This is a genomic window from Lentibacillus halophilus (genome assembly GCF_039522485.1).
Classification (GTDB): domain Bacteria; phylum Bacillota; class Bacilli; order Bacillales; family Amphibacillaceae; genus Lentibacillus; species Lentibacillus halophilus.
In genome coordinates, this window is record NZ_BAAADM010000015.1 from 1 (window position 1) to 57,671 (window position 57,671).

General features: G+C 43.8%; 44 protein-coding genes and 1 riboswitch (1 of these 45 running past the window's edge). Of the genes, 12 read left to right on the forward strand and 32 right to left on the reverse strand.

The window, feature by feature from the left end:
- The first annotated feature begins 352 nt into the window (after window positions 1-352).
- The gene (locus tag ABDZ72_RS03080; RefSeq protein ID WP_343751077.1) at window positions 353-6,163 is read left to right on the forward strand and encodes an anti-phage protein ProA; all 5,811 of its coding nucleotides are present in this window, start codon (window positions 353-355) and stop codon (window positions 6,161-6,163) included.
- A gap of 232 nt (window positions 6,164-6,395) precedes the next feature.
- On the opposite strand, the gene ABDZ72_RS14470 is transcribed toward ABDZ72_RS03080, so the two are convergent.
- On the reverse strand, window positions 6,396-6,524 hold the full coding sequence (locus tag ABDZ72_RS14470; RefSeq protein ID WP_486191226.1) for a putative holin-like toxin: 129 nt from the start codon (window positions 6,522-6,524) through the stop codon (window positions 6,396-6,398).
- 572 nt (window positions 6,525-7,096) lie between these two features.
- Here ABDZ72_RS14470 and ABDZ72_RS03085 point away from each other — a divergent pair.
- The 9 genes from ABDZ72_RS03085 to ABDZ72_RS03125 all read left to right on the forward strand — a co-directional run bounded on the left by ABDZ72_RS03085 (window position 7,097) and on the right by ABDZ72_RS03125 (window position 16,458).
- Entirely contained in the window at window positions 7,097-8,209 is a 1,113-nt protein-coding gene (locus ABDZ72_RS03085; RefSeq protein ID WP_343751078.1) for a mandelate racemase/muconate lactonizing enzyme family protein, read from the forward strand.
- Window positions 8,206-8,907, forward strand: a complete 702-nt coding sequence (locus ABDZ72_RS03090) for an N-acetyltransferase (protein ID WP_343751079.1) — start codon at window positions 8,206-8,208, stop codon at window positions 8,905-8,907. The genes ABDZ72_RS03085 and ABDZ72_RS03090 overlap by 4 nt, the downstream gene beginning before the upstream one ends.
- Window positions 8,908-8,957: 50 nt before the next feature.
- A complete protein-coding gene (locus ABDZ72_RS03095; RefSeq protein WP_343751080.1) occupies window positions 8,958-10,085 on the forward strand; it encodes a M20 peptidase aminoacylase family protein in 1,128 nt (375 codons plus the stop codon).
- A gap of 161 nt (window positions 10,086-10,246) precedes the next feature.
- Window positions 10,247-11,056, forward strand: a complete 810-nt coding sequence (locus ABDZ72_RS03100) for an ABC transporter ATP-binding protein (protein WP_343751082.1) — start codon at window positions 10,247-10,249, stop codon at window positions 11,054-11,056.
- Window positions 11,057-11,201: 145 nt separating this feature from the next.
- Complete coding sequence (locus ABDZ72_RS03105; RefSeq protein WP_343751083.1) at window positions 11,202-12,761, forward strand: spore germination protein; 1,560 nt, start codon at window positions 11,202-11,204, stop codon at window positions 12,759-12,761.
- A 31-nt stretch (window positions 12,762-12,792) separates the two neighbouring features.
- On the forward strand, window positions 12,793-13,911 hold the full coding sequence (locus ABDZ72_RS03110; protein WP_343751084.1) for a GerAB/ArcD/ProY family transporter: 1,119 nt from the start codon (window positions 12,793-12,795) through the stop codon (window positions 13,909-13,911).
- Window positions 13,908-15,095, forward strand: coding sequence for a Ger(x)C family spore germination protein (locus ABDZ72_RS03115; RefSeq protein ID WP_343751085.1), 1,188 nt, complete (start codon window positions 13,908-13,910; stop codon window positions 15,093-15,095). Before ABDZ72_RS03110 ends, ABDZ72_RS03115 begins: the two co-directional genes overlap by 4 nt.
- The gene (locus tag ABDZ72_RS03120) at window positions 15,092-15,319 is read left to right on the forward strand and encodes a hypothetical protein (RefSeq protein WP_343751086.1); all 228 of its coding nucleotides are present in this window, start codon (window positions 15,092-15,094) and stop codon (window positions 15,317-15,319) included. Before ABDZ72_RS03115 ends, ABDZ72_RS03120 begins: the two co-directional genes overlap by 4 nt.
- A gap of 44 nt (window positions 15,320-15,363) precedes the next feature.
- Complete coding sequence (locus tag ABDZ72_RS03125) at window positions 15,364-16,458, forward strand: GerAB/ArcD/ProY family transporter (protein WP_343751087.1); 1,095 nt, start codon at window positions 15,364-15,366, stop codon at window positions 16,456-16,458.
- Between the two features lie 36 nt (window positions 16,459-16,494).
- Here ABDZ72_RS03125 and ABDZ72_RS03130 read toward each other — a convergent pair whose 3' ends face one another.
- Complete coding sequence (locus tag ABDZ72_RS03130; protein ID WP_425542341.1) at window positions 16,495-16,932, reverse strand: PCYCGC motif-containing (lipo)protein; 438 nt, start codon at window positions 16,930-16,932, stop codon at window positions 16,495-16,497.
- 134 nt (window positions 16,933-17,066) lie between these two features.
- On the reverse strand, window positions 17,067-17,498 hold the full coding sequence (locus tag ABDZ72_RS03135) for a MarR family winged helix-turn-helix transcriptional regulator (RefSeq protein ID WP_343751089.1): 432 nt from the start codon (window positions 17,496-17,498) through the stop codon (window positions 17,067-17,069).
- Between the two features lie 136 nt (window positions 17,499-17,634).
- On the opposite strand from ABDZ72_RS03135, the gene ABDZ72_RS03140 reads away from it, so the two are divergent.
- Window positions 17,635-18,846 carry an MFS transporter gene (locus ABDZ72_RS03140; RefSeq protein WP_343751090.1) on the forward strand — a complete coding sequence of 404 codons (1,212 nt, stop codon included), beginning with the start codon at window positions 17,635-17,637 and terminating at the stop codon, window positions 18,844-18,846.
- A 250-nt stretch (window positions 18,847-19,096) separates the two neighbouring features.
- Here ABDZ72_RS03140 and ABDZ72_RS03145 read toward each other — a convergent pair whose 3' ends face one another.
- The 11 genes from ABDZ72_RS03145 to ABDZ72_RS03195 all read right to left on the reverse strand — a co-directional run bounded on the left by ABDZ72_RS03145 (window position 19,097) and on the right by ABDZ72_RS03195 (window position 35,702).
- On the reverse strand, window positions 19,097-21,886 hold the full coding sequence (locus tag ABDZ72_RS03145) for a VWA domain-containing protein (protein ID WP_343751091.1): 2,790 nt from the start codon (window positions 21,884-21,886) through the stop codon (window positions 19,097-19,099).
- A complete protein-coding gene (locus tag ABDZ72_RS03150; RefSeq protein WP_343751092.1) occupies window positions 21,870-23,696 on the reverse strand; it encodes a BatA domain-containing protein in 1,827 nt (608 codons plus the stop codon). Before ABDZ72_RS03150 ends, ABDZ72_RS03145 begins: the two co-directional genes overlap by 17 nt.
- 4 nt (window positions 23,697-23,700) lie before the next feature.
- Entirely contained in the window at window positions 23,701-24,624 is a 924-nt protein-coding gene (locus ABDZ72_RS03155) for a DUF58 domain-containing protein (RefSeq protein ID WP_343751093.1), read from the reverse strand.
- On the reverse strand, window positions 24,587-25,585 hold the full coding sequence (locus ABDZ72_RS03160; RefSeq protein ID WP_425542342.1) for an AAA family ATPase: 999 nt from the start codon (window positions 25,583-25,585) through the stop codon (window positions 24,587-24,589). Before ABDZ72_RS03160 ends, ABDZ72_RS03155 begins: the two co-directional genes overlap by 38 nt.
- Window positions 25,581-27,254: a coiled-coil domain-containing protein gene (locus tag ABDZ72_RS03165; RefSeq protein ID WP_343751095.1), complete on the reverse strand. Its 1,674-nt coding sequence runs from the start codon at window positions 27,252-27,254 to the stop codon at window positions 25,581-25,583. Before ABDZ72_RS03165 ends, ABDZ72_RS03160 begins: the two co-directional genes overlap by 5 nt.
- A gap of 3 nt (window positions 27,255-27,257) precedes the next feature.
- On the reverse strand, window positions 27,258-28,136 hold the full coding sequence (locus ABDZ72_RS03170) for an ABC transporter permease (protein ID WP_343751096.1): 879 nt from the start codon (window positions 28,134-28,136) through the stop codon (window positions 27,258-27,260).
- The gene (locus ABDZ72_RS03175) at window positions 28,137-29,069 is read right to left on the reverse strand and encodes an ABC transporter ATP-binding protein (protein ID WP_343751097.1); all 933 of its coding nucleotides are present in this window, start codon (window positions 29,067-29,069) and stop codon (window positions 28,137-28,139) included.
- Window positions 29,066-31,450: a hypothetical protein gene (locus ABDZ72_RS03180; protein ID WP_343751098.1), complete on the reverse strand. Its 2,385-nt coding sequence runs from the start codon at window positions 31,448-31,450 to the stop codon at window positions 29,066-29,068. The genes ABDZ72_RS03175 and ABDZ72_RS03180 overlap by 4 nt, the downstream gene beginning before the upstream one ends.
- 683 nt (window positions 31,451-32,133) lie before the next feature.
- Window positions 32,134-34,026, reverse strand: a complete 1,893-nt coding sequence (locus ABDZ72_RS03185) for a PTS fructose transporter subunit IIABC (protein WP_343751099.1) — start codon at window positions 34,024-34,026, stop codon at window positions 32,134-32,136.
- Entirely contained in the window at window positions 34,027-34,953 is a 927-nt protein-coding gene (gene pfkB / locus ABDZ72_RS03190) for a 1-phosphofructokinase (RefSeq protein WP_343751100.1), read from the reverse strand.
- Complete coding sequence (locus ABDZ72_RS03195) at window positions 34,950-35,702, reverse strand: DeoR/GlpR family DNA-binding transcription regulator (RefSeq protein ID WP_343751101.1); 753 nt, start codon at window positions 35,700-35,702, stop codon at window positions 34,950-34,952. The genes pfkB and ABDZ72_RS03195 overlap by 4 nt, the downstream gene beginning before the upstream one ends.
- A 168-nt stretch (window positions 35,703-35,870) precedes the next feature.
- Window positions 35,871-35,984, forward strand: a riboswitch (SAM riboswitch).
- A 155-nt stretch (window positions 35,985-36,139) separates the two neighbouring features.
- On the opposite strand from ABDZ72_RS03195, the gene ABDZ72_RS03200 reads away from it, so the two are divergent.
- A complete protein-coding gene (locus ABDZ72_RS03200; RefSeq protein WP_343751102.1) occupies window positions 36,140-37,456 on the forward strand; it encodes a Na+/H+ antiporter NhaC family protein in 1,317 nt (438 codons plus the stop codon).
- A 139-nt stretch (window positions 37,457-37,595) separates the two neighbouring features.
- Here the strand turns inward: ABDZ72_RS03200 and ABDZ72_RS03205 are convergent, their stop codons facing one another.
- From ABDZ72_RS03205 to ectA, 18 genes are all read right to left on the reverse strand, one after another.
- Window positions 37,596-38,288 (reverse strand): OmpA family protein, encoded by a 693-nt coding sequence (locus ABDZ72_RS03205; RefSeq protein WP_343751104.1) that lies wholly within the window; start codon window positions 38,286-38,288, stop codon window positions 37,596-37,598.
- Window positions 38,278-40,101: a MotA/TolQ/ExbB proton channel family protein gene (locus ABDZ72_RS03210; RefSeq protein ID WP_343751106.1), complete on the reverse strand. Its 1,824-nt coding sequence runs from the start codon at window positions 40,099-40,101 to the stop codon at window positions 38,278-38,280. Before ABDZ72_RS03210 ends, ABDZ72_RS03205 begins: the two co-directional genes overlap by 11 nt.
- A 110-nt stretch (window positions 40,102-40,211) precedes the next feature.
- Entirely contained in the window at window positions 40,212-41,369 is a 1,158-nt protein-coding gene (gene argD, locus ABDZ72_RS03215) for an acetylornithine transaminase (RefSeq protein WP_343751108.1), read from the reverse strand.
- 185 nt (window positions 41,370-41,554) lie between these two features.
- A complete protein-coding gene (locus ABDZ72_RS03220) occupies window positions 41,555-41,977 on the reverse strand; it encodes a YugN family protein (protein WP_343751109.1) in 423 nt (140 codons plus the stop codon).
- A gap of 142 nt (window positions 41,978-42,119) precedes the next feature.
- The gene (locus ABDZ72_RS03225; protein WP_343751110.1) at window positions 42,120-45,212 is read right to left on the reverse strand and encodes an AAA family ATPase; all 3,093 of its coding nucleotides are present in this window, start codon (window positions 45,210-45,212) and stop codon (window positions 42,120-42,122) included.
- 27 nt (window positions 45,213-45,239) lie between these two features.
- Window positions 45,240-46,433 carry an exonuclease SbcCD subunit D gene (locus ABDZ72_RS03230; RefSeq protein WP_343751111.1) on the reverse strand — a complete coding sequence of 398 codons (1,194 nt, stop codon included), beginning with the start codon at window positions 46,431-46,433 and terminating at the stop codon, window positions 45,240-45,242.
- A 441-nt stretch (window positions 46,434-46,874) separates the two neighbouring features.
- Window positions 46,875-47,549, reverse strand: a complete 675-nt coding sequence (locus ABDZ72_RS03235; protein ID WP_343751112.1) for a reverse transcriptase-like protein — start codon at window positions 47,547-47,549, stop codon at window positions 46,875-46,877.
- Between the two features lie 60 nt (window positions 47,550-47,609).
- Entirely contained in the window at window positions 47,610-47,759 is a 150-nt protein-coding gene (gene sspO / locus ABDZ72_RS03240) for a small acid-soluble spore protein SspO (RefSeq protein ID WP_343751113.1), read from the reverse strand.
- Window positions 47,760-47,978: 219 nt separating this feature from the next.
- Window positions 47,979-48,197, reverse strand: a complete 219-nt coding sequence (locus ABDZ72_RS03245; RefSeq protein ID WP_343751114.1) for a hypothetical protein — start codon at window positions 48,195-48,197, stop codon at window positions 47,979-47,981.
- A 406-nt stretch (window positions 48,198-48,603) separates the two neighbouring features.
- The gene (locus tag ABDZ72_RS03250) at window positions 48,604-49,593 is read right to left on the reverse strand and encodes an NAD(P)H-quinone oxidoreductase (protein WP_343751115.1); all 990 of its coding nucleotides are present in this window, start codon (window positions 49,591-49,593) and stop codon (window positions 48,604-48,606) included.
- Window positions 49,594-49,735: 142 nt separating this feature from the next.
- The gene (locus ABDZ72_RS03255; protein ID WP_343751117.1) at window positions 49,736-51,028 is read right to left on the reverse strand and encodes an MFS transporter; all 1,293 of its coding nucleotides are present in this window, start codon (window positions 51,026-51,028) and stop codon (window positions 49,736-49,738) included.
- Between the two features lie 118 nt (window positions 51,029-51,146).
- A complete protein-coding gene (gene sucD / locus ABDZ72_RS03260) occupies window positions 51,147-52,040 on the reverse strand; it encodes a succinate--CoA ligase subunit alpha (RefSeq protein ID WP_343751118.1) in 894 nt (297 codons plus the stop codon).
- Window positions 52,037-53,164: an ATP-grasp domain-containing protein gene (locus ABDZ72_RS03265; RefSeq protein WP_343751119.1), complete on the reverse strand. Its 1,128-nt coding sequence runs from the start codon at window positions 53,162-53,164 to the stop codon at window positions 52,037-52,039. The genes sucD and ABDZ72_RS03265 overlap by 4 nt, the downstream gene beginning before the upstream one ends.
- A 12-nt stretch (window positions 53,165-53,176) precedes the next feature.
- Window positions 53,177-54,610, reverse strand: a complete 1,434-nt coding sequence (gene sauS / locus ABDZ72_RS03270; protein WP_343751120.1) for an acylating sulfoacetaldehyde dehydrogenase — start codon at window positions 54,608-54,610, stop codon at window positions 53,177-53,179.
- Between the two features lie 253 nt (window positions 54,611-54,863).
- A complete protein-coding gene (locus tag ABDZ72_RS03275) occupies window positions 54,864-55,766 on the reverse strand; it encodes a selenium metabolism-associated LysR family transcriptional regulator (protein ID WP_343751122.1) in 903 nt (300 codons plus the stop codon).
- Between the two features lie 104 nt (window positions 55,767-55,870).
- Window positions 55,871-56,257, reverse strand: a complete 387-nt coding sequence (locus tag ABDZ72_RS03280; RefSeq protein ID WP_343751123.1) for an ectoine synthase — start codon at window positions 56,255-56,257, stop codon at window positions 55,871-55,873.
- 31 nt (window positions 56,258-56,288) lie between these two features.
- The gene (gene ectB, locus ABDZ72_RS03285) at window positions 56,289-57,536 is read right to left on the reverse strand and encodes a diaminobutyrate--2-oxoglutarate transaminase (protein WP_343751246.1); all 1,248 of its coding nucleotides are present in this window, start codon (window positions 57,534-57,536) and stop codon (window positions 56,289-56,291) included.
- Window positions 57,537-57,573: 37 nt separating this feature from the next.
- Window positions 57,574-57,671 carry the end of a diaminobutyrate acetyltransferase gene (ectA, locus tag ABDZ72_RS03290; RefSeq protein ID WP_343751124.1) on the reverse strand. The gene runs 433 nt beyond the window's last position, so only the last 98 of its 531 coding nucleotides appear in the window; its start codon lies off the right edge, out of view; it ends in the stop codon at window positions 57,574-57,576.

Below are 57,671 nucleotides of genomic sequence, written 5' to 3' on the forward strand. Positions count from 1 at the left end.
GCTAACTCTTACTCGGCGGGCATCCCACCCACTATATGTTACGACCTAAGCCCGGTCGCTCTGCCAGGCACTGTTTGCCATGTTTTCCCGCTTCCAGCCCCCTCGAATCAAGCTGGGTAACACCTCTTATCACCTTTTTTCGATTGTATACATAGAGGGGTTCATCATTATAATCGTATGTAGTAGGGAAAACGTGTCATGAGGAAAGATTTTATATAATTGGTACTTGGTACACACCTTTTTGCCCACCCAACCACTTTCCAACAATTTTCTACGCAAATGGTGTTCATTCGCTGGTATAATAGTCAATAAGACCCAATAGAATAAAAGTGGCGCAAAAGGGGGTATAACCATGGAACCATCCATAACCTGTGATTACGAATATGATGACAAGGTAAGTTTTGCTTTGCAGCAGAATCATGTTCCATTTATGAAGTATTTGTCCATTGAAAATGAATGTGCTGATAAACTTGCAAACCTTGACATTGAGATAACGTCTAATCCTTCTTTCTTTGAACCCAAAACGATACACCTTGAAGAACTGGACCCCGGAGAAGTTGTGAAACTCCATCCTGACATACAGCTATCAGCCGATTTTCTCAGTAATTTGGAAGAAAGCATGACAGGAAATGTTGGAATAAAAGTTACAACTGGTGAGGATGAACTGTATCATATAAATTTACCCGTTGACATTCTCTCCTTTGATTCCTGGCCCGGATCTACGGTACTGCCGGAGATCATTTCCAGTTTTATTACACCAAACCGGCCATTTGTGATGGAGATTATCAAACAAGCATCCCGGATCATGCAGAAAAACACGGATTCGAATGCGATGGATGGCTACCAAAGTGGTGATCCAAATCGGGTTATTGCACAGTTGTCTGCTATTTTTTCGGCTATTCAGTCCTATGGGATAACATATGCCAATCCGCCTGCAAGCTTTGAAGCAGATGGACAGAAAATCCGCTTCCCTGATGTCATTAAAGAACAACGGCTGGGGACGTGTCTAGATTTAACGTTATTGTATGCTGCTTGTGCGGAGGCAATCGGCATCCACCCTATCGTCGTATTTTTCCGAGATCATGCCTATCCTGCTTTTTGGCTGAACGATTTTGCATCGCCAGAAAGTTTTCAAGATGATAAAAGTCTGCTCAGCAAAAATATGGCAGGTGGTATTAATGAGATTGTCGTGGTGGAATCCACTTTATTAACCAATGAAAGATCCAATTTTAACAGTGCGGTGCATTCCGCGGAAAGTACGTTGAACAAACCGGACTACTTCCAATTTTTCATCGATGTCCACCGAAGCCGGATTGGCCAAATTAAACCACTGTCCATTCAAGCAAACGCCGGGGCAAAGATTCAGGCTGCTGTCCAGCCGGAAGAACCTGTCCGAATCAATGATAACTTTGATTTCGAGAAAGTGGAGATTATCCCTGAACATGAGACATCGACGGAAGAATTCAATCAGCAGGAGAGTAAAATCAATTATTGGCAAAATAAGTTAATTGATATGAGCCTTCGTAATAGTCTTTTAAACTATCGCATTCATACACAGGGCATTCCGGTTGTCACATCCGGTCTTGATCAGATTGAGGATATTCTGTCCATGGGCGAGAAAGTGTTTATACAGCCGCTCCCGAACGAGTGGCAGCATAAGGTCCGGGATTTCCGAGATCAAAAGGAACTTCTGACCAGCAACATATTAGCAGATGATATGAAACATAACCGGTTGCGTTCAATCCTGACAGAGACAAAATTGGAAAAGGAACTCGTGAAACTGTACCGGAAAGCCAAAAATACGCTGGAAGAAACCGGCGCCAATTCGCTGTTTATCGCGCTTGGATTTTTGAAATGGTATGATCCGAAGTCCTATTCCCAAGAACGCTTTGCACCAATTCTGCTCCTGCCTGTCGATCTGGTACGGATGTCTGCGAAAAAAGGCTATTATATCAGGGCGCGGGACGAAGAGATTCAAATCAACATCTCCCTAATTGAATACCTGAAGCAAACGTTTGGGATTGATGCATCGCGATTATACAACATTCCGGAAGACGATTATGGTGCTGATGTCAGGAAAGTTCTAACGACGATGCGCCGGATCATTATGCAAATGACGAATTGGGACGTTTATGAGAATGCTAGTATTGGTGTATTCTCCTTTTCCAAGTTTGTCATGTGGAATGACCTTGTGAACCATGCAGAGGAATTAAAAGAAAATAAAGTCGTGAACAGCTTAATGGAAGGAACGTATACTTGGGAATGTCAGGCTTCATTCACCGATTCACTGACTGCAAAAGAGGATGAAGAAGCAAAGGTTTATGCACCATTAAGTTCAGACAGTACCCAGACAGAGGCGGTTCTGGCAACTGGTGAGGACCAAAGTTTTGTGTTGCATGGTCCCCCTGGTTCAGGGAAGTCACAAACCATTACAAACATGATTTCCCATGCACTTGCAACTGGAAAAAGTGTTCTGTTTGTTGCCGAAAAAATGGCTGCATTGAATGTCGTACAAAACCGGCTGGCATCAATTGGCCTAGGTGATTTTTGCCTGGAGGTTTACTCGAATAAAGGACAGAAAAAAGATATCCTTAATCAGCTGGAGACATCCTTCGAGGCCCAGCGTAAAGTGAAGGGGACAGACTGGGATAACAAGTTTGAGGAAATCAAAGCACTAAAGAAAGAATTGAATCAATATGTCGATGAACTTCATCAGTCAACATCGCTTGGCCAGAGTATTTTTGAGATGATTGAAACCTATTCCGACTTGACGGAGCCACAGATCATGATCGAATTTGAGCGAGATAAGGTCATGAAAGTCGATGAAGTAAAACTAAAACGCGTCAGGCAGCTGATTGAAAACATTGCTGTTATCGGGGAAACATGTGGCAGTGTGGCAGCTAACCCATGGATTGGGATCAAACAAACTAATTATTCCTTGAGTCTGCAGGATACAGTCAAAGCGGAATTGGAGGGCATTGCACCTGCTGCGGAAAAGCTTCAGCCATTAGAGGAGGCTTTTCGTGCGCTTGGATTGTCACATGACAGCCGAAATCACCAATGGTACACATTTATTGATAAGCTAATCCCTTATCTAACGAACATGCCAGACGCCAATTTAACCCTTATCGGCAAAGAACATTTCGACCAGCTTCAGTCAAAAATTCATGATGTGGTCAGCACTGGCAGACAGCACGATGAAGCAGCCGACAAAATAAAGGAACGTTTCGACAAAGCTGCTTTAACAATTGATACCGAAACCATGTTGCAGGATTTACGACTCGCCGAAAACAGCTGGTTTATAAAGGAAAAACTGGATAAAGGGAAAATCAAAAAAGAACTGAAGAAATACTTGAAAACAAAAGATAAAATCGAGACAAATGAACTGGAATCCATCATTACCAGCGTTCGCGGGATACAGGAGAAACAAGCATTTTTGCAGCAACATGATGATCGCATGAAAGAATATTTCCCCGCCTTATGGAATGACGGTGCTGGTATGTGGGACGACATGGAAGTTGCCGTCCAATGGATGCGCGACGTCCGGTCGGCTATCGAAGCATTACAGCCGTCACAGGATACGCTGGCAACTATGGCGCAACAGCTGCAGGACAACAAGCAGCAGCTGACAACGTCTCAGATGCAACAGCATATGAACGCGTATACAGCGGGTTATGAAGCCATCATGAAACACTGGGAAACCGTTGAGAAAGAATTAGCTGCCGAGGGTTTACATGAACCTGAACAGCCGGACTGGGCAAACAACGTCAAAAACAAAGCTGCCAACTTGTTGAATGCATTGCCACAGCTGAAAGATAACTGTCAGCTGGCAAGCGCCATCCAGGAAGCAGAATCATTCGGATTACACCATGTGACCAAGCCTTACTTGGCAGGGGAACTGGACGATCACGAACTTCTCCCTTCCTATTTATATGGATTTTACCGTATCCGGATTGATGAAGAAATTTCAAATCGTGAACGTTTGGCCCAGTTTTCGAAAGCAAGCTTCGAGAATAAACTCGACAACTTTTACAACCTTGATGATGAAATCAGTGAACTGACTAGGTTAGAAGTCTATGTGAAATTAATGGATCGTGTCCCTGATTTGCTGAACAATGCCATCGAAAGTTCCGAACCCGGCATCTTGGCCAAGGCTATTCGCAGCAAAGGGCGAGGTATTGCCATTCGCCAGTTATTTGACCGAATTAAAAACCTGTTGCCTAAAATCAAACCGTGCATGCTGATGAGTCCTTTGTCCGTTGCCCAATATCTTGACCCATCATTTCCGAGATTTGATCTGATTATATTTGATGAAGCATCACAGCTTCCGACCAGTGAAGCAATCGGGGCGATGGGACGAGGGAAAAACGTCATTATTGTTGGCGATCCGAAACAATTGCCGCCAACTGACTTTTTTGGCACCAAACAGGAAGAGGATAATTTTGACCTGCAGGACTTGGAAAGTGTTCTAGATGATAGTCTGGCGATACGGCTGCCGCAAAAACATTTAAGGTGGCATTACCGAAGTGAACATGAAAGTCTCATTTCGTTTTCCAACAATCAATTTTACGAAAACAAACTTGTCACCTTCCCATCGATCGATGATATTCATTCACGGGTATCCTTCCGAAATGTGGGTGGTGTATATGATCGCGGAAAAACGAAACAAAACAAAATGGAAGCAGAAGCGATTGTCAATGAAATTTTTAAACGACTGGCGGACCCGGAAAAACAGCATCAAAGCATTGGTGTCGTTACATTCAGTCAGCCGCAACAAACATTGATTGAAGATATGATTGATGAGCGGCTTAAACAGGACGCCTCTCTGGAGAAATATTTTACCGATGAAGTCGAGGAACCTGTCTTCGTTAAAAACCTGGAAAATGTTCAAGGTGATGAACGGGATGTTATTCTCTTTTCTGTTGGATACGGCCCTGATCAAACCGGGCATATGACTCTGAATTTCGGACCGTTGAATCGTGAAGGAGGCTGGCGTCGCCTGAATGTGGCCGTTTCCCGTGCCAAAAAAGAAATGATGATTGTTGCTTCCATGGAACCGGATCAGATCAATCTATCACGGACCAAAGCGGAAGGCGTGCATAGCCTGAAAGCATTTATGGAATTCGCGAAAAAAGGCAATCTGGCATTAACCATGGAAAACCGGCCAAATAGCAAACAAGTAAATTCCAACGTCATCATTCCAAAAATACAGACAGCACTACAGAAGCACGGGTATGAGGTGGAAACAAACGTTGGAAACAGTGCCTTCAAAGTTGACCTGGCAGTCGTTGATAAAGGGAACAACCGACAATACCTTGCCGCCATTCAGCTGGATGGCCACCGATACGCAAGCCGCACCACAACGCGTGACCGCAATAAATTGGGAGATCTTATGCTTAGCAGATTAGGCTGGCATATTATTAAAATCTGGTCAGTGGAATGGTGGCACAACGAAGAAAAACAAATAACGGAATTGATAGCCCAGCTTGAGACTATTGAAAATCAAGCAAAGGCGGCCAGTAAACCGGAGACGCCACCTAAAAAAGAACAGGAATCTATCCGTGCAAAAATTGACGAGCTTGCCCTACCGGAAGAAGCCAAACAGAAAGAAACCTTTTATGAACCAGCTGTGTTAGAAGACGTTCACAGGCTAAATGACGACTTCTACACGTATGAGGCCACACCGATCATCCGGGAACAAATCAAGCAAGTCATCCATCAAGAAGCACCGGTCAGCTTTTCCAGATTAACCAAACTAATTATCAATGCCTGGGGATTCTCAAGAAGCGGTACCAAGTTGGAAAGAGTTATCCAAAATGCCCTAACCAATTCAGGATTTTACGAAACAACAGAAGAAAAAGGAAAATTCATTTGGCTAGATGAAGAGCAATTCGAAACCTACTGTGACTTTCGAGTGACGAAACATGAGCGCAGAGCTTTACAGGATATCAGTAAGATTGAATATGCTAATGGCGTCCTGGGCATCACAAAAACGGCACTTCGCCTGCCAAAAGCCGATCTGATGCGCGAGATATCCAAGCAGCTCGGCTACAACCGGACCAGCAATAACACAGAGAAGTACGTTCAGGAAGCTATTGATTTCAATATTGAAAAAGGGTTAATCACAGCAGATGACAAGGAAAATATAGAGATTACAGGATAATAGGAATTGGAGTCTTAAACCTTGTTTGGGACTCCTTTATTTTGTAGATACACATGCGAAAAATAACACACATATTCTATTCCCAGTCATTGGAGTAGTCACAGACATTTTAATTTTATTATTCCAACAAATGATGTATAATATAAATAGATATGTAACAGCCCTTCAAGGGGGCGACTCACATTAGAGTAAAGATGATCACCCTGAATGCCTGCTAGGCCCTACAGGGTGGTTATTTCTTTTCTGACAGAATGGCAACTACAAGAGCCGCAAACGATATCATTACAATCAATGACTCGTACACTGTTATTAGCATCACCCCCTTTCTGTATAGATGAAAAGGGAGTGAGCCACCACCCATGAAAGCCTTACTACACTGAATTTATGATGACATAGATTCACCCTTATATAGCCACGACATTTTCTGCATATTCTTTTAAACAGGTGGGAGCGCTCAAAACGTCCGAGAATGGTCTGGGTGCCTGGCATATATAATTTCGGCGTGCCTGATTAGAAATGGGATCAGACTGGCATAAACGCACGTCTTTCTCTTGCGGGGATTTTCCCGCGGGCCACTAAATAAAAAACACTCCATTTGGACTGCGTTCATTTCATTGCTGACCGATTGCCTTTTTGATTCTGTATATTTCGGTTTCGTTTTCGAAGTTTTCCTGGCAAGCAGATCCATACTGTCCTGCAATTTGTTTACCCTTTCACCCATTGCATCAAAGTCTTGGATCTGGCACCCATTACGTTCCTGACCGCCTTCAAAAATCGAAACACTCCCCCCCTCTCCATTCAAATTCAATTGACAATTTTCGTATTTTGCAGGAAAATCAATGCAATCCGATGTATTTTCATACTTAATGTACCGTCATCTGATAGACTAGATAAAAGAAAAAAGAAATATACCAAACACAAAAGGAGATTTCTATGAAAATAACAACCATTGAGGCTTTTGTCATTGAACTACCATTAATCGAACCATTCACAATCAGTTATGTTTCCTACGACAAGATGCCGTCGGTCATTGTAAAAGTGACGACAGACGATGGCTGGACGGGCTACGGGGAAGGCGTTGCGGATGAACATGTGACAGGTGAATCGGTCGAAAGTGTTTATCATGTAATCACAAAGACGCTTGCCCCCCATCTCATTGGTGAAAATCCACTGAATTTGGAAGCACTGCACGACACGATGGACCGGGCAATTCTTGGCGCCCCGACCGCGAAAGCTGCACTGGATATCGCATGTTTCGATATTGCCGGAAAAGCGCTTGGTGTACCCGCTTATGCCCTGCTTGGCGGCCGCTTCCATGACACGTTTCCTATTACCCATGTACTCAGCATTGATACGCCGGAAAATATGGCCGACAAGGCGGAGAATCATGTTGCCAAGGGCTATACATCGTTTAAACTGAAAGTGGGCTACGATAAACAGGATGATGTCGACCGGATTAAAGCCATCTCCGAACGTGTTGGCGACCGCGCTCAGATTCGCGTTGATGTCAATCAGGGGTGGCAATCAGCTGCTACCACATTACAGGCACTAAATGATTTACACAACGTATCCCTTGACTGGCTGGAACAACCGGTAACAGCATCTGATATTGATGCCCTTGCCGAAGTAAAAGATAAGGCTACGGTACCGGTTATGGCCGATGAAGCACTCACTGGTTTCAAGGAGATGCGAGAAATTATTGCCAAACGGGCTGCCGAGAAAGTGAATATTAAGCTAATGAAATGCGGCGGCTTGTATCCGGCTGCCAAACTAGCAGCTATGGCTGAAATGGCTGGTATGGACTGCCAAGTCGGCTCCATGGTGGAGTCATCAATTGGTTCAGCAGCAGGATTTCATGTGGCTTTTTCCAAAAAAATGATAACAAGTGTCGAGCTCACCGGTCCACTTAAGTTTTCCCGGGATATCGGCAATCTGCATTATGACGTGCCATTTATCCAATTGAATGAACAGCCGGGACTTGGCGTGGATGTTGATGAACGCATCCTCCACGATTTAACCCTTTATTCAGAGGAGGTTACACCATGATGGAAACATCCGTCCTTGCCAAAGGTGAACTGAAGACAACCGGCGAGCCATTTCATGTCCACAAGCTCGTCATGACTGATCTTGCGGACATTCAGCGACTGCAAGCCTTTGTAAAAGCATCATTGGACCATTCTGAATACCTTCAACCGCTTACAACAGAGGAATTTGAATCTATTTTATCGGGGAACGGGTTTATGATTGGAACGTTCGTCAACCAAGACTTGATTGCGTTTCGGGCCATGATGGTGCCTGGGGTCGAGCATCCGGAGCATCTCGGGATGGAGATTGGACTCAAGGAAGAAGATTTTACAAAGCTGATCCATTCCGAAATTTCGGTCGTCCACCCTGATTATCGCGGCAATGGGCTGCAGCGATATATGGGCAACCTGGTCATGGCGAATGTTGATAGAGAATGCTTCCGGTATGTGGCGACAACGGTTGCCCCGTTCAATATCGCCAGTCTGAAGGATAAGCTCGCGCTCGGAATGGAAATCGTTGCGCTCATCGAAACATACAACGGGAAAATGCGCTATGTGCTTTTCCGAGATTTTTTATCGGATGACAAGCCTTCCACGAATGACGTAAGAACCGTTGACATGGGTAAGACGGAAACCCAACAGCATTTACTGGAAGCCGGCTATCGTGGGGTGTCTATTCAAGACAACGCTGGAACATATGCGGTCACGTATCAACGGTAGAGTGACCATTTTCAGTCGTGATGTATGAAATTGGTAAAGGCGGTGAAATAATGACAAAACTTGAGAATCGTGTGGCAGACGCGTTTCACCATTTGCACCAGCATGCCGAAATTAGCTGGGAAGAAACAGGAACAACGGCGTATATCGCATCCATTTTGAAGGAATACGGGTGTACCGTGACGACGTTTTCGGACTGCACAGGCGTTGTCGGCGAATACGGCCATTTTGACAGCAACCTGCCTGTCGTAGCTATCCGCGCCGACATGGATGCGCTGTGGCAAGAAGTGAACGGGACATTCCAGGCCAACCACTCCTGCGGGCATGATGCGCATATGGCGATGGTACTTGGATTGGTATCGAAAATAACAGACGATCCTGCGCTGAAAAATAAAGTAGCCTTGAAGATCATTTTTCAGCCCGCCGAAGAAAAAGGAGAAGGCGCACTCAAAATGGTGGAAAAAGGCGTGGTCGATGATGTCGATTATTTATTTGGCATCCACCTCCGCCCGATCGAGGAAACTACGATGGATAACGCAGCGCCGGTCATTGTCCACGGGGCGAACACCACGTATATAGCTGACATCAACGGCCATGATGCTCATGCGGCCCGTCCGCATTTGAACGCCAACGCAATTGAAGTTGCATCGGCCATCGTCAGTCAGCTTAACAATATTCACCTGAACCCGCGTATCCCCCATTCGGTAAAAATGACCAACATTACCGCCGGGGGCAAAAATACGAATATCATTCCAGGTAATGCTTCGTTTGCGGTCGATATGCGCACACAGGATAATCAGACGATGGATGATTTAACGCGTAAGGTGAAAGATATTTTTCAGGCAATGGAAAGTATCCATGGGGTGGAAATCCCGATAACGGACATGGAATACATCCCGGCAGCAGCCGTTAACGACGAAGCCATTCAAATCATGGAAAACGCCACAGCCCGGGTACTCGGGGAGGCCCATGTCGATGCGCCACTCATCACGCCGGGTGGAGACGATTTTCATTTTTACACGATTAAGCGCCCGGACTTAAAAGCCACCATGCTTGGCCTGGGATGTGACCTAAAACCCGGCCTCCACCACCCGGATATGACCTTTAATCATGATGCGTTAATGAACGGGGTCGACATATTGTACGAAGCGGTTAAAGGCGTGTACCGTGATGACAGTTAGTACGTTTTCAGACATAATCAATACCATCAAAACATCACTATTTGTCCACTAAAATGACTATAAAGATTACAGAATAGTAGCCATTTGCTATAATAAACAAAAGCGAAACAACATAAGCAAAAGTAGCTGAAAGACTAGTAATAGACGGGGAGGAATACCCTTTGACGAACGTGATCCATTTCGAAAACGTTTCATGGAAAAGACCTGATGAAACCATCTTACATACCATCAATTGGCGGGTTTCCAAAGGCGAGCATTGGGCGATTCTCGGGTTGAACGGATCCGGTAAGACAACACTTTTGAATATGGTAAATGGCTATATTTGGCCGACGACAGGAACTGTTCGTGTCCTCGGACAGACATTTGGAAAAACGGACATTCGTGAGCTGCGTAAAGCAATTGGTTGGGTCAGTTCATCGCTGCAAGAACGAATCAAGGGAACTGGAACTGATCGTGTCGAGCAAGTGGTAGTCAGCGGTAAATTTGCATCGTTTGGACTATACGATGAGCCGACACACGATGATTATGAACGAGCTTATCAGGTGATGGAACAGATTGGGTGCGCTAATCTATATGGTCGGTCTTACCAAACATGCTCACAGGGAGAAAAGCAAAAAGTTCTGATTGCCCGTGGTCTGATGGCCGCACCGGCGTTACTCATTCTTGATGAGCCTACCAACGGCCTTGACTTTATCGCACGCGAAGAGTTGCTTGCTTCCATTGAGCAGCTGGCAAAACAATCGGATGCACCTACTATCATTTTCGTTACGCATCATATTGAGGAAATCATGCCGATCTTCAGTCATACGTTATTGCTGCGGGAAGGGACCGTTTTTGAACAAGGAAACACGGAAAATATATTGTCCAAGCCCACGCTATCACAGTTTTATCAACTTCCTGTTGAAGCAATCGAGCAAAATGGCCGCAAATGGATATCGTTACAAGAAACGACTTTTGAAACAAATGAATAGGGATAAGCTTAAAACACCTTCCAAATGACGAAGGTGTTTTTTGTTCGTCTTACACCCTTTCACCTATACAATTAAGAATAAAATTCCAAACATCACACATACTACAAAAATAGTATATTCTTCGGTTTTTGGAGAGGGTGATTGTATGTGGCGAAAATGGCGTAAAAAGGAAAAAAAGAATAAGCAGTCGACCCTGAAACAATCAAATCAGGAACAGGAGCCGCTCTATAACAATATAACTGATAATGAAAACCAGCTGCGATCGATTTATGAAAATTGTTCCGATGTCATCGTGCACCCTTTTACCATTGGTGGAAAGCATCAGGCTATTCTTCTTTACATAGATGGGTTATCCAATACCGAGGAGATCGATGACAGTGTGCTTTCACCGCTCATGAAAGCAACAGACAGCGATCAGGAGCAGCAGGTGGATACCTTGATTAAAAACACGGTAGCTGTTGCCGATACAAACGAAGCCACCACATTCTCGGACTGTGTCCAAGCTGTTTCTGCCGGAAAGCCGGTCGTTCTAGCAGACAACAGTTCAACGGGATTTTCCTTAGGTTTATCCAAATGGGAAAAGCGCTCGGTGGAATCACCGGACGCCGAAAAAGTGATACGGGGGCCGCGAGAGGGCTTTGTGGAAACCTTAACCGTCAATACATCGATGTTAAGGCGCAAAATCAGAAGTCCCAAACTGAAAATGCAATCGATGGAAATAGGGCATTATACCAAAACAAGCGTTTCCATTGCCTATGTGGAGGGATTAGTGGACAAAACGTTAATCGAAGAAGTGACCAATCGATTGAATCGAATTGACGTCGATGGCGTTCTGGAAAGTGGTGTCATCGAAGAATTCATTGAAGATGACCCATCCTCCCCTTTTCCGCAAACATTGGCGACGGAGCGGCCGGATACGGTAACAGCCAATTTGCTTGAAGGCCGCGTTTCGATATTGGTTGACGGGACGCCTTTTTCACTCGTTGTGCCGACAACGCTTTATTCGCTATTGCAGTCGAATGAGGATTATTACCGACGTTACATAATGGCTACGGCCACTCGTTGGCTTCGATACCTTTTCCTTGTTATGTCACTGCTTTTTCCAGCGTTATATGTAGCGGTACTCACCTATCATCAGGAAATGATACCAACGTCGCTGTTAATCAGTATGGCTGCATCGAGAGAACAGGTTCCATTTCCAGCACTTGTGGAAGTACTGATCATGGAAATAACATTCGAAGCGTTGCGGGAAGCAGGGGTGCGACTGCCTAAACAGGTAGGGTCTGCGGTGAGTATTGTGGGGGCGCTCGTTATTGGCGAAGCGGCGGTTTCAGCCGGTATTGTTTCCGCGCCAATGGTTATCGTTGTGGCTATAACGGGGATTGCCTCGTTTACCATTCCGCGTTATTCAGTAGCCTTTACTATCCGTATGCTGCGCTTTCCGATGATTTTCCTTTCCGGAACCCTAGGATTACTTGGCATCATGCTTGGAATAATTATAATTATCGTGCACTTGGCGACACTGCGCTCATTTGGTGTTCCTTACCTGAGTCCAATGGCTCCAATGCATTTCAGTGAAATAAAGGATGTACTAGTACGTTCGCCTTGGTGGAAATTAAATAAACGGCCACGCCTGACCGGAAAATATGATAAATATCGTCAATCTTCCGGGCAAAAGCCGGGTCCAATACGGGGAAAAGAGTAATCTAACGTTTTTAGAAACGAGGTGGACGCAGATGATAGAAAAAGGACGAATCAGTGCTTTGCAAATGGCCGTTTTACTTTATCCAACCGTTGTTGCGACGGCCATTCTCGTTTTGCCGGCTACTACAGGCGAATTTGCAAAACAGGATATGTGGCTGTCAACCATCTGGGCGTCCCTTTTTGGTTATTTTTCAGTTTTTATCGCATACCGCCTCCACAGCTACTTCCCGCAACAAACAATGCTGCAATACAGTGAAACGATTGCAGGTACAGTCCCTGGAAAGCTGATCGGTTTCGGTTTATTATTCTTCCTTATTCATACGAATGGTATGAATTTGCGGGATTACGGGGAATTTGTGACTGGGAATTTTCTTCAGCAGACACCATTAATCGTTACTGTTGCAAGTATGGCCTTTGTCTGTGCCATAACGGTTCGTGGCGGGCTGGAAGTCGTGGCAAGAAGCTCACAGATTTTTGTTCCTGTCTTTATCGTGTTATTTCTGTTTATCGTTGTGTTATTAATTCCTTCGTTAAACCCACAAAATGTATCCCCTATTATGGGTAAAGGCGTGGCCCCATCGATCAAGGGGGCGTTTATCCCTGCCCAATGGTTTAATGAATTATTTCTTATCTCTTTTCTGCTGCCTTACTTGCATCATAAAGAGAAGGGGTTGAAATGGGCGATGCTGTCAACAGCGCTTATCATGATAACGTTGATCATAACGAATGTGTTCGCGCTTCTTTTGTTTGGTAATATCACCTCCTCGTTTACCTATCCGGTTATGGATGCGGCACGTTACATCAGTGTAGCCGATTTTCTGCAGCATGTTGAAGCTGTCGTTATGGCCATATGGGTCACAGGTATGTTTATCAAAATTTCTGTTTTCTTCTACGCCATTGTCGTCGGTATGGCTCAGTGGCTGCAGTTATCCGACTATCGCCCGATTGTGTTTCCGATGGGTTTTCTGGTAATCATTGTCAGTATGTGGAGTGCTCCTAGTTTGCAAAAGCTATCCCATTTCTCAAGCACCACTTGGCCTTTTTATGTCCTTTTTTTCCTGACGATCATTCCGATTCTATTGCTGCTGACAGCTATGGCACGGAAAAAGATTTCCCTGCAAAGCAGCAACGTTGAAAGGAGAAAATCATGAAACTCTTACGAAAGACAGGAAATCGGAAACATGTGCTTCTCTTATGCTTGATCCCTATTTTTCTTTCAGGCTGCTGGGACCGGGCGGAAGTTAATGATTTGGCAATTGTTTCAGGAATGGGAATCAATAAGACAGATGAAGGCGATATTAAATTGTCAGTACAAATCATTAACCCGAAAGCCATAGGTGGACAAGGAAACAGCGGTGGCGGGCAAAGCGGCGGAAATCCCGTAACTGTTGAGACAGCTGTTGGCAAAACGATATTTGATGCCAGATCCAAACTGCAGGAACAATTCTCACGGAAGCTTTTTGAAGGGCATAACCGTGTTGTCATTATTGGCAAATCGTTGGCTGAAGCAGGCATTCGAAAGCATATCGATTTTTTTGCCCGGTTTCCCAATCCTCGCCTTCGGGCAAATGTATTCTTTACCGATGGGAAAGCAAGTAAAATTTTAAAAGTGATACCAAACCTCGAGGTGGATTCAGCAGAAGTGGCACGAGAGCTGGCCCAGCTCCAAATTGGAATGAATGTAACAATCAAGGATCTGCTGCAACAAATGGCCAGCGAGTCGGGAGATGTGGCATTGCCACGAATTAGTGTCAATAAAGGGAAGCTTGGCGAGGGGTTACGTGTCAATGGAACGGCGATTTTCAAAAAAGATCAATTGGTTGGACAAATCGATGATAAGGTAACAAGAGGGCTACTATGGCTCATTGATCAGATCCAATTATCCACCGTCACCATTAAACCGAAAGATGCTAAAGGTTATATCTCCTTTAAACTGCTGCGTTCGAGTACGGAATTAAAACCAAAAATCAAAAACGGAACATGGACGATGACCGTTAACATCACGACTGAAGATGATGTTGCCGAGAATGAAACCAAGCTGGACATGATGGATCCAAAAGTAACTAAAAAACTGGAAAAACAACTGGAAAAAAGAATCGATAAGCGTATTGAAATGACACTTGACAAAGTGCAAAAAGGGATGGAGGCCGATGTATTTAATTTTGCCGAGGCGTTTCACCGCACCTATCCAAATCAATGGAAAAAAGCAAAAAATAAGTGGGAAGAGAAATTCCCTGAATTAGAAATCAACATCCAAAGTACCGCAAAGATAAGAAGACCGGGTCGATCAACGGGGCCACAAGGTGTACCGCCAGATAAGGAGGAACAGAAATGAAATGGTTAACGGTTCTCGGGATTGTTGTCATTGCCATTCTTATAACCCTCTATGAGTGGCCGAAAATGACCAAAGATCAGAAAAAGGAAAAAAAAGCGTTTACGGTATTCACGATAGGCAGCGTCGTTCTGGCCGTTCTGCTCGTTTATTTTCCTGAAATGCCGGGACCCACCCAATTAGTCGATAGCATCTTCAAGCCTTTAGGAAAACTGCTGGAGAAATAACGGCTGCTGGACAATGTATGGATAGGAGAGGGTGAAGCCAATTGATGGACAAAGTAAGAATCAGCGCAATGCAGATGGCCATTTTGCTTTATGCAACAATCATGGCCACTGCTGTATTAATAGCGCCATCCGTCATAGGTAAATTTGCCAAACAAGATATGTGGATATCTCCCGTATGGGGGGCGATCACCGGTTTTCTGACCGTCTTTATAGCCTATCGATTAAATAAAGCCTATCCAGAGCAAACGATCATCCAGTACAGTGAAAAAATCGTCGGACGAATCCCGGGAAAATTAATCGGATTCCTGTTCCTCGTCTATTACTTACATCTTAATGCCATTTCTTTAAGAGAATATGGCGAGTTTGTTAAGGGCAATTTTCTTATAGAGACGCCAATGGTTATTTTACTCGGAACCATGGCATTCGTCTGTGTATTCGCGGTTCGCGGTGGAATAGAAGCGATGGCAAGAAGTGCGCAAATATTCGTCCCGTTGGTCATTGTTTTGTTTCTGTTTATTGCGATCATGCTCATTCCGGATTTGAAACCTAAAAACATGCTGCCGGTTATGGAAAATGGACCAGGTCCTTCTATAATGGGCGGGTTTATTTCATCGAGTTGGTTTATGCAATTTTTTCTCATCGCTTTCTTATTGCCATCGTTAGGCAAAGGTGAGAAAGGGTTGAAATGGGGGTCGTTATCGGTGATCGCAGTCATGGTTACGCTGGCAATATCTAATTTATTTTCACTTTTGTTACTTGGCGACATCACATCCACATTTGTTTATCCAGTCATGAGCGCTGTCCGATTTATAAGTATAGCCGAGTTCCTTCAACATCTGGAGTCGATTGTTATGGCGATTTGGGTTGCTGGCACATTTGTCAAAATTGCCGTCTTTCATTATGTGCTTGTGATCGGTACGGCGCAATGGTTGAACCTGTCTGATTATAAGCAGCTTGTGTACCCGCTTGGGTTTTTATTAGTGATTGTTGCTATTTGGTCGGCACCAAATTTACAAAAAGTTGCTCATGTATTGGCTACGACATGGCCCTTTTATGACATACTGGTCCATGTGCTTATCCCCGTTCTATTGTTGTTCGTAGCAATGATACGGAAAAAAGCTACGAAAGGCTCTAATTAAAAAGCGAGCCTCCCGGAATGGAAAGCTCGCTCTTTTTTAGATTTCCGGCGTTGGTGTTGGCTCCGGATAGTCGGCTTCCTGGTACTTTTCATCAATCATTTTCCGAATGTCTTTTATGGATTTGCCTTTATTCCACTCAACGACCGATTCGGCTGCTATATCCAGACATGCCTGACATTTCGTTGCATGATCATCCCAAACCAGCGATCCGTCATCCTTGTTTTGGTTGATAAAGCAATCGTAGTTGCTTGTATGTCCAAATTCACCACAGCCGCAATAGCAAGGAATGGATTCCAGTAAATCCTGACTGTTTGCTACCGCCGTATATAGGTTTTTCATATCATCCGACTTGGCATCCAAAAATGAAGGGAGCTCATTGACTGAAGCGGTCGTTTCACGGACATCTCCCGTATTTGCTTTGTTTGTCGGCTTATCGTTATTTTCTCCGCTTGAACAAGCACTTACAAACACCATCACCAGAACAAAGCCTATTACGAAATATTTCTTCAATGGTTGTACACTCCTTCTTGCGCGTCGTTTTTCTTATCATACCATGTATTTTATCTGAAAAGAAGTCTGTCACACCATTATTTGCACCCGTACCCACTTTACCAGTCGGTTTTTTCATGAACGATGGCATTATATTTTTGCAGCAGTTTTCCGAAATAAGCCTGCTCCTCAGCTGACCAATCCTCCAAAATATAAGCTAAATAACGATAACGCTGTTGCCTGTACTCTTCCATTTCCTTGATACCTGATGTCGTAATTTGATAAAAGTACGATCTGCCATCATTCGGATTCGGGATTTTTTCAATATATTGGGATTGAACGAGTGCTGCAGCTTGTCTACTGACCGTTGACATATCAAGATGTAGCTGTTCTGCCAGTTTTTTCACCCCAATCGGACCGTGATGATAAAGTTCACGCAGCAAGATATATGCGGAACGTTCCAGATTGCCAAAGCGCTTTTCTGTCAAAGTAACACGTCTTACAAAAACACTTATTTCTTGCTCAATTAATTCCAAGGATTCATCATCCATGTTACCACCTCACGACTATCCTATAATTCATTTCATCTGTGAGCAAGTTATATAAAGTTGTACTATGCAATTACTTAGTTGTATGGTACAATCATTTATTGGATAAAATACCTCGTAAATAGATTGGAGTTTTGATATGCAACAAGAAAAACCATTGGATATAACAGAAGAGCTACAGGAAAAAGACAACCACATTTTAAAACAGCCAAAATCGGTCTGGGCCGTATTTTTTGCTGCTATTATTGCCTTTATGGGGTTGGGGCTTGTTGATCCGATACTGCCGGCCATTGCCAAGCAGCTCGATGCTGCACCGAGTCAGGTAACGTTGCTATTCACAAGCTATAATGCCATCATGGCAGTGGCTATGCTTATTACCGGTACCATCTCGTCACGAATTGGCTTAAAAGGCACGCTTTTATCCGGTATTGTCATCATTGCGTTGTTTTCTGGCCTTGGAGGTCTTTCCAATGATATATGGACGCTTATCGCCCTGCGAGGTGGTTGGGGACTCGGCAATGCGCTATTTGTGGCAACAGCTTTAACCGCCATTGTGACGCTTTCCAAAAGCGGCAATGTCAAAGCCGTCATTTTGTATGAAGCAGCCATTGGCCTGGGAATTTCCGTCGGTCCACTGCTCGGCGGCTGGCTCGGCGCGATGTCCTGGCGAGGGCCATTTCTTGGTGTGGCAACACTTATGGTTATTGCATTTATAGGATTAACGACTTTAATGCCAAAAGCCGAGAAAAAACAGGAAGCCAAACCGAAAACCTCGTTAAAAGATCCATTCAGGGCGTTAAAACATCCGTCACTTTTGGTATTTGCTATTGCGGCCGCATTTTATAATTATGGGTTTTTTACTTTATTGGCATTCGCTCCGTTTATTCTAGGATTGGATGAACACGGTCTTGGAATCGTCTTTTTAGGCTGGGGGATACTGCTCGCCATTACTTCTGTTGCGATGGCCCCACGTCTGCAGGAACGGTTCGGTGTGGTCGGACCAATGGCTGTCATGCTCGTCTTATTTGCGGTAGCTTTACTTGCTATGGGCGTTTGGCATGATACACAATGGCTTGTGATTACAGCCGTCATCGCTGCGGGGGCTATGCTTGGCAATAATAATACACTTATAACCACCGCGGTGATGAACGCAACCGATGTGGAACGCTCAACCGCATCAGCTGCTTATAGCTTCCTCCGTTTCATTGGTGGTGCGATTGCCCCATTTGCTGCGGGGAAACTGGCTGAAATATATAATCCAGCTATACCATTTATCGTTGCTGGAGCATGTGTACTTGGCGCGATGCTGATTATGGTCATCAACTACGAGCATATTAAACACGTTCGGTAATGCCATGGTCATTGGTTACCATTTTCATGAAAAATGCTTGGAAACAATTCCAAGCATTTTTAGTGTGCAAGGCTTGAATGCCCTATTCCTGATGAAGCGGCGATGTTTGGTCAATCATCACTATTATGAGTGCCCTTTTCCCGGTGAAACCGCGTCGTTCGGGCACTCATTAGCGTCATGAGTGCCCTTTTCCTCGGTGGAGCAGCACGTTACTAGCAAAGGAGGACAATGATTCTATACACATTGTCCCTCATTTTTTACGTTTGGCTTTGAGCAGTCGTTGCAGACGGTCTTCTTTGCTTTCATTTTCGTTATCATTTCTTGTGGTTTTGGCTTGTTTCACCGGTTTTGTTTGTTTTTTCGCAGCTGGTTTACCCTTACTTGATTGGGTGCTCACCCGCTTTGTTGACGCTTGTTTCAATTGGCTAAACCGTGCAGCCCTTTTCTCTGTACCCTCATGCTCTTTCTCTTGTTTTCGTTTAAAGCGTTCGCTAATCCTGGTTACAAAAGCAACGTTCATTCGAAACCGCCTTACAGCGACATCCATCATAAACAAAATCAGCGCCAACGTCAGGAATAGATAAAACAAGTCTTGATTGTCGTAACGTGGAGGCAATCCTTTTGATGAAAAGACATTGTTCATGCCATCGATAACCTTGCCGCCTCCTGCTGATGCTATTTCCTTAATCAAGTGATCATTTGCAGGGGTGAATGCATATTCCTGTGAATACGGAACAACGATTCCCGTTTTGAACGAACCAACGATTTGATCGCCCTGTTTTTCGGTGATCTGTAAAAAGTAAACACCTTGGTTATCTGCTTCAAAAGACCCCTGATACTCACCTGGCGCTTTCGGTTGTAAGTTGAAGGGAACGTCCTCTCCGTTATCACGTACTAATGTCGCGTTTAATTTGGACGCTTTATTATCTGCAGCTTTTACATTAAGTGTCACCTGATTTCCCTCTATTTCTTTCGACACATGATAAGATTTTTTCTGATATTGTGGAAGTGTCCAAGTCACAATATCATTCCATAGTGGCGACCAATTTTCCCATTTTGGCCAGTCACCAGCCCATTCGCCGGATAAATCCGATGTCCAGGCAACTGTTTTACCTAATCCATATTGCCATCTCGCCAAAACCGGGTCATTTTTTTCACTTGTTAACACTTGCTGTGCGCGTCCTTTTAGTGTTGTAGCAATATACGCATTCATCTGTGGGACACCTTTTTCAAACAAAGATCCCCATTCACCACCGCCCGCAGTAACGTTTGGGTGAAATGGATCGTCCTCAATGTACGTTTTGGTCACTAAGGATGTTTCTCGTGATAAAATAGTCGGGATACTGGAATTATTGTGCACTTGGTAAAAACGACCACCACCCAGTTGCGCCATTTCCTTCAATAGCTGTCCGTCAGCTTGTCTGCCAATGGCTACTGTGGATAAGGTTATCCCATTGTTTTTTGCTTCCTCAATCATTTGCCGATAATTCGTCGAAGTTGCTGACTGTCCATCTGTCAGTAAAATAATATGCTTTCGTTTTAATTCCAGCGGATCCATTTGGTCATAGGCTTGTGTCAGCGGAGTGAAAATATCTGTACCACCACTTGCTGTAATTGAACGAATTTGCTTTAACACGTCTTCTTTATCATCAATCGGGCCTGGTTCAACAACCTGCCACAGTGTACCATCAAACGCAATGACACCAAGTGTATCCTTTTCTCTTAATAGCTCAACCGATCTGGCAGCCGCCTCACGAGCCAGAGCGATCTTATTTCCATTCATGCTTCCTGATTTATCAAGAACAATCGATAAGCCAAGCGACGGCAGTTCTTTTTTTCCTTTAACCTCCATATCAACCGGCAGCAATTTTTCAATCGGTGTTTTAAAATAACCACCAACACCAAACGCTTGGTCCCCGCCTGTCATGATAAAACCAACCCCAAAATCTTTTACCGCTCGCTCCATTAAAGTCATTTGCTTGCCGGTTATCATGTGTGCGGACACATTGCTGAAGATAATCGTGTCATACGACAAATAACTGCTCAATTGCCCGGGTAATAAATCGGGTGATATGGTTTTTACTTGAACCGCCGATGCATCAAGTGCTTTCTTCAGGTTAGCTGATGCCCCGCTTTTTCCCTCCACAATCAGCACGCTTGGCATACCTTTTGTTTCCGCGAAAGCTTCTAGCTGATTATTTTCCACGACTTGATCACCCTCGCTGACAATTTCAGCACGAAACGTGAGAAATCCATCTGTCGAAACCAGCTGATTAAAAGCTAGTTGATTCTTGCCCTTATTCAATTGAACGGTTTGGTCAATAATGGTTTGGCCATTTTGTTTGATTCGAACTTGACCGGACGTATCCATGCTGCTGTTTATTGTCATGGAAAGACGAGCTTGTTCGCCCGTATAAATTGTTTCCGGAACATCAAATGAGGTGATGGCCACGTCGTCTTTATAATCGGGCGAAAAAGGGAGAACGTCTACAACATAGCCGCGATTATGTAAATAACTCGCCTGTCTGACAGCATCCCCTATATTTTCATTGCCATCGGTCATGAGTACGACGCGCCCCGAATCATTTTCAGAAAACATACTGCCACCAAGCTGTAGTCCAGAAGCTAAGTTGGTGTAAGATCGATTTGTTTCGGTTTCAAATGACCGAATACCATTAACATGATCTGATAAAGGTTTTTCTACGGCCGCCTTTCTGCCAGTGGAAACAACCCCGGCCTTGTCTTCCGGAGCCTTATCTTCCATCGCTTCATTCATTTGGTTTAATGCGGTTTGTTCCTTTTCTATCGCACTGTGTGAGCGGTCAACGACAAATGTCGTAGCCACTTGATCGACGGACCAGCGCATTTGCACCCCGGCCAACGCCAACATCACAAGCGTAAAAACAAGTGCACGTAACACCGTCAGCGCGATTTTTCGTCCACTAGTTAACCGTGCGTTCGACCGCCAGTACAAATAAAGAACAATAACCACAGGAATGAATCCAGCGAGCCACAGCGGATGTTCAACCTGCAATGCCACGTCGATATACCTCCCACTCGATCAACAAGATGAATAACGCCACGCTTGCAAAAATACGCCAGATTTCCTGCTTCGACGGTTGTGCTCCCTGCGACTGTTGTTCCGCTGCACCCACCGTAAATGATTCGTTCGTTTCAGCTGTACGTTCGTTGTTATCTAATTGAACCACGAAGCGGCGATACGATGAGCCGGTTGCTTTTTTTTCATGGAGCTGGTAAATACCTGGCTGACGAGGCATCGTTACTTCTTGTTCGTCTAACGAAACGTCAGTAACATGTTCCCCGTCCAACCGTTCCATAACCGCTTCCTCCGTTGTCGTTGACAGATTTATATCAGTTGCTTCCATTGGTTGATAGTAGCCGAGTGAATCTCCGCTTCCCGCCAGAGCTGTCACACTATTGGCCAATAAAATCGGAAAACCCGGTTGCAGCGCCCAGTCTGAATCATCCAGGTCAAAAGCAAATATAACCATCGGTGTGTTCTCATACGTCCCTTTCGCCATCACAACTTGCTCCCCGCTTTTTACAAGCGGCTTAAAACCATGCCAATTACCAATTGGAAATGACTGCTTTAAATAAACATTGTCGACATCGGAATAAGCTAACATAGAATCATCTGCCACTTGCTTCAGACTATAGTCTAATGACTCCTTTTCTTGAACGTCAAAAGGGCCTCCAGTAGCAGGTGAAATGATTAACTTAGGTCCAGTGGGCCACTGTTTTGCTTTCACTCCGGATAATAGATAAATAGATTCAGGCTTGTTTTCCGGAAACGAATAATCGCCATTTTCGTCTTTAGGCACGGTTGTCACCTGTATGCCAGCTGACAACAACGCCTGTTCAACAAATGGATTAACTTCCCCCGCCAAATAAATCGATGGCGAATGGTCTTTTGGCAATAATGCATACGTGTAATTATCGAGCGCATAGACATCCTCATCTATTTTCGCTTGATAATAATCGTGAACAGGTAAGTCCTTAACCCGAATGGTTTGTTGTTCGTTTGCCGGTATCGTTTCGGTTGCCTGTTTCAGGTTGTTTCCATCATGACGAATCGATAGCGTTACATCTGCGGCTTGTGATGCTTCATTTTTTACCGTCACAAGTGCCGAAACGTGATTGTCCATCTGTTTGACACCAAATGTTCGGAGCGATACATTTTTTTGTGTTGATTGGCTGTTATGAACAACGATTGGACTGGCAGTGTCCCGTTCTTTTAACTCCTCACCCGTTAGATTATCGGTAAAAATATGTATTTCACCTGTCCCCTGTTGCATGAGTGATTGGGCTAACTGCACACTATCACGGAGATTCTCATGCCGGTAAGACACGGGCAATTGATCAATTGACTCAAGCGCCTTTCCATGATCCATCGAGTGAGAGACAAGCAATTCAGGAGATTTTTGCGCATGAATGACACTGACCTTCTGTTCATTACCCAGCTGATTTACAAGATCTGTCGCTTGTTGTTTGGCGCTGGTCAATCGTGTTTTCCCATCTTGTTCAGCCACCATTGTTGCGGATGAATCAAGAACGATAACGAGATGATCGCCATCGACGTCATCCCCGGCAAGAAACGGACGTGTCAGTGCAAAAATCAGAAAAAGCAGGATAAGGAGTTGTAAAAGCAGTAATATATTTTTCTGAAGCTTCCTCCACCAGCGGTCTGATTCCCATTCTTGGAACGTTCGTTGCCATAGATAAATAGAAGAAATGGTTTTCGATTCATACTGTTTTTTAAAAAGATAGAAGACCAGCAATAGTGGAATAGCAGTTAAAAACCAGAAAGACGCAGGTGCTAAAAACCCCATGCTTTCACCTCCCTATCCAACCTTGGCGCATAACAGACGAAAAAAGGCTTTGTTCCAAGCTATCGGAAGTAGGACACGTAATTAAGTCCATTCCCCGCCGCCGACAAAATGATTTAATCGATTCGGTATGAGCTTCGAATAGTTGCTTATAGTTCTTAATAACGTTTGGCGACATCGTTACATCACGCTGCTCAGTTGTTTCGCTATCAACCAGTTGTAAATCTCCGAAGTGATCAGGATGGACTTCTTCCGGCAATACGATCTGAATAAGCAGCACTTGCTGATGTTTTGCCTGCATCTTTTTTAGCGCTGCAAACAAATCGGTTGGATCATCTAAAAAGTCGCTAATGACGAGATTAAGACTTCCTTTTCTGCTTTGATGCAATGTCTTATTAAGATGCTCCCCGAAGGCGTCCTCCCCATCCGTCAAAGAAGTTTGTTCGATAAATGGCAGCACACGTTTCGTCATTGCTTTTCCTTTTGTATACGGGTAAACATCCGTTGAGGAAGCAACCGGTATCACGCTTAACCGGTCGGAATTGGTCAACGCTAAAAACGCAAATGCAGCAGCCAATTCCTTTGCCCTTGTCCATTTTTCTTGTTTTATTCCCATTGATTTTGTACAATCCAAATAAATGGAAACTGAAAGCTCCTGTTCATCGAGGAAACGTTTCACGTAATATTTTTGGGTTCGGGCATAGGTATTCCAGTCGATTTGGCGCAAGTCATCTCCAGGACTGTATAAACGATAATCAGAGAATTCCAAGGAAGAGCCAAGGCGTGGTGATCGGCGTTCGCCCTTATGCCCTCCCTGAACAACTCGCTTGGACGTAAGCCTGAAAGCCGTCAGACGGTTAGCCAGAACGGGTGATAGAAGCGGATGCATCCGTTCACGCCCTTTCTTCTGCAGACACGAGTACGTCCTCAATCAATTGGTCCTTATCTACCCGGTCAGCCTCACCTTCAAAATTGAGAAAGATACGATGGCGCAGTACAGCAACCGCACTCTTTTTAATATCTCCTATCGATACGTTGTAACGCCCGTCAAATAATGCCCGAACCTTAGCAATAGCGATTAAACTTTGCAGCCCTCTTGGTCCGGAACCGTAGAGCACATAGTTTTTCACATCATCTGTTGCATGGTCGTTATCCGGATGGGTCGCCATCGTAATAGTGACAGCATAGTTCAATACTTGATCAGCTACAAGCACCTGCTTTGCCATTTGGTTGGCCTGCATGACGAAAGACGCATCGACCAATTGCTCTAAGGCTTGACCACTTGTGCCTGTTGTTCGTACAGCTATCTCTTTTAACTCTTCCTGTGTTGGATAGGCTACGTTAATTTTCATAATAAAACGGTCCATTTGGGCCTCTGGCAATGGATACGTCCCTTCCAAGTCGATGGGATTTTGGGTAGCAAGCACAAAAAATGGTTCATTTAATGTATGCATATCCCCCATTACCGTAACGGTACGCTCACCCATCGCTTCCAACAAGGCACTTTGCGTTTTTGGTGTTGCCCGATTAATTTCATCTGCCAAAACAATATTAGAAAAAAGCGGGCCTTGATGAAAAACAAATGATTGCCCGTCTTGGTCATTTGGTTGGATCATGTTCGTTCCGGTAATATCTGTCGGCATTAAATCTGGTGTGAATTGGATACGGGAGAATTGTAAATCCATAACTTCCGATATTTTCCGAACGACCATTGTTTTTCCAAGGCCGGGAAGCCCCTCAAGTAATACATGACCCCCGGCCACCATTCCCCATAAAAGATGCTCAACAACATCATCCTGCCCCACGATAAAGCGACTCAATTCAGCTTTCACAGCGTCGATTCGCTGCTTTACGTCTGCGATCGCTTCTTCTTGTAATGCTTCCACACTAATTCGCTCCCTCTTTTGGCTTAATATCAGAAAAATAATCTTTAATCATTTGCTGCAAATGGTCCGGATAATCATTCCGTTCCATAGACTGCCGATAGGTGTTTTCATAATTTTGATAAACGTCCTCATAGGAACGCACTTCCCCAGGAAGAATGGGCGCATTCGGTGCTATTTGTTGCTCGCTTGGACCTTTCCCCGTCTTACCTTTATCTACCGTTTGATTTTGCTGTCCTTCTAATTTTTCAGGAACCGTCAAATTGTGGTTCCCCGAGCCAAGACCAGCACCATTACCGCCCGAGCCACTGCCGGTTCCAGAGCCCGATCCGGACCCATTGCCTGATCCTGAACCACTACCAGAACCTGAGCCGGATCCGCTGCCAGAACCTTGGCCGTTTCCGGATCCTGAGCTGCTTCCACTCCCGGAGCCTGAACCGCTTCCTGACCCCGAGCTATTTCCTGAATTTGAACCTTTTCCTGACTGCCCTTGCTGAGGGTTTTGGCTGGATGACCCAGTCGTCCCAGTCGTACTACCTGCTGATGAGCTACCATTGGAAAAAGCCAGTGAACCAGGCGACCCAAGACCGGCAGAAGCCATTTGCTGATTCATGTTTTGAGCAAGTTTTTGTAAATCTTTCTGCGCCGCCGCAAGCGTTGATCCATTTTCGGCGTCTTCTGCAAGCTGCTGCATTTGCTTTTCCATATTATTCATCATTTGTTCGAGTTCTTCCTTAGATAGTTCATCGTTTTTAGACGATTGACTGTCCATTCCCATCGAATCCGCTGCCGATTGTAATGTCTCCTGTAGCGCTTGTAGCTCCTGTTTATCGAAGGTGTTCAGTTTCTCCTGCATTTTCGTCATTTGTTTTTCCATTTGTCCGGTATTCATCTGTTTGGTAGCCTCGGCCAGTGTGTTTAATCCGTTTTCTTCTAATTGTTTTGCAGCATTGTTCAACTGCTGCTTACTCGTTTTAGCTTGTTTTTTTAGTTTATTCAGCTGTTTTTCTGCCTGCAGGACATCTTCTTGCATTTCCGCAGCCTTTTTCTCCTGCTTAACGTCTTCCATAAGTTTATCCACTTTTTCTTCTGCCTGTTCACCTACGTCTTCTTTATGTTCTTCAGCAAATTGTTCAAGCTCTTCTTTGTTTTCGTTCACAATTTTCAGTTCTTCCTCTGTTTCTTTAGCCGTTTCTCTTACATCATTTGGAAAAGTCATACTGAGATAAGCGAGCAGAACCATGCTGCATAAGAGAATCCATTTTTTCCATGGAAGCCAATTGATCTTTTCTTGTTTAATAGCCGGCAAGACCTGCTTCATCTTTGTCAGCGTATCGTTTCGCTGCAATCTAGCAATAGACGATGTCTCGTCTCGAAAGTGCAACGCGGTTATCACTCGGTCATCCAGTCCTTGTTGGTCAAACTTTTTGGCTGCTTCAAGATTGGTAGGTTTTTTTACGAAAACATAAAAAGCAAAACCAATCATGAGCAAGCCAAAGCTGATCGCTATTTTTTCACCGACATAGAGAATGACAAATATACGACTGAGACCGAGCCAGCTTAACCCAACGGCAGCACCTAATAGCAGGACAATATAAAAACGATGCACCGCCTTTTGTAGCCATAATTTTCTTTTCACGTCTTTAAGCAGCTGAAAAAGCTGATTTTGCTCCTCCATAGATTACTCCTTCTTCTTTCGCGCTGTCTTCAATCGCATCGACGGTCGTAGCCGATTAATCGCCATCAACAACGCAACCACCGTCATTGTTATATACGATAGTGTAAACCCTCGCCAAAGTGGCCAATCAATTCCCAATTGCTGAAATTGGTGCAAAAACAAATCTTCAAACGATGTAAACATGGCAACACCAGGATTCAGCATTAACACCAAATATGGGAGGATATTATTGGATTGACCTGCTCCCGTCGGTCCAGGCGTAACTCCTAAAATGAAACGAATCATAATAAAAAACAAAATCATGGTACCCACAACAAAAAACAGCATCATTCCATAAGTCGTTATGGTAGCAAGCATTGTCTTCTTCATAAATGTCGAAAACATAATGCCGATGCTTCCGATGGTCAACATCGTCAATAATTGATATCCGAATGTGGCGAATACCATTTGCGGCGATACACCACCATACAAGAAAACAATACTGTATAGCGGCAAGGACGCAACTAACATTAACGTCAGGAATAAAATGGAGGAAAACAGCTTACTTAAAATAATCGATGTGGATGACTGTTGTGTCGTCAACATGATATTCAATGTCTGTTTTTCTCTTTCTCCGCTAATCGCACCAGCAGTTAATCCAGGTGTGATAAACACAATTAATCCGAGCTGTCCCATCGACAACAGCATAAACAAATTTCTGCTGTCAGACGCTGTAAAACTATCATGCGATAACTGTGTCTCAATATAAATGAACGCGAGACTAACCGCGCCACAAATAGCTAAAAACAAAAAGATGCCTAAAAAGTTTTTAAAAGACCGAAAGCGCAGTTTGATTTCTTTATTTAAGACAGGGTTGATGAATAATGCTTGTAACCGCTCCATTTATTCGCCTCCCTCGGTGATTTCCATGAAAATATCTTCCAAATTTGTTTGTTTTTGTGAAAGCGTTACAATCGGCAAGTCACTATTGACGGCTTTTCTTAATAATTCAGCCTGATCATCACTCGACCCTTGATAAGAAAGCTGCAAACATTGCTCGTTTTGTTCATCCCGGTCAACCTGGCGTACGTTAGGATCGTCTTCAAAAAAAGCGACTGCCTCCTCCACATTGTCGTTGACCGTTACCAGTAATATTTTTTGCCCCTGCAACTGGTGTTCAATATCACTGACATTTCCACTGGCGATCAATTGCCCATTTTCAATAACTCCCAGCTCGTCACAGATTTCCGAAAGCTCCGGAAGAATATGGGATGAAATAATAATAGTCTTATCCATATTTTTCAGCTCGCGTAATATTCCTCGCATTTCCACACGGGCACGCGGATCAAGCCCGGACGCAGGCTCATCCAGTATTAATACTTCCGGATCATGAATTAATGCTCGCGCCAAACAGAGGCGCTGCTTCATTCCTCTTGAGAGTAAATCAACATAGCTGTCCGCTTTTTCAGTGAGATTGACAAGCTCTAGTAATTGAGGAATAACGGCTTTTCTTTCCGCACTGGAAATGCCGTAACTGGCACCGTAAAAATCCAAATACTCATTGACTTTAAATTGATCATATACACCAAAGAAATCAGGTACATAACCGATATGCCTGCGCACCTGTTTGGGATGTTTTATGACATCATAGCCGTTCACATATGCGGATCCTTCACTTGATGGCAAAAGGGTTGCCAATATGGAAAAGGCGGTCGACTTTCCCGCTCCATTCGGTCCGACAAACCCAAAAACAGTCCCTCTATCGATTGTTAAAGTCAAATTGTCAAGTGCCGTAAACGAACCGTATCGTTTGGTTAAATTGATCATCTCTATCATGGGTTTATCACTCCTTCTACACGGACCGTTGGAACATCGATGGGGCCATCTCCGGACGAACTCACACGAATGACGACATCATTATCCTTTAGATATTTTTTATGAACACGCTGATCAAACGAAGCCTGATTTTGATCAATCTTCTCATACGTATCCTTTTTAGCATTGTAAAGAGAGTAAGAAGCACTACCCCGTCGATTTGAAATCGAAACGTCTATTTTGTTCAGTTGAAAGGAATGATTTCGTATCGATGCCGGCAGTTCATATGTCAATAAATAAGAGCCTGCTTCAGCATCAATGAAAGGATGACCTTGCTTTGTCCCATTGTGGATCATTTGACCGTCAAGAACTGAGACGTTTGGTAACTTCATTCTGGTTGAAAACGAACCTCTTTCCTTATCAGGTAATTGAATGGTTGCAGGTTGAGTGAACAAATGATGATTATTTTGAACCGTCTCATCGCCATTTACGGTTATCGGATACAACACTTCGTCGGTAAATCCAATTAAAACAGGAGTATTAACGTTATGCTTCATATTACTTCGAATGGTGTTCGAAAGCAGTTCCGATTGTAACGCTTTATCACTGCTTTGGGCCATGGAACCACGCTGACCAAATATTTGTTGGGCGACTCCCTCAGTTGGCCGCTGATAAAAGTCTTTGTTTTTTACACTGAAACGTATTTTTTTTGACTTGCCGGCAGCCAGATCCCCTACTTTGTGGTAATTCCGACCGCTAATTAAATAAATATCTTGCATATCATGCTCAAATTTGTTTGTAATCTGTCCGCTTATGTTATCATCACCCCGTGTTAAATCGGATTGAAAGTGACCATATTGCTTTACAGGATAATCGATTGCTGCACTCCGTGGTGACCAAAATTCCACATCACGATAGTGAATCGCCGTTTTATTACCTTTTGCCTCTACAAATGGTAAATCCGAAAAGGATGGACGTGGATTATGTCGATTGGTTGCTGATACAGGATCAAGCTTACTATCCATAGATAACGTGTATGTTCCAGCCCCTTTGGATAACATAGAAACAGCTCCATCACCACTTCCAATACCCTTCTCATCCACCGAAATAACCGACACTGTATTGGTTTTTACATGACCACCCCGATCTTTTGCGCCAACGGTATATAATCCAACGCTCGATATAACCGCAATAACAGGAATGACAATCCATGCCCACTCTCGTTTATCTGCTTTCTTTAAAACCATATAAAGAACAGGAAGAATCAACAACAAATACGCTACAAATAGTAGAGACAGTGTTGAAACCTTAAAGTCCGCCAACGTTGGAAAGGTTTTTGACATGTTTGCCAGTTGATCATTCATCCGCAAGTTAGGCGGCCTCATTTGCGGATTCATACTGCCTGAATCGCTCCCAATGGTTTCCCATAGTGGTTGGCTTCCCTTCCAGTCAGCCAACACCGGTAATCCTAAATCAAATGTTAATTGAGTAACGACACCCTTGCCAAACGACTTTTCAGCAACTAACGGGGTCGACCCTTCTTTGTAAAGCACGTCAGCTTTTTCATTGACAGTTCCTGTAAACAATTCCAGGTTATCCGCCTGAAGCGGCTTTTGGTAGAGTTTGTTAAAACCTTGAATCGTTTGAACCGTTTTTTTACCTTTAACCGTTAGTGGCAATAAGTCGGCAAGTTCACCAAACTGTTGCTGCATCCCCGGCTCACTACCGGTTACGAGTGTTCCACCTTCTCCTGTCCAATCTTTAATAGCCGCTTGAATGGTGTCCGGTAATGTTGCCACCGAATAGTCGTTGATAACAAGCAAATCAAGAACATCAAGCCCTGCTGCATCTTCAGGAAGATCGTCTGCCTGCAAATGGATGACTTCCGGATTCTCCCCATGGAAGGATGCTAATTTTATATAATTCAGGCTGTCCGGCCGGTCCGAAAGAACACCAATCACTAATTTTTCTCGCGAGATATGGGCAGGAGACCATTCAAGACTGGTGTCAATGGTTACCTCCTCGCCATTTTCCCAACTTCCTTTATATAGATGAAAACGTTGCACATTTTGATTAGGTCCTTGTCGCAACATGCCATTGTCTCGCATTGCCGGCACTGAAAAAGTGATCGTCTTTGTTGTATCAGCAGCAATATCAATAGGTATTACCTTGTTGTCAACGGGTAATGTAACGACAAGATCCCCTGTGAAATCCGCTTTATTATTCGTAACCTTTAACGTAACAGGATAGCCTTGTTGCTGTTTCACTTTTCCATTTAATCCAGCATCTACCTGTATGTCCAGCCTATTCTGTTCATCGGCATGGACTATGTATGTAAGACCAAAACTAAATAAGACTAAAACAAATGCTAAAAGTCCAATAATTCTAACTTGCCTTCTCATCTTCTTCCCCCTTTGTATCTTTATAGACGATCCACATTAGTAAAACGTTTCGTCAATATGTATGCATTTCAAATTGTACCATATTCTAGGACACTAAGGGATAATGATACATAAAAAGGAATAACACAGGGGGGGGGGGGGGGGGGGGGAGGTGATTTTGTGCAGTAAGAACAAGGGGCTGGGACAATAGACGTTTAGGCAAATAAAAATCCGAACTATGATTCGCAAAAATCTGAATCAGTTCGGATTTTTCGTTTAGCGTAGGAAAAACACGAAGACTCCTGCGGGATGAAAAGCCTAGATAAGACCCCGCAGTGCGATAAGCACAAGGCAAAGCTTCCATGAGTAGGCTTCGACCTGCGAGGAGCGTAGGCTTCGACGAATAAGCTTGCAACGCGACGAGCACGAGGAGGCTTATCAGCGCCCGCGGCAAAGAAGACACTGTGAAAGCGACCAAAGGAAGCTTAAACAGATGTCGCGCTTGTGCCTGGTAAGGTGAAAGCGTAGTGTTTTCCGGAGCGGTTACTACATCTTAACTATATTGTTCGTGTTTAAAAGTGATTTATTTAGTTATGTCCCAGCCCCTTAGTGTGCAAGGCATGAGTACCCTTTTTCCGATGAAACCGCATTGCTCGGGCACTCATCAGCGTGGTGACTGCCCTTTTCCCAGTGGAGCAGCACAGCTAGTTTATGCGCTTTTTCAACATGCCTGCCAGCAATGCCGTAACAATGGCACCGATAATAATCGATACCGCATAAAGAAGTACTGTCCCTGCACCGCCTTCGACAAGTCCCATTACGAATATGCCGCCATGCGGTGCGCGCAGTCCAATATCAAACAACATCGTCAACCCACCTGTCACCGCTGCACCTGTAACAGTGGCTGGAATGATACGGACAGGATCCGCCGCAGCAAATGGAATAACCCCCTCGGTAATAAAGCAAGCTCCCAATGCATAAGCGGTTTTGCCAGCTTCCCGTTCCTGTTTTGTAAAACGATTTCTAAACAACGAAGTAGCTAGAGCCAATCCGAGTGGCGGTACCATACCACCGGCCATAGCCGCTGCGATAAACGTATAGTTTCCCGCATCAAGCATGGCAATTCCGAATGTGTATGCTGCTTTATTGAGCGGACCACCCATATCAAATGCCATCATCGCACCAATAATCAATCCGACAAGCAGCTGGTTCGTTCCACCCATGCTTTCCAAAACGTTTGTTAAACCCGTATATATCTGGGTTAATGGTGGATTGATGAGCATCATAATGATTCCTGTCAAAGCAATACTGAAAAGCGGATAGAACAGTACCGGCTTTAATCCTTCCAACGCATCCGGCAGACGGTTGAATGCTTTTTTTACAAACAGTGTCACATAACCGGCCAGAAAACCGGCTATTAATCCGCCCAAAAAGCCTGACCCACCGGAAGCACCCGATGCACCGGAAACCGTGGTTGCGATCAAACCACCGACCATACCCGGTGCAAAGCCAGGCCGTTCAGCGATACTTGAAGCGATAAATCCAGCCAGTACCGGCACCATAAGAAAGAATGCTTTACCGCCACCAATTTCATTCAACATCGCCGCAAACGCGTTATATTCGGGGCTATCGGGATCAGAAGCATTAATTCCCCAGAAAAAGGAAAGGGCAATTAAAATACCACCACCCACCACAAATGGCAGCATGTTGGATACACCATTCATCAGGTGCTTATAAAATCCAGTGCGTTCGTCTTTATCTTCATTTTCGCTTTTGCCGCCCTCATGATGATAGATGGAAACATCGCTTTGTGACGCTTGTTTTAACAGGTCTTTCGCCTCATGGATGGCCTTACCGACGCCTGTTTGAATGACCGGTTTGCCGTCAAAACGCGCCATTTCTACTTGCGTATCGGCTGCAACGATGATGGCATCCGCTTGATCAATATCGTCTTGTGTCAGTTTATTTTTGATGCCGCTTGATCCGTTTGTTTCGATTTTGATCGATAACCCTAAGTCATTAGCTGTCTCTTGTAATTTTTCAGCAGCCATATACGTGTGCGCGATACCCGTTGGACACGCTGTAACGGCGAGCAGCTTAGAAGCGGTGTCCTCGGAACTCTCATCTTCTTCCCCTTCCACTTCCGCCTCTTTGTCATTGATTGCTTGAATAATTTCGTCTGTTGTCGTCGCCGCATACAGTTGATCTCGGAACGATGTATCCATCAAAAACGTTGACAATCGAGAGAGAGCTTCTAAATGGTCGTTATTCGCCCCTTCACTTGCCGCAATCATGAAAAAAAGATGAGCTGGCTGTCCGTCCAGCGAAGCAAAATCAATCCCATCGCCGGAACGTCCAAACGCTATGGCCGGTGTTTTCACTGCAGCTGATTTCGCATGCGGAATGGCGACACTTTCACCGATGCCGGTTGTGCTTTCTTCTTCTCGGGACCAAATATCGTGTTTAAAGGTTTCGGCTTCTGTCAATTTCCCTGCCTCATCCAGCTTTTCAACCAGTTCATTTAACACATCGTCTTTCGTATTAGCGTTTAAATCGAGTATCAGCGTGTCTTTCTTTAAAAGCTCGGTTATTTTCATTTACATCACATCCTTGCTTATCGTGGAAAGTTTTACTGATTGGAACAATTCTTCTGCCTGGTGTCGTTCACATAAATCACTTGAAAAGGCTGTGGCACTGCCGCAAGCGACACCGAATTGAAAAGCCTCCACCATGTTTAATCCTTTTTCATAAGAAGCCAAAAACCCGGCAACTACCGAATCACCCGCACCAACTGTGTTCTCAACATGGCCATCAGGAGCCGATGCTGCTAGGGCGATGTCGCTGTTGACAAAGAGAGCACCTGTCCCACCCATCGACACAATCACATTACTCACACCTTGTTCCACTAATTGCTGCGAGCACGAATGTGCGTCATGCCAATTATGAATCGTGGTATCAAACAGTTCGCCTAATTCTTCCTGATTCGGTTTCATTAAAAATGGCTGCTGTTTAGCAAGCTTTTTTAACCTTGGACCGGACGTATCCACAACAAGATGCACGTGTCGTGTCCGGCATAACTCACCGACTTTTTCCAAAAATGTATCCCGAATACTGTCAGGTATCCGACCGGCAAGCACGACCGTATCCCCCTGCTGTAATGCCTGCAGTCTGGAAAATAATTGCGCCTGAAGGTTTTCTCCGAGAACAGGACCTGGACCATTTATTTCCGTTTCCTCATCGGCTTTTATTTTTACATTAATCCTCGTCGTCGTGCCAGTACGAACAAATTCGGTAAAAATGCCTTCGTTCTGTAAAAATGTCTCTATATAATCGCCGGTAAATCCACCGACAAATCCCAGTGCTGCCGTATTCGTACCCAGTCTTTTTAACACACGGGATACATTGATACCCTTTCCTCCGGGATAGTACGCAACCTGTTCGGTACGGTTTAAGTCGCCGGTTTGAAAGGTCTGCACATAGGTCGTATAATCAATCGATGGTGTCATGGTACACGTATATATCATGGCGACACGCTCCTAACGTCAGTATGATCTTTTAAAGAGTTAAGCATGTGCTCGTCTGTCAACGTCGTGATCAAACAAGCGGCATCTAATTCAGCAACGCCGGCAAATGTCACACTTTGATATTTACTGTCGTCAGCTAGTACGTATTTGCTTCGAGCCAAATTCAATGCTGAACGTTTAACAACTGCTTCCTCGGGATCCGGCGTTGTATACCCATACACTGTATCAAACCCGTTCACTCCGATAAAACAAGCATCAAACCGGTAATTTTCCAGCATTTCCATGGTTTGTGTGCCAATCAAAGCACTTGTTTTTGACTTCATATAGCCACCGGTCATGTAGGTGGCTATCCCATTTTCCGCGAGCGAATCAATATGTGTGAGGCCATTGGTGACGACGGTTACCTGTTTTCCCTTTAAAAAAGGGATCATCTGCATTGTCGTTGTACCGGCATCCAAAAAAATACAGTCGCCTTCCTCAACAAGTGATGCTGCGTGTTTGGCAATCGCTGTTTTTTCTTGATGGTTTTTGGTTGCCTTTTCACCAATGCTTGATTCACTATTTATCTGTTCATGAATGGTCGCACCGCCATGAATGCGTCGCAGCTTATGCTGGTTTTCCAATTCAGTTAAGTCCCGGCGAACAGTTGATTCCGATGCTCCCGTTATCGCGGAAACATCCTGAATAGTAACGGTTTGTTTTTGATTAATTAAATCAATGATTTTTTGATGACGGTCACTTGTAAGCATACGCCACCTCCCCATCATCATCTTTCACGGTCATTATATCGAAAACGATTACAAAAATCAATCAAAAGTATTCAAAATCAATCAACAACATTCATATATCTCTAATAGAACGCGTTGACACATCTGTACTTGTCTATTATACTTTTTATCTACCAACAAATTTCATATATCTTATCCAGAGTGGCTGAGGGATCTGGCCCAGTGAAGCCCGGCAACCTGCTTAATTCATGGCAAGGTGCCAATTCCAGCAATTCGCGTTTCAGGCGTTTTGGCAGATAAGGTGTTCGGACTGACGCCTTCCAAAACGGAGGGCTTTTTTATTTTTCATTAAAAACGTCGGCGCAGATATCCTTTTCGAAATGACATCATTGATCATTCGACGATCTTGATCAAAAAGCCTGAATACACTTGATACAATCATGAATGGGGGTAACGACATGAATTCTTTAGATTTGAACAAGGGACGCGCATCGGCGTTAATACCATTTATCATTTTTCTATTTTTATTTATCGGTTCCGGTGTGGCTAGTGGGGATTTTTATAAGTTGCCGGTACTGGTCGCGGTCTTTATCGCTGTATTGGCTGCGTTATTTATGAACCGAAACATAGCCTTTAACGATAAACTGGATTCCCTGACCAAAGGAGCGGGGCATCCCAATATTATGCTCATGGTCATTATTTATCTCTTGGCCGGTTCGTTCTCCGCCGTTGCTGAAGGGGTTGGTGCGGTCGACTCCACCGTCAATTTGGGGCTGACAATCCTGCCAGGAAATCTACTCATTGTTGGCTTATTCGTCATCGGCTGTTTCATATCCATTTCGATGGGTACGTCGGTCGGTACGGCTGTTGCGCTTGCGCCCATTGGTGTCGGACTGGCTGAGCAAACAGACATGAGCATCTCGCTTATTTTAGGTGCTATCATCAGTGGCGCGATGTTTGGCGATAATTTATCCATCATATCAGATACAACCATCGCTGCTGTCAAAACACAGGCTGTCAAGATGAGCGATAAATTCAGAGTGAATATTTTCATAGCTCTTCCCGCTGCTATCGTGACAGCTGTTATTTTCATTGCTCTAACATGGAATACCGGTGGATCGATCAGTGGCGACCACCCATTTGATCTGATCAAGGTGGTGCCTTATTTAGCTGTCCTTATTTTTGCTGTTGCTGGTGTCAATGTTCTTTATGTTTTAATCGGCGGGATTATTCTTGCGGGGTTGGTTGGTTTTATTTATGGAACTTTCGACGTGATGGGTCTAATGACGTTGCTTGGCGATGGTATGGCCGGCATGCAGGAGTTGGCTCTGTTAGCCATTTTACTTGGCGGGTTGGTTGAACTTATCCGCGTGAATGGCGGCATTGACTTTCTGTTATACACGATCAGCAATCGAATTAACTCCAGAAAAGGAGCTGAAGCTGGTATCGCCGGTCTAGTCAGTGTTTTTGATTTGTCTACAGCTAACAATACCATCGCTATTATCAGTGTCGGGTCTTTGGCCAAACAAATTGCTGAACGATTTGGTGTTGACCCACGTCGCACAGCAAGCGTTTTGGATATTTTCGGAAGTGCCTTTCAGGGGATTTTACCTTATGGTGCTCAATTACTGGCAGTTGCCGGCGTTGCGTCCATCTCCCCCGTTTCCATTATGCCATACTGCATTTACCCGGTCTTACTGGGGATCGCCGGCATGATTGCCATAGCAACAGGATTCCCGCGGTTCTCAGTGCAGGGGACCAACTCTCATCAATAATGGACGAAACAAATCACCCTGGCAGCAGGGTGATTTGTTATTCATTTGGCAATGGTTGGGTTGGATTAGTTTACATTTTTAACCAAACGCAGGATACCTTCTGTGAAATCGTTGTGACAATAATGAACGATTCTTCCATTTATTCCTTTAAAATCTCTCGCGTTTTCTCGAGAATCTCCTCATCTTTCAGCCGGAATTTAAATTCCACTCTTCGGGAGGCCTTCGCACTATAATCACCTTCATCATCCGTCCGGAAGTCGGTGTAGGACTTGCCGTTGACGGTTAATTTATCCTTTAGATGCTCTTGAATATTTTGATAGGGAAAATCATCACTAAGAATATATTCCGCCACACTGTACGCCCTGTCCTGCGAGAGCTCCATATTATATAAATAGCCGCCGTCACGATCAGTATGGCCTTCTATAATAATTTCAGCAACATACTTTTCATAGCCGCTCTGCAATAAAATATCCAAATACTTCGGGACGAATTCATCTAAAAACTGAAAAGAATCCGGCTTCAGTTCCGATTTATTATAAGGAAATAATATTTCCGTATCAAAAATAATCGCACCTGTCTCCTTATCCACTTCAATTCCCATAGATGAATCACTGAATTCCGCCTGCAGTTCATTGACTAGCTCGGAACGCACCCCCATGAGTTGATCGATTGTCTTTTTCATCTCTTCAATCTGCAAGGATTTAATAATCATCATTGCAATAAAAATCAGGATAAAACATAACAAAATAATGGTCAGCAGATCGGTGAACGATGGCCAGAAGTGGTCTTCTTCCTGCTCCTTTTTGAACAACCGCCCATATTTAGTCGTCATCGCGGTTCAACCTTTCATCGTTCATACGGTCTTGTCGGTCCATACGATCAAGCTGCCGATTCAATTCTTCTATCTCCCCTCTAAGGTCCTTCAATGTTTTTTGGATGTAACGGCTATTGTTTTGTTGGACTTCCTCAGACAGACGCCGTATTTCCTGAAATTCCTTCTTAAGACCATCGTTTGTCATTTCCACCGAATCATTAATGTTGCGCGATACCGTATCCAATTTATCCCCGAGTTTGCCTTCCAGATTAGCCACATAATCGGACAGCGTATTTTTTAAAACATCCACACTTGCTTCGACTTGATTTTCACGCTGTTGAAATGATTGGTTCAACTGGGATATTGTCTTGTTAATCTCCTGGATCAGCTGATTATTTTGTGCGGCAAGCTTTTCATGTGTTTGTGACGCTTCTCGCATTTGTTTTTCAAAGGCATGCGATTCCTCGGAATGAGCCTTCAAATGGTTGTTGAACGTTCGGTTAAACTCTTTCAAATCGTCAAATCGATCCGACAACAGATGCTTATACTCCGCCTGAGTCTGATTGATCACTTCCAGAGCCTCAGGCAATTGACTGATCGATCCACCCATCCTATCGAAATCCTTGGATAAATCACCGACAGCAGTGATGATTCCGGAAAGTTTCGCGCTTAGATCCGATCCAAACACTTGCTTGAATTCTTTGTTATGTGCATCCATTTTTTCCGCGAGATCATTCGTTTTTTTCGTTATGTTTTCAAAGGACGTGTGTATGGATCGTTGCTCTTCCATAATGGATGACGTAAACGATCTCAGCTCTCCGACGGATTCCTCGAAACGATTCAAGGTCGCCGTTTGCGCTTCCGACACGTCTTTCACCCGCTCGTACGTATTCTCTAACGCTTTGTTCATACGCTCATATTGATGATCCATCTTTTTAAAATAGGAAAACAATGCGTCAAAATTATTATTCAGCTTTGTAGTGGACTCGCCAAATCCATCCGTCACGTCTTTCATATGCTGGAAAAGTTCCTGAAACCTCTCTAGGTTGCTGGAAAGTCCGTCATTAAATGCCGCCAAGTCTTTCGCCGATTGCTGAAGTCCGCTTGTATAGTCCTGAAATCCGGCGAATGCCTGTTCAATCCCTGTCAGTGACTGCTGATTCGTCTCCTGCAGATGTTGGATGGATTGATGAATGGTTTCGGACACACCAATAAGCCGGGTCATCCCATCCTGTTCACTGGCTTCCAATCTGGATTCGACTTTTAACATAATATCAGTCAGCATGTGTTCTGTATTTAACACTTTAATAAGAACAGTCATGAAAAGGGATAGCCCCATCCCGGCAATACTCGTATAAAATGCCACATCGATCCCTGACAGAACGGAAGCAATATTCTCCACTAATTGACTGCCCGCACCGTTGATACTCCCCAGCGCAATGGTCAGACCGATAAACGTACCTAACACACCAATCAATATAAAAACAGAAACGGTCATCTGGACCATTTTAATGAGATTAACAACCGGTACGTTAAACACACGCCAGCCGGAAAATTTCTTCTGCACAAATGTCTCCGGATTCACCGGTTCTTCCTGGCGAATACGGTTATACTCTGCTTGGAAGGTGCTCAGCGGTTCCATGTCCAAACGATTGGTTGTATCAATGTCATTTCGTAATTTTTTCAATCGCATAAACAAACTGAGATGAACCAAAACGGCGACGAAAAAGGACGTCAATAAAATCATGAAGATCAGTTCCGTCGTCGAATTCGATAAAATGTCTTTCGCGGTTTTCTCACTGGTGAACAGTTCCAAAAACAATTGCAGCATACCGTCTCCCCCTGCTGGTCGCTCTTTCTTCATAGCTATTCAGAGGGTGGACAAATCATGTATAACAAAAGCTCCTGACTTCCAGAAAGCCAGGAGCTTTTGTTAACTTTTTATGACTGATTGACCGCTTCAGAACTCAGTACTTGTTCTATCATATGGACCGCCGTATCTATTTCTTTATAACTCACAATCAATGGCGGCAACAACCGAATAACGTTCGGACCGGCACTTAAAACGAGCAAACCTTCTTCCATCAGCGAACCAACCATTCCTGATACATCCTGATGGCATTCAATTCCAATCATCAACCCTTTGCCGCGAACGGACGAAACAACCGGCAGTTTTCCGATGGATTCCGCCAGTTGATTGAGAAAATACGTCCCTTTTTCCGCGACTGTTTGTAAAAACTCATCCTGAAAAACATGGTTTAAAACAGCATTTGCTGCCGCCATGGCAAGCGGATTACCACCAAACGTTGCTGCGTGGCTGCCGGGACCAAATACATTTTTCAGCGATTGCCCAGCAATCATAGCACCCACCGGAATACCATTGCCAAGTGCTTTGGCGGATGTAATAATGTCCGGGGAAATCCCGTAATGCTGATGAGCAAAAGCTTTGCCAGTTCGACCAATGCCTGTCTGCACTTCATCAATTATCAACAATACGTTATGTTCACGGCAAATGCGTTCGACTTCCTTCACAAATTCACCATCAGCGACGTTAAGGCCGCCTTCGCCCTGGATCACTTCCATCATAACGGCAGCAGTCTCATGATCCACGGCTTCTTTTACTGCATCGATATCATTAAACGGGACGTAATGGAACCCTTCAGGCATCGGACCAAAACCGGTATGGATTTTTTCCTGCCCCGTTGCCGCCATAGCACCATAAGTTCGCCCGTGAAACGACTTCTCAAATGAAATGATTTTATGATTTCCAGTCGCTTTACGGGCAAGTTTAATTGCCGATTCATTCGCCTCTGTGCCACTATTGCAGAAAAACACCTGATCACCTGAACTATGGCGTGTCAGCTTATTTGCCACACTTTCCTGTATGGGGTTGTGATATAGATTTGATACATGCCAATATTGGTTCAATTGATTCTCTAAAGCCTCTTGAACATCCGGATGGCGATGACCGAGACCACAGACCCCAATGCCCGCACCAAAATCTATGTACGTTTTCCCGTTAGTGTCTTCCACAGTCATGCCAGACGTGCGTTTCACCGATAAATCAAACCGTTTATACGTTGGAAAAAGTGTCGTCAACTACTGCAACCTCCCCTGAATGCTTTACGATTTTGTATGAACATCCGTATGAATAATCGTTATACATTTTGCCATTTTATCCTATTATAAAATGCATGATCATAATGTCAAGCGCCTATTTATCAGGCATGATCGGGGAGGTTCATACGCGACGACCCGATACATTGATGAAGATCGAGTCACATTTATGATATTTGCGATTGAAGCGACTCCATCACCTCTTGCACTTCTTCTTCGCCTGCTGCTTCCCACCTGCTTTTATCGCTAATATTCCCATCCTTATCAACAGGTTTTTGAAACTGATTAAATCCGGTGGTGGACAAAAGCGAGTTTTCATCCCAGTCAAGGCCGGTATTCACGACATGTTTGATGACATATGGTGTACGAAATTGCAGGTAGGCATCCGATTTGTCCAGTTCTCCTTCCAATACACTGAAAGGGACACGGACATAAATCGTCTCACCGTCTTCCCGGCATAAAACCATATCAAACTTGCCACGGTCATATTCCCAGTTCCCACATAATGTATAGCCATTGGATCGGAATATTTTAAAAACGTCGCCGAAATAAGCTTTTCTTCCTTCAAGTTCTGTTTCCAACTTTAACATTCCGTTGTCACTCCCTGTTTTTAGATGTCTCACACATTAGTTTTCACCAAAACAGGAATAACATACGCCAATTTTTAACATAAGTTAACAACTTTGGAATAATAGCTGTTGTGACAATCGTGGTACTTGCCCTCACCTTCATTTACGTTACTGTAAATTCTGTTCTACTGTAACCTTCTTTTGTTTTCACAACGTCCAATCGTGCCGGAAACCATGTCTTCAAATCCTGTACATGGGAAATGACACCAATCATGCGGCCGGATTTTTGCAAGTCGATTAATGTCTCGATTGCTTTGTTTAGCGATTCTTCATCCAGTGACCCGAATCCTTCATCAATAAACATTGTATCAATCCGGATATTGCCCTGAAAGCTCTGAATCACATCGGACATGCCTAACGCAAGGCACAGAGACGCATTGAATTTTTCTCCACCGGAAAGGGTTTTGACATCTCTCGTCTGACCGGTATATGCGTCATGAACATCAAGGGCCAAGCCACTCTGTTTGCCGTGTGATTCCTGCCGGTCGCTTCGCATCAAATAAAATTGGCCATTGGACAAATCTTTCAATCGTGCATTGGCTGCTTCGATAATCCGTTCAAGGTATTCCATTTGCAAATAACGCTCAAAGGAAATCTTTTGATCATTCTGTCCCCGGAGCATATCATGCAAATCAGCTATTCGTTCGAGGTCTTTTTCACTTGCGGCAAGTTTTTCTTGCGTTTCTAAAATATTCATTCGTAAATCGGCTGCATCTTGTGCATATTGCTTGGACCGATTCAATTGTTTCAATGCGGCTTCGTAAGCTTGCTTCCATTGATCAAGCTCCGTTTGTATCACGGTCAAATCTGTCTTTGTATAGTCTTTCAATTGTTCATGCAATTCGGCAACCGCTTGCTCAAGAGCAGCACGTTTTTCATTAAATTGCTGGATGTCTTTTTTCTGCCTATCCCGCTCAGATGCGGTCATTTTCGCTTGTTGATACACTTCTTCGGAATCAAAATGCGCATTTCCAAGCGCTTCTTGAAACAACGCCTCTGCTTTTTTCCGTTTTTCGTTGGCATCCTCCAGTTGTTTTTGCATGTTTGTCAGGTTAGCTGTTGCCTTCGTCTGTTCATTTTGAGCCTCTTGAAATTGTTTCTGTGCCTGTTCCCATGCTTGTTCAAGCTGTGCTTTATAGTCGGACGTTTCTTTAATGTGCCGTTCCAATTCAGACAGGACACGCACTTCTTCCGGAATCTTGCTTATGCGTTCATTATAGACGGCCTTGACTTTTTCATAGGTTGCTTGGTTGTCGTGATAGGTTTTGTCCAGTTTTTCTTTATCTGTTTCCAGTTGTTTAATGTCTTCAGCCGCTTTCGCTTGCGTTTCTTTCGCTTTGGCCAGTTTTTCCCGTTTCTTTTTCAATGTGTCCACTTCATCATTTAACTGTTTTCCCTTTTCTGATAAGTCATCCTTCAAGGCTTTCGCATCGGCGGTTTGTATTTGAAGTTCGTGAAGCTCAGCTTGTACCTCTTCCAGTTGTGATGCATTTGACTTTTGATTCGCCACCGCATCCCTGTAAAGGCGATCGTTTTCATCCATGGTTTTTTTCATAGCATCCAGTTGTTCTTTAGTCACACCACTCGTATCATTGATTGCCATATCCGGATGGTCTTTACTACCACAAACCGGACAAGGACACCCATCATCCAAATGGGCTGCCAAAACACTTGCTTGATCATTCATCCAACGTTGTTCGGCCTTTTCGTACAATCGTTTTTTATCATGAAAAGCCTGTTCCTTTGTACGGAGATCCTGCTGGAGACGACTTTGCTTTTCCTGCAGATCCAGATACCTCATCAGCACTTTAACCTGCTCGCGCATGTGGTTCAAAGTTTCTTGCTTTTCAGGCAACTGACTGACAGACTCATCCATCTTAGTAATATTTTGATGCAAGGAATCCGCTTCTTCTCGCTTTTCTTGCAATGCTTTTTTCTGTTTTTCCAGGTCTGCTGCTGTTTCTGTGGTCTGTTTTTGCAGTTGCTCCATTTCTTGTTTTCGTTCATCGATAGCTTGAACATCTGGAAGAAATCCCTGCAATTGGTCGAGTTTCTTGCTGGTTTCTTCACGTTTCTGTTGGTTCTGTTCTTCCTGTTGAAAAACCGATCGGGCATGATCCAACTTCGTATTCGCCTGTTTGTTTGCCGCTACAGCATGGCGATAGGCCTTCTCTTTTTCTTGTTCCTCACGGCGCTGGTCTTCGGTCTGTTTTTCATAAGGTTCTATTCCAGCGGCACGTTCAGCCGCTTCCAGTTGCTCCTTTTTTTCCGTATACGCCGGAACTTGTTCATGAAGTCCCCGCAGCTGCTTTTGCTTCTGCTCAAGTTCCTGGAAACGATTATTCACTGCTTTAGCTTGGTGGAATTCCGTCTGTTTTTCAGCGTGTTTATGATAAGCTTTTTCGTATTGTTGCTGATCCGTTGTCACTTGGTCCTGATAAAACTGTCTTTCCTTATCAAGACCGTCCATAACCTGATTCGCATTATAGTAATCTTGCGCCAATACATAAAACAGTGTTGACTCCTCCCGCTCTGGCAATGTTGCGGGTATTGTTTGAATATAATGGTCGTGCATTTGTTTCTCTTGTGTGACCTGCTCATGGATATGATCCTTTTTTCGCTTTAACAGATCATTTAAATACTTGTACGGCTCCGTCTTGAAAATCCGACGTAAAATCGCTTCTTTATTTTCCGTTTCCGAAGTCAATAATTTCCGAAATTCGCCTTGTGGAAGCATGACAATCTGTTTGAACTGATCCTGAGTCAGGCCAAGCAAAGCTTCGATCTGTCTATTAATCTCAGAAACCACTTGTCGATCAACACATGGAACTTCCTTGTCGGCCATTTGTTCATAAAACTCATAACGCTCACCGGTTTTCGTCTTGTTACCTTGTTTGACGTGACCCAGCTGACGAAGAATACGGTAAGTACGTCCTTTCAGGTCAAACATCAATTCGACGGACGTATGTGTGTCGTCGTCTGCAAAATCACTGCGCAACATCCGGTGATCTTCCCGGTCAGACCCACTGGCACTGCCGTACAAAGCAAAACATATCCCATCAAATATCGTCGTTTTGCCTGCACCTGTATTACCGGATATGACAAACAGGTTGCATGCATCAAGTTCGGCAAAGTCAATCGTTTCTGTCCGTTTATACGGTCCGAATGCGGTCAATGTCAATTTACGTGGTTTCAATGAACGCTTCCTCCTTTCTTCCAGCCCTTATGGTGATACAAATGTCTTCTGTTTCTCGGAGGTATCCGATTTCTCTTCTTCTTTCAACATTGTTTCCAGAACATCCCGGAAAATAGCTTCCGTTTCCTCCGTAGCTTCGGACCCCTTCACTTCCTTGTAGAACGATTTAAATAGGTCAAGGTCACTCATATTGGTGCGGTCCTTTTTTGTCTCACTGTTGTCTGCACGGGGACCGGTAATAACATGTTTTCGCTCTACATGCATGGCGTTCGGATAAACGGAGCGAATCCGCTCCATTGGTGATAACACGGGCCCCGCATCGAGCAAATGAACAAAAACATAATCATCACTGACCGGATGCCTTAAGAGGTTCTCCATCGTCGCCTCCACTGTCCGTATATCTCTTGCCGGTATTAGCGTGCGCCTTTCGACGGACACGTTTCCATCGGCATCCATGTCCACGATATGGAAGCCTTTATGATGATGTTCTTCCGATATAGAATATTTCATAATTGAACCGGAATATCGAATGGTTTCATTTTCGACATAGTGTGTCTGATGCAGATGTCCCAATGCTGTATAATGGAAACGATTGAAATATTGAGCGTTGACGTATTCCGCACCTCCGATTGAAAGCGGGCGCTCTGAATCACTTGTATTCTGTTTTTCTTCCCCAGATGGTGTTACAAAAGCATGTCCAACATAAACATGCCGGCTGTTTGGATCCATTTGTCTGTGAATCGTTTCTATAATTCTTTCAGCAGCGTCATTGTGCGTTCGGATGTTTTCATCGCCCAATTCATTGCGAATGACACTCGGATCGCCATACGGGACAAGATGAAAATGGACCGGTCCGTGTTCGTCATAAAGGACAACCGGCTGCCTATTTTTCTTGAAATGGCCGGCAACATGGAACCCATTTTCCTTCATGATACTGCTCCCGAAATTCAGACGGCCCGGGCTGTCGTGATTCCCCGCTATGGCAAGGACAGGCGTTTTCAGATCAAGCACGATTCGATCCAGCGCTTCATCAAGCAAGTGCACGGCTTCCGTGGGCGGCACTGCTCGATCATACAGATCCCCTGCAATAATAATGGCATCCGGTTTTTCCTGTTCAACCGCCTGGATAAATTGTTCCAGCACGTACCTCTGATCCTCAGTCATGTATACGCCCTGCACTAGCTTGCCCAAATGCCAGTCCGCTGTATGGAATAGTTTCATAGCGAATGCTCCTTTCCCGTTACATAAATTATCTCTATCATCATTATAATATATTTGACGTTTAAACGTTGATCATTTAATAAAACCACGTTTCAGCAGCTATCAGTCTGTTGTAGAGAGGACTGGATAAGGAATGTATTCATATAATCGTCGAAGAGCATAACTCTGGTGCCATATATGAGAGGAAGAATGCTTGTCCATAGATCGCCTAGCGTAAGTACAGATATTGCAATAAGATGCAGGCCTTTTACCATGAAACAATAATTATACGCGGATAAAAAAGTGCTGATGCCCATGACAGAAACAGTCCGTATGCCGCGACCCGGTGTGATTGCCTTGGCTGAAGACGATTGCATACCGGAATGAAGGCGTATTACGTTTACCCGAAATTTACAATCTGTATGGTGTCATCAGCAAATTAGCCTGGCAAGTCAGGAACCACTACGAACCCGATGATTGGTTGGGGATTTCCTTCGTGCTTGTAACCTCGGTGCCTTCAAGCGCTTGGGATGCCAGATGGTCCGCTTCTTTATTCTTTTTTCGGGATACAAGGTTAAATTCCGGAGTAATTCCCATACGACTGATTAAATCATCAATTCGGTCAGCCCATTTAGATAACTCCGATTTATAACAGGCCCATTCCCCTTTTAATTGTTGAATGACAACGAGCGAATCACCCGTAATCGTAACCGGTAAATGATGGACATCCATATATTCCAATTCCTGAAGGGCGAGATGGCATGCTGCATATTCTGCCTCATTATTGGATGCTAACTCGTCCACATGAGCATTTTTACGGAGTCGGTACGATTTTTCATTTTGTTTATAATAAATTGCACATCCCAGTCCGGATGTTTGTGTCTTCCAATCAAAACTACCATCGAAGGTAACGGTGATTTGATGCGGCTCTGTCTCAATTTCCTCCAATTGCTTGGATAGTTCTTTCACATTCCATCTATTTTCAAAATCATCCATGAACTGGATCGTGCTGATTCGTCCCGTTTTCCTCAGATCTTCTGCCAGTAACAATGCCTTTTCAGCACGCATCTCTTCCGATGTAAATTCTGTTTGATTCCCTTTGGGGGTCTGATATGTTATTTCGATTCGCACATTCACACTATAACCGCCCTTATGTATTTTCGGGAAGGGAGGGGATAATCCATCCCTTCCTTGTTTTTATTGCCGCTTTTTCGTTTTTTTATTGTGCTGACGTTCGTTTTCCGTCAATGGCTCATTGGCAAATTCATGGTCAAATTCGTTCGACAATTCTTTTCTAACCGCTTGTTCATCACTGATGCCTGTGTCATTTTTTCGTCTTTTGCCCATTAAAAACACCTCCGCACGCAATAGTCTGGCCCAGCCGAATGGTTTCTATGTATGGCCTCACAAAAACCATTCAGCCGGAAAACAGGCAACAGAATCGTTAATGGGATGATTGTTTTGTTTTCATTTCATACTCATACAAAATTTCCTTTATTTTTTCCACGTGTTCTGACTGCATTTCATTTGTCCAATGTGCTATTCTCTGTCCATTTGAACACATTGCTATGCCTCCATTTTCCCCTTTTGAACTGATCCAATTGACAATATCATATCTTTTTTAAATGTTCTTACTTTCTGCCGGGTGAAACAATAGGCTGTTACCCGATTCCCATGCATACCAAGCACACGGATAACACGGTAGCTTGTTCTATTATCGGTTTTTAAGTAGATCATTTCAAGTTTCATTTTTGTTTGCAATGATCGAAAAAGCAATTGATTCAAAGCAGCCACCCCTTAACAAGAACTTTTGTTCGTATTTTAACATATAACACATGTAAAGGAAACAATTGTTCTCATGTTAGAAATCTTTACGGTGAATCGCAGGATGGAAACGTTCCTCTTCACCTAAGGGTTTCCATTTACATGTTACAATTAGATAAAGATGGTGAGGTTAAGGACGAGATGTATCTTGAAAAAAGCTTTTCGAACATTACCGTCATTTTTGTAATAATGACGATTGCTACTCTTATGTCACTTGTAAGAAACGCTTGCATTATATTACATAAGTAAAGGATTATTTGTTGTGTACTTAAAACCGTTTATCAAGAAAATGATAAAGTGATTCACGCTCGAAAGCCAACTAAAAATCGTGCCGTTTCCTTAAGATGGCACGATTTTTTTCACTTATTTAATTAGCCTCTGATCCCACGTCCAGGATGATTTTTCCAATATTTTTGTTTTCTTTCATATGTTGGTGAGCTTCGTGGATGTCGTCAATCAAAAATGTGTTGTCCAGTACCGGGTGTATACTGCCTTGTTCCAAATAGGGCAGTACTTCCTCAGCAAACTCCCTGCTTAATTCAGCTTTATACGCGTCGCTCCGTGGGGTGAGCATTGTTCCAGTCAGCTGGATACGCTTGGACATAAGGCTCATTAAATTCATGTTTTCAAGCTTGCTCCCTCCCATAACACCGATAAGAACCCAGCGGCCATCCGTTTTGATGCTTGTCAGATTTTTGTCCCAGTAGGATGCACCGATGAAATCAAGAATCAGATCCGCACCTTGATTATCCGTTGCTTCCAGGACGGCTTTGTCAAACGGCTGTTTTTTATAATTGATGGTGACGTCAGCGCCAAGCTCCGAACAAAATTGCAGTTTTCGTTCTGTGCCGGCAGTAACGATTATCTTTGCGCCGGTTAATTGTTTAGCCAGTTGGATAGCAGCCGTTCCCACACCACTGGCACCGGCATGAATAAGAACGGTATCATTCTTTTGCAGCTTGCCAATCCAAAATAGTGTCTGATAAGCCGTCAAAAATACTTCGGGGATGGCTGCACCTTCCTTGAATGATAGCGATTCCGGGATCTTCATCGCACGATCGGCAGGCATTACAGCGTACTCAGCATAACCACCTCGATTTACAAGCCCCATAACTCGGTCTCCGACAGCAAAAGAATGGTCACTGTCCGCTTCAACCACTGTGCCTGCTACCTCTACCCCTGGAATCGGATTTGATCCATAACTCGTATTCGTTTCCTTAATAAGGATATCCGTCCGATTAACAGCGGCCATTTTTACTTTAATCAATAAATCATTTTCATTTGCTTCCGGTCTAGGCTGTTCGTCCATCTCCAGCTTATTCTGACCTTCTGATTGGCTGATAACAATGCTTTTCATTGCTTGTCCTCCTCGGTATTCAATAATAGATGTTTCATTTATACTGACATTATCTCTTGTAACAAGCAATCCGTCCACCATATGTTAGAGGATGCATGAAAAACCACCTCCATCAAATCGACGAAGGTAGTTTTCATGGTAATCATTCAGAAGTTGCCGAATTCATTCTATCCTCATCGTTCACATTTAACTTTTTAGAAGGATCAATAAACAATGTCACGATAATACCCACAAACAAAAGACCAATAGAAGCACTGAAAGGAACTTGCCAATTACCCGTTACATCAATCAAAAACCCAAATAGAAGAGGAGAAACCATTCCCGCAATTCCAAATCCGGTATTCATCATTCCACTGGCTGTACCCGAATAATCCGGTGCAATATCCATTGGCATAGCCCATAGATTAGCGTTACACAATTCCAAAAAGAAGAAGGCAACACTGAGCGAAATGGAAATTAACACTAAATTATGGACAAATAGTGCGGGTAATAAAAAGATAAACGATCCGGCTAATCCCGAGACGACTACTGATTTTCGAGCGAACTTGAGATTATTGGTTTTCTTATAAATCTTATCAGATAACCCACCTCCGAATGTATCACCTATAACGCCCGCAAACAGGATACCGGCAGTAAACAGAGCGGATTTTTCGATATCTATTTGGTATGCTGTATATAAAAAGGAGGGCAACCATGTTAAATAAACCCACAATGACCACCCATAACAAAAGTCAATCAACGTAATAGGTAAAATGCGTTTGCTCAACTTTTTCCAGGGGACAATCTTCTTCTCTGTTTGCCCTTTCGTATCCGTTTGTTGTGGTAATTGTTCTAATTCCTCGTTCGTTATTTTAGGGTGGTTTTTGGGATTATCACGAAAATACCAAAGCCACACGAGTACCCAGATAACACTAACAACACCCATAATTAAAAAGGAGGAACGCCAACCCAGCGAAACGATAATGGCGGCAATCAACGGAGGCGTTATCGCATTACCTAATCGGGAAGATGCGTGGGTAGCCCCCTGAGCGAATGCCCATTTTTCCCTGGGCAGCCACTTAGTCATGGCTTTGGTAGCAGTTGGAAAAGCAGCCCCTTCTCCAACACCAAGTCCCAAACGTGCAAGCATGGCAGACCACATTCCTGAAATAGCACCGGTTAGTGCCGTGGTCCCAGCGACAACTGTTCCTATGACAGACAACATTTTACGCGGGCCTAGTCTATCACCGGCCCATCCGCCGACAATTTGCAAAAAACAATAAGGATACGCAAATGCGGATAAGATGAAACCCATTTGTGATGAGGAAAGATTGAGGTCGTCTTCAATAAATGGTGCAGCCGTTGCGATATTAACGCGATCCACATATGCGATGAAGTACAAGCCACATAGCAGTAATAACACCTTATTACTGATACTTAATTTTCGCCTTCCCATCAAAAACTGCCCCCTGAGGTTAAGTGATTTTTGTTCTCACCTAGGATTGTAAAGCGCTTTCATTTATTCGCATCATTATAGATTTTCATGTCTGAAGGAGCCTTAACGCTCCCCCAGACTAATTATTCTGTTTCACAAAAACGTCTTTTAATAGTTCGCCAACCATGCTAGGCTTTTTGGCTACATATGCCCCAGCCTCATTAAGTGCAGCTATTTTATCTTCTACGGTTCCCTTTCCGGCGGTTATAATAGCGCCGGCATGCCCCATTTTTTTACCTTTTGGCGCCGTCCTTCCCCCAAGAAAGGAAATGACAGGCTTTGTAAAAATGCCATTTTCCATCGCTTCAGCTACCTCTTCTTCCATTGTTCCACCAAGCTCACCAATGATCACGACGGCATCCGTATCAGGGTCATTTTCAAATAATGGCAGTACTTCAGCAAATCGCGTTAATGGCACAGAATCACCACCAATTCCAACCAAAGAAGAAGCACCAAAACCCGCTTTTACCAATTCAGACGTTACTTCATTGGTTAATGAACCGCTTCTCGTCATAATTCCGATCCTTCCCGGTTTATAAACACGGTCGAGCCAATAAGGGAAAAATCCCATCATTGCCTTTCCCATCGAAATAATGCCTGACGTATTCCCACCTATAACCATGGCCCCCGCCATCTGGGCAGATTTTCTCATTTGCAACGTATCGTGCAGAGGAATGCCATCACATAAAACAACAATCTTTTTTATCCCCGCATTCAACGCCTCCAATACTGCGTCCTTGGCAAGTTGTGGAGGAACAAAAAGCAGCGATGCGTCTACATCCATCGTGGCGGTCGCCCGTTTGACCGTATGAAAGACAGGGACATCCCTCACCATCTGCCCCTCTTTTCCTGGTGTCACACCGGCAACGACGTTCGTACCACAGTCCATCATATGCTGCGTCCAAAATCGTCCTTCGTTGCCTGTAATCCCTTGCACTAAAACACGTGTCTGTTCATCTAAAATAATACTCATTGTGTAGGGACACCTCCCGTTAGCTTGATGGCTTTCTTCACGGCTTCTTCTGTATCTGATAGTGGTTCAAGACCAAAGTCTCTTAATATGTCATGGGCCGCTTCTTCTCCTGTTCCTCGTATCGCAGTCACAATAGGGAATTCCGGTTTGTGTTCTTTAATAGCGTCGACCAACCCCTGCGCCATGACATCCGCTCTTGCAATCGTGCCAAATGTAACAACCAACAACACCTTTATTTCATTTTGCATAATAAGCTCCATTGACTTGACGGCTTTGTGATAATTTGGCCCGCCAAATTCCAAATAACTGGCAACACTTCCACCATGATCATTGACCAGGTCATACACAGCATTAGTTAAACCAGCCCCAGCACACATTAAGCCGATGTCTCCTGAAAACTGAAGATATGGAATACCCTCGATTGCAGCAGCATACTGAACATCATCATCAAAATGCTCTCGTGTTAAGGAAAACTGCGGATGCCGGAAAAGGGCATTATCATCAATCGTAATCTTTCCATCACCGGCAACAAAATTTCCTTCTTCGGTCACCATTAAAGGGTTTATTTCCACTAATTCAGCGTCATGTTTCCGATACACATCATATAGATTCAAGAGTAGCTTTGTACCCTGACCAATCATTTTCTTCTCTATTCCTAAATCAAACAAAAATTCGCGTGCTTGATATGGTAACAATCCTTCGTTAACGTTTACATTTGTCTTTATTATTTTCTCAGGCATGGTTCTGGCAACTTCTTCAATATCAATGCCGCCTTCAGCACTCCCCATCATCATGACACTTCCTGTCGATGGGTCTGCCGTCATAGAAACATAGAATTCGTTCGCGATGGCAACAGCCTCTTCAATTAACAGATCAGGTGTATTCTCAGCCCGTTCTATCACGTCAGTTACCTTTTCTTTTGCTTCTTCCTTTTCTTCGGCAACCTTTATGAGTCCTGCTTTCCCTCTTCCACCATGTAATACCTGCGCCTTAATCACGCACGGCAAACCAACTTGACTTATCGCATCATCAAGTTCAGATCTGTTTTTTATTACAGCACGATTCGGAACAGGAATGTTAGCGCCTTCAAATAACGCTTTTGCTTGATGCTCAAATAATTTCATAGTTTCAACTCCTTAGTCACGCCCATATTTTTCCCAGTATGTTCCCCACAATTCTTCCTCCGTCGGTACTACTTCAGGAATAACTTCCGAAACCTTTGTTGTATTGAGAAAATGTTTATAAGATAAATTATCACACGTGTTATTACCTGCCCATGTTCCACCTCCCATGGAAAGTGTAAAGTTCAGGCCATTATCAAAGCTTCCACCATTTCCGGACACCTGCACCTGATTGATCAACAACCTACTCACATCCATTTCCAAGCCAATTCTTTCAACATGTGCTTTATCAGATGTATGAAGTCCGCACGAGTGTCCACGACCATGATAGTTTAAAATATTTTTGGTAATGTCAATGGCATCCGTAAAATCATTGGCTTTATAGACCGTTAAAACAACCGCCAATTTTTCGCCTGAAAACGGATAATCCGCGCCTACACCTGTTTCTTCAACCATAAAAAATGTTGCTTCATTTGCTTCCTTATTTTGCAAGCCGGCAGCTTGAGCAATCACATCCGCATCTTTGGCAACAGTCCTGGAATTCCGCTTTCCATCCGTCCAAATCGCAGCTTGCAGATCGTCTTTTTCCGACTGATTGCAAAGATAACCGCCTTCTTTTTGCAAAGCACGGATCATGTCATCATAAACCGACGCCTCAATAACTACCGAATTATCATTGGAACAGCTGGTAGCGTTATCAAATGTTTTACTTAGAAATATTTTGTGGGCCGCACTTTGAATATCTGCCGTTGCATCAACAATCGATACAACATTTCCTTCGCTGACACAAACATTCGGAGTGCCACTTGTCTGTCCCAACCGCACATTGTTTCTTGAACCGGTGACGGTCAAAAAGTCCGATTGTTTCATCAATCCAATTGTTTTCGCTTTATTTACAGGCTCAGGTAATACTTGAACGAGATCTAGCGGTGCACCTATTTTTTCCAATTCCTGATGAATATACGTCAGAAGCAATTGAGCTGTTGACAGACCTTTGGGTGAAGGTGCAATGATAATAGCATTACGCCCCTTCAAAGCCATCATAGCGATATTTGCTGGGGTAGCACCTGGATTTGTTGACGGTACGACAGCTCCAACAACGCCAACAGGTTTGGCAATTTCCGTAATCCCCGTGGCTTCATCCTGATTAATGATTCCGACCGATTTTTCATCTTTTAAATCGTAAAGCGTTCCCATCGTTTTACGTCTTTTCTTCGTGACTTTATCATCATAGCGACCAAGACCAGTATCCTGAAGAGCAATCTGTGCCAGCTCCTCGGTATTACCGGGTTTATAAATGGCCCACGCTACAGCCTGGACCAGCTCATCAACTTGTTCCTGACTATAATCATATATCTGATCCATTGCTGCCCGTGCCTTGTCAATCATCATTGAAATGGTTGCAGAAGCGGCCTCCTCATCCGTTTGAATCTTTTTATCCATTTGCATGTTTATCCTCCCCTAACATTGTTGTACCTTCCATAAAATGATTTGGATTGTATGAATAAGAGAGTGACCATCATCTTCGCGAAAATGTGATTTCACTAATTTAATTTAATCAGTAAGGGGGTAAGAAGTCAATGTTTTGCGATAATTTCTCATATTCTGATAAATAATTTGATTTATGACACATTTGAATCAATATTTTTTATAAACACATTAAAACCCCCATATATTGGAGGTTTCTTGATAAATGGTCTATTCAGTTATAATAATTATGAATAAATGAAAGGAAGGAATTGGATGGCAATGATAGATTTTGGTCGTCATAGACCGAATAAAAGTTTCTCTTTAAGTGGAGACCATTAACGGACAACTTTCGAAGCGTGTTCAAACGTAATTCTTTTTGAACCGAAACCTTTGAAATAATAGAGATACCTAAGCCCGATTCAACAGCAGCTTTAATCGATTCCGTATTTTCCATCTCCAATAGGACATTCAGTTGATTGGGGGCAAGCCGATTGTTTCGTAATTGTTCTTCTATTACTTGTCTTGTGCCTGAACCCTCTTCTCTGATAATCATTGGTAATGTTAAAAGCATTTGTGGCGTAATATAGTCATCGATAGAATCAAACTCTGGATAGATAAATTTATGAGGAGCAATAATAACGAGTTCATCTTCCAAAAAAAGCTGTTGCGTAAATTCCGGATAATACGAGGACGATTGAATAAACGCAAGGTGGATTTGTTTATTTCTCAGTTTTTCAATAATATGTTCCGAATTATCCACTTTCATATCTAAATGGACATTCGGATATTGTTGTTGATAGTCTCCTAATATATAGGGCAGAATATGTTCACCCAAAGTTAAGCTGGCACCGATGAATAAGTCTCCGTGAACCGTCTCCCAAAGCGATGCTAACTTATTTCTTGCATGATTTATTTCTTTAAATATTCTTTCGGCGGATTCCAACAAAATTTTTCCCTCAGACGTCAGCTGAACTTTTTTTGTTGTTCTGTCAAACAGTTTCGTATTTAATTCGTTTTCCAAATGCCGAATCTGCTTACTTACACTCGATTGAGACATATGGAGAACATTCGATGTTTTGGAAAAGTTATTGTTACTTGCCAAAACGTGAAACACTCTTAAATGATCGAGATTCAATGATCAACCCCCCAAACCATAGTAAGTCAACAGATGGCCCACGAAATTCTTGAAAAAATCCCCCCGAACGATGAGCAACATTCGAGGGGTAAAATGGCTATCTTCTATTCTGTTAGAAGTGGGTAATACCCTTCTTCATTATGTGTCTCCGTCCCAACAAGTGGTGGATTAAAGACACACACCATACGCATTTGCGTCCTAGCCTGCAAGCGGTGCTTATCATGTTCATCCAGCAGATACATGGTACCGGGTTTAATATCGTATACATCACCGGTCTCCAGTTTTTCTATTGTACCTTCGCCTTCAATGCAATAGACCGCTTCTATATGATTTTTATACCAGAAATAATTATCGGTGCCTGCACCTATAATAGTATCATTCAAACTGAAGCCGACGTTATCTTTTTTTAAGATAAATCTGCGGCTGCTCCAGTTTTCATCAGACGTTTCATCTTCTGTTCCCATAAGGTCTTCCAGTGATTTTACGATCATATTCCAGCACCTCTCTATTACTTTAAATCGTTTATTTATCCAGAACAGCTTTTATGCTGTCTTCGAGTATTGAAAGTCCTTGTTCGAGCCCTTTTTTATCTATATTCAGTGGTGGGAGGAATTTAATAACCTCATCTTCCGGTCCGGACGTTTCCACAATCAGCCCGCGTTGAAATGCCTCTCCACAAATGGTATCGGTCAATTCGGGTTTACCGACTGCGATGCCTTGCATCAGGCCTCTTCCACGGGCTTCTGCGTCAAGAGCGGGATATTTGTCAACTAGGCCTTGAATGGTATGACCGAGCAGCTTGCCTTTTTCCTGAATAGCTTGACTGAATTCATCGGTTTCCCAATAGGTCAATGCCTCTTGTGCCGCCAGAAAGGCAAGGTTATTTCCGCGAAAGGTTCCATTATGTTCACCAGGATCCCATTGATCGTATTCCGGTTTAATCAATGTGATCGCCATTGGTAATCCGACACCGCCGATAGATTTGGAAAGGCAGACGATATCCGGTTCGATCCCTGCTGGTTCAAAGCTAAAGAACGTACCAGTTCTACCACAACCCGCCTGAACGTCATCCACTATAAGCAGAATGTCCCAGCGTTTGCAGAGGTCGGCTACCTTTTTGAGCCAATTCATTCCAGCCGCATTGATGCCACCTTCTCCCTGGACAGTTTCCAGAATAATGGCTGCCGGCAGCTCTACACCACTTCCGTTATCTTCTAAAAACCGCTCCAGAAAAGCGATGGTATCCTGGTCCTCCACGTAATCATCAAATGGCATGGAAACCGAATGATGAAGTGGAACACCTGCCCCATGACGTTTAAATGAATTCCCAGTCACAGAAAGAGAACCGATCGTCATACCATGAAATGCATTGGTGAAACTGATAACACTGTCACGTCCAGTCACTTTCCGGGCAATCTTCAATGCGCTTTCCACTGTATTCGTTCCGGTTGGCCCGGGGAACATGACTTTATAATCAAGATTACGCGGTTTAAGAATCACATCCCGGAAGCGTTCCAAAAATGACTCCCGTGTCGTCGACCCCATGTCAAGACTATGGATGATGCCGTCGCGCCGGATGTAATCAATCATTTTTTCCTGCATGGTGTCGTTATTGTGCCCATAATTCAGTGCACCGGCACCAGCAAAGAAATCAATATATGCATTCCCGTCGGTATCCCAAAGGGTGTAGCCCTTAGCCTTTTCGAATACGACCGGCCAACCCCGACTATAGCTCCGTACAGACGATTCCATTTCTTCAAAGGTTTTCATTTTATCATGGTTATTCAATACTGTTATCGTCAAAATGTCACCCTTCCGCTAAAATTTTTTCTTTTTGTATTGGTCCAATCTTAAACAAATGCTCATCTTCATGACCTTCTCCAGGAAAGTCATCGGATGTAAAAT

Coding starts and splice junctions, on each gene's coding strand:
- ectB (WP_343751246.1), bottom strand. CDS start 57,536: ATGAAAACCTTTGAAGAAATGGAATCGTCTGTACGGAGCTATAGTCGG.
- ABDZ72_RS03080 (WP_343751077.1), top strand. CDS start 353: ATGGAACCATCCATAACCTGTGATTACGAATATGATGACAAGGTAAGT.
- ABDZ72_RS03165 (WP_343751095.1), bottom strand. CDS start 27,254: ATGGAGGAGCAAAATCAGCTTTTTCAGCTGCTTAAAGACGTGAAAAGA.
- sauS (WP_343751120.1), bottom strand. CDS start 54,610: ATGCAAATGGATAAAAAGATTCAAACGGATGAGGAGGCCGCTTCTGCA.
- ABDZ72_RS14470 (WP_486191226.1), bottom strand. CDS start 6,524: ATGGGTGGTGGCTCACTCCCTTTTCATCTATACAGAAAGGGGGTGATG.
- ABDZ72_RS03130 (WP_425542341.1), bottom strand. CDS start 16,932: ATGGTGTTTGTAAGTGCTTGTTCAAGCGGAGAAAATAACGATAAGCCG.
- ABDZ72_RS03230 (WP_343751111.1), bottom strand. CDS start 46,433: ATGAAACTATTCCATACAGCGGACTGGCATTTGGGCAAGCTAGTGCAG.
- ABDZ72_RS03200 (WP_343751102.1), top strand. CDS start 36,140: ATGAATTCTTTAGATTTGAACAAGGGACGCGCATCGGCGTTAATACCA.
- pfkB (WP_343751100.1), bottom strand. CDS start 34,953: ATGATATATACGTGTACCATGACACCATCGATTGATTATACGACCTAT.
- ABDZ72_RS03120 (WP_343751086.1), top strand. CDS start 15,092: ATGAAATGGTTAACGGTTCTCGGGATTGTTGTCATTGCCATTCTTATA.
- sspO (WP_343751113.1), bottom strand. CDS start 47,759: ATGGGCAAAAGACGAAAAAATGACACAGGCATCAGTGATGAACAAGCG.
- ABDZ72_RS03110 (WP_343751084.1), top strand. CDS start 12,793: ATGATAGAAAAAGGACGAATCAGTGCTTTGCAAATGGCCGTTTTACTT.
- ABDZ72_RS03265 (WP_343751119.1), bottom strand. CDS start 53,164: ATGAAATTATTTGAGCATCAAGCAAAAGCGTTATTTGAAGGCGCTAAC.
- ABDZ72_RS03140 (WP_343751090.1), top strand. CDS start 17,635: ATGCAACAAGAAAAACCATTGGATATAACAGAAGAGCTACAGGAAAAA.
- sucD (WP_343751118.1), bottom strand. CDS start 52,040: ATGAGTATTATTTTAGATGAACAGACACGTGTTTTAGTGCAAGGGATT.
- ABDZ72_RS03185 (WP_343751099.1), bottom strand. CDS start 34,026: ATGAAAATAACCGAGCTTTTAAAGAAAGACACGCTGATACTCGATTTA.
- ABDZ72_RS03135 (WP_343751089.1), bottom strand. CDS start 17,498: ATGGATGATGAATCCTTGGAATTAATTGAGCAAGAAATAAGTGTTTTT.
- ABDZ72_RS03280 (WP_343751123.1), bottom strand. CDS start 56,257: ATGATCGTAAAATCACTGGAAGACCTTATGGGAACAGAAGATGAAACG.
- ABDZ72_RS03220 (WP_343751109.1), bottom strand. CDS start 41,977: ATGTTAAAGTTGGAAACAGAACTTGAAGGAAGAAAAGCTTATTTCGGC.
- ABDZ72_RS03105 (WP_343751083.1), top strand. CDS start 11,202: ATGTGGCGAAAATGGCGTAAAAAGGAAAAAAAGAATAAGCAGTCGACC.
- ABDZ72_RS03210 (WP_343751106.1), bottom strand. CDS start 40,101: ATGCTGCAATTGTTTTTGGAACTGTTCACCAGTGAGAAAACCGCGAAA.
- ABDZ72_RS03085 (WP_343751078.1), top strand. CDS start 7,097: ATGAAAATAACAACCATTGAGGCTTTTGTCATTGAACTACCATTAATC.
- ABDZ72_RS03250 (WP_343751115.1), bottom strand. CDS start 49,593: ATGAAAAGCATTGTTATCAGCCAATCAGAAGGTCAGAATAAGCTGGAG.
- ABDZ72_RS03115 (WP_343751085.1), top strand. CDS start 13,908: ATGAAACTCTTACGAAAGACAGGAAATCGGAAACATGTGCTTCTCTTA.
- ABDZ72_RS03175 (WP_343751097.1), bottom strand. CDS start 29,069: ATGATAGAGATGATCAATTTAACCAAACGATACGGTTCGTTTACGGCA.
- ABDZ72_RS03090 (WP_343751079.1), top strand. CDS start 8,206: ATGATGGAAACATCCGTCCTTGCCAAAGGTGAACTGAAGACAACCGGC.
- ABDZ72_RS03195 (WP_343751101.1), bottom strand. CDS start 35,702: ATGCTTACAAGTGACCGTCATCAAAAAATCATTGATTTAATTAATCAA.
- ABDZ72_RS03180 (WP_343751098.1), bottom strand. CDS start 31,450: ATGAGAAGGCAAGTTAGAATTATTGGACTTTTAGCATTTGTTTTAGTC.
- ABDZ72_RS03205 (WP_343751104.1), bottom strand. CDS start 38,288: ATGACGACTAAATATGGGCGGTTGTTCAAAAAGGAGCAGGAAGAAGAC.
- ABDZ72_RS03170 (WP_343751096.1), bottom strand. CDS start 28,136: ATGGAGCGGTTACAAGCATTATTCATCAACCCTGTCTTAAATAAAGAA.
- ABDZ72_RS03095 (WP_343751080.1), top strand. CDS start 8,958: ATGACAAAACTTGAGAATCGTGTGGCAGACGCGTTTCACCATTTGCAC.
- ABDZ72_RS03150 (WP_343751092.1), bottom strand. CDS start 23,696: ATGGGGTTTTTAGCACCTGCGTCTTTCTGGTTTTTAACTGCTATTCCA.
- ABDZ72_RS03125 (WP_343751087.1), top strand. CDS start 15,364: ATGGACAAAGTAAGAATCAGCGCAATGCAGATGGCCATTTTGCTTTAT.
- ABDZ72_RS03255 (WP_343751117.1), bottom strand. CDS start 51,028: ATGGGAAGGCGAAAATTAAGTATCAGTAATAAGGTGTTATTACTGCTA.